Source organism: Photobacterium sp. TLY01, from assembly GCF_021432065.1.
GTDB lineage: Bacteria > Pseudomonadota > Gammaproteobacteria > Enterobacterales > Vibrionaceae > Photobacterium > Photobacterium halotolerans_A.
In genome coordinates, this window is record NZ_CP090364.1 from 744,038 (window position 1) to 801,708 (window position 57,671).

At 52.4% G+C, this 57,671-nt stretch carries 54 protein-coding genes and 2 tRNA genes (2 of these 56 running past the window's edge); 27 read left to right on the forward strand and 29 right to left on the reverse strand.

Annotation, left to right across the window (positions count from 1 at the left end; genetic code table 11):
• Positions 1-190 carry the end of a LysE family translocator gene (locus tag LN341_RS03735; RefSeq protein WP_046221528.1) on the forward strand. The gene continues 425 nt to the left of window position 1, outside the view, so only the last 190 of its 615 coding nucleotides appear in the window; its start codon lies beyond the left edge, outside the window; it ends in the stop codon at positions 188-190.
• A 24-nt stretch (positions 191-214) separates the two neighbouring features.
• Here LN341_RS03735 and smrA read toward each other — a convergent pair whose 3' ends face one another.
• Complete coding sequence (smrA, locus tag LN341_RS03740) at positions 215-796, reverse strand: DNA endonuclease SmrA (protein ID WP_234204057.1); 582 nt, start codon at positions 794-796, stop codon at positions 215-217.
• A gap of 118 nt (positions 797-914) precedes the next feature.
• Entirely contained in the window at positions 915-1,055 is a 141-nt protein-coding gene (locus LN341_RS03745; RefSeq protein WP_234204058.1) for a DUF3149 domain-containing protein, read from the reverse strand.
• A gap of 450 nt (positions 1,056-1,505) precedes the next feature.
• Here LN341_RS03745 and LN341_RS03750 point away from each other — a divergent pair.
• Both LN341_RS03750 and LN341_RS03755 read left to right on the forward strand, forming a co-directional pair.
• Positions 1,506-1,582 (forward strand) — tRNA-Pro (locus LN341_RS03750).
• 490 nt (positions 1,583-2,072) lie between these two features.
• Positions 2,073-2,149, forward strand: a tRNA-Pro gene (locus tag LN341_RS03755).
• A gap of 428 nt (positions 2,150-2,577) precedes the next feature.
• On the opposite strand, the gene LN341_RS03760 is transcribed toward LN341_RS03755, so the two are convergent.
• Complete coding sequence (locus LN341_RS03760; protein ID WP_234204059.1) at positions 2,578-3,477, reverse strand: TraB/GumN family protein; 900 nt, start codon at positions 3,475-3,477, stop codon at positions 2,578-2,580.
• 168 nt (positions 3,478-3,645) lie between these two features.
• Positions 3,646-6,363 carry a copper-translocating P-type ATPase gene (locus tag LN341_RS03765; protein WP_304622701.1) on the reverse strand — a complete coding sequence of 906 codons (2,718 nt, stop codon included), beginning with the start codon at positions 6,361-6,363 and terminating at the stop codon, positions 3,646-3,648.
• 177 nt (positions 6,364-6,540) lie between these two features.
• Between LN341_RS03765 and cueR the strand changes: the two genes are divergently transcribed.
• Positions 6,541-6,945, forward strand: a complete 405-nt coding sequence (cueR, locus tag LN341_RS03770) for a Cu(I)-responsive transcriptional regulator (RefSeq protein ID WP_234204060.1) — start codon at positions 6,541-6,543, stop codon at positions 6,943-6,945.
• Positions 6,946-6,983: 38 nt separating this feature from the next.
• On the opposite strand, the gene LN341_RS03775 is transcribed toward cueR, so the two are convergent.
• The 3 genes from LN341_RS03775 to tesA all read right to left on the reverse strand — a co-directional run bounded on the left by LN341_RS03775 (position 6,984) and on the right by tesA (position 9,714).
• Positions 6,984-7,838, reverse strand: a complete 855-nt coding sequence (locus tag LN341_RS03775; RefSeq protein WP_046221524.1) for a co-chaperone YbbN — start codon at positions 7,836-7,838, stop codon at positions 6,984-6,986.
• A 403-nt stretch (positions 7,839-8,241) separates the two neighbouring features.
• Entirely contained in the window at positions 8,242-9,069 is an 828-nt protein-coding gene (locus LN341_RS03780; RefSeq protein ID WP_234204061.1) for an SDR family oxidoreductase, read from the reverse strand.
• Positions 9,070-9,114: 45 nt separating this feature from the next.
• Positions 9,115-9,714 carry a multifunctional acyl-CoA thioesterase I/protease I/lysophospholipase L1 gene (tesA, locus tag LN341_RS03785; RefSeq protein ID WP_234204062.1) on the reverse strand — a complete coding sequence of 200 codons (600 nt, stop codon included), beginning with the start codon at positions 9,712-9,714 and terminating at the stop codon, positions 9,115-9,117.
• Between tesA and LN341_RS03790 the strand changes: the two genes are divergently transcribed.
• Both LN341_RS03790 and LN341_RS03795 read left to right on the forward strand, forming a co-directional pair.
• Positions 9,713-10,387 carry an ABC transporter ATP-binding protein gene (locus LN341_RS03790; protein ID WP_046221521.1) on the forward strand — a complete coding sequence of 225 codons (675 nt, stop codon included), beginning with the start codon at positions 9,713-9,715 and terminating at the stop codon, positions 10,385-10,387. The genes tesA and LN341_RS03790 overlap by 2 nt on opposite strands.
• Complete coding sequence (locus tag LN341_RS03795) at positions 10,384-12,861, forward strand: ABC transporter permease (protein ID WP_234204063.1); 2,478 nt, start codon at positions 10,384-10,386, stop codon at positions 12,859-12,861. Before LN341_RS03790 ends, LN341_RS03795 begins: the two co-directional genes overlap by 4 nt.
• Before the next feature lie 15 nt (positions 12,862-12,876).
• Here LN341_RS03795 and LN341_RS03800 read toward each other — a convergent pair whose 3' ends face one another.
• The 4 genes from LN341_RS03800 to LN341_RS03815 all read right to left on the reverse strand — a co-directional run bounded on the left by LN341_RS03800 (position 12,877) and on the right by LN341_RS03815 (position 15,993).
• On the reverse strand, positions 12,877-13,800 hold the full coding sequence (locus LN341_RS03800; protein ID WP_234204064.1) for a TIGR01777 family oxidoreductase: 924 nt from the start codon (positions 13,798-13,800) through the stop codon (positions 12,877-12,879).
• A 119-nt stretch (positions 13,801-13,919) separates the two neighbouring features.
• On the reverse strand, positions 13,920-14,219 hold the full coding sequence (locus LN341_RS03805; protein ID WP_234204065.1) for a SelT/SelW/SelH family protein: 300 nt from the start codon (positions 14,217-14,219) through the stop codon (positions 13,920-13,922).
• An 8-nt stretch (positions 14,220-14,227) separates the two neighbouring features.
• Positions 14,228-14,989, reverse strand: coding sequence for a sulfite exporter TauE/SafE family protein (locus LN341_RS03810; RefSeq protein WP_234204066.1), 762 nt, complete (start codon positions 14,987-14,989; stop codon positions 14,228-14,230).
• Between the two features lie 86 nt (positions 14,990-15,075).
• The gene (locus LN341_RS03815; protein WP_234204067.1) at positions 15,076-15,993 is read right to left on the reverse strand and encodes a LysR family transcriptional regulator; all 918 of its coding nucleotides are present in this window, start codon (positions 15,991-15,993) and stop codon (positions 15,076-15,078) included.
• A gap of 170 nt (positions 15,994-16,163) precedes the next feature.
• On the opposite strand from LN341_RS03815, the gene LN341_RS03820 reads away from it, so the two are divergent.
• Positions 16,164-17,090 carry a DMT family transporter gene (locus LN341_RS03820; RefSeq protein ID WP_234204068.1) on the forward strand — a complete coding sequence of 309 codons (927 nt, stop codon included), beginning with the start codon at positions 16,164-16,166 and terminating at the stop codon, positions 17,088-17,090.
• Between the two features lie 75 nt (positions 17,091-17,165).
• Here LN341_RS03820 and pta read toward each other — a convergent pair whose 3' ends face one another.
• Entirely contained in the window at positions 17,166-19,319 is a 2,154-nt protein-coding gene (pta, locus tag LN341_RS03825) for a phosphate acetyltransferase (protein WP_082095812.1), read from the reverse strand.
• 120 nt (positions 19,320-19,439) lie between these two features.
• Positions 19,440-20,639, reverse strand: a complete 1,200-nt coding sequence (locus LN341_RS03830) for an acetate kinase (RefSeq protein ID WP_234204069.1) — start codon at positions 20,637-20,639, stop codon at positions 19,440-19,442.
• 320 nt (positions 20,640-20,959) lie between these two features.
• Here LN341_RS03830 and yfbV point away from each other — a divergent pair, with 320 nt between their 5' ends.
• Positions 20,960-21,409 carry a terminus macrodomain insulation protein YfbV gene (gene yfbV, locus LN341_RS03835; protein ID WP_046221514.1) on the forward strand — a complete coding sequence of 150 codons (450 nt, stop codon included), beginning with the start codon at positions 20,960-20,962 and terminating at the stop codon, positions 21,407-21,409.
• Positions 21,410-21,550: 141 nt separating this feature from the next.
• Here yfbV and dxs read toward each other — a convergent pair whose 3' ends face one another.
• The 3 genes from dxs to xseB are packed head-to-tail and all read right to left on the reverse strand — an operon-like array spanning position 21,551 to position 24,571.
• Positions 21,551-23,416 carry a 1-deoxy-D-xylulose-5-phosphate synthase gene (gene dxs / locus LN341_RS03840; protein ID WP_234204070.1) on the reverse strand — a complete coding sequence of 622 codons (1,866 nt, stop codon included), beginning with the start codon at positions 23,414-23,416 and terminating at the stop codon, positions 21,551-21,553.
• A gap of 23 nt (positions 23,417-23,439) precedes the next feature.
• Positions 23,440-24,336, reverse strand: coding sequence for a (2E,6E)-farnesyl diphosphate synthase (gene ispA, locus LN341_RS03845; protein WP_234204071.1), 897 nt, complete (start codon positions 24,334-24,336; stop codon positions 23,440-23,442).
• Entirely contained in the window at positions 24,329-24,571 is a 243-nt protein-coding gene (gene xseB, locus LN341_RS03850) for an exodeoxyribonuclease VII small subunit (protein WP_027253848.1), read from the reverse strand. Before xseB ends, ispA begins: the two co-directional genes overlap by 8 nt.
• Before the next feature lie 373 nt (positions 24,572-24,944).
• Here xseB and pomA point away from each other — a divergent pair, with 373 nt between their 5' ends.
• From pomA to thiI, 3 genes are all read left to right on the forward strand, one after another.
• On the forward strand, positions 24,945-25,706 hold the full coding sequence (pomA, locus tag LN341_RS03855; protein WP_046221511.1) for a flagellar motor protein PomA: 762 nt from the start codon (positions 24,945-24,947) through the stop codon (positions 25,704-25,706).
• Between the two features lie 11 nt (positions 25,707-25,717).
• Entirely contained in the window at positions 25,718-26,659 is a 942-nt protein-coding gene (locus LN341_RS03860) for a flagellar motor protein MotB (RefSeq protein ID WP_234204072.1), read from the forward strand.
• Between the two features lie 204 nt (positions 26,660-26,863).
• Positions 26,864-28,312, forward strand: coding sequence for a tRNA uracil 4-sulfurtransferase ThiI (gene thiI, locus LN341_RS03865; protein WP_234204073.1), 1,449 nt, complete (start codon positions 26,864-26,866; stop codon positions 28,310-28,312).
• Positions 28,313-28,598: 286 nt separating this feature from the next.
• Here thiI and LN341_RS03870 read toward each other — a convergent pair whose 3' ends face one another.
• The 9 genes from LN341_RS03870 to LN341_RS03910 form a co-directional block, all read right to left on the reverse strand.
• On the reverse strand, positions 28,599-29,228 hold the full coding sequence (locus LN341_RS03870; RefSeq protein ID WP_234204074.1) for a DJ-1 family glyoxalase III: 630 nt from the start codon (positions 29,226-29,228) through the stop codon (positions 28,599-28,601).
• Positions 29,221-30,120, reverse strand: coding sequence for a 2-dehydropantoate 2-reductase (gene panE / locus LN341_RS03875; protein WP_234204075.1), 900 nt, complete (start codon positions 30,118-30,120; stop codon positions 29,221-29,223). Before panE ends, LN341_RS03870 begins: the two co-directional genes overlap by 8 nt.
• 105 nt (positions 30,121-30,225) lie before the next feature.
• Positions 30,226-31,038 (reverse strand): outer membrane protein OmpK, encoded by an 813-nt coding sequence (locus LN341_RS03880; protein ID WP_046221506.1) that lies wholly within the window; start codon positions 31,036-31,038, stop codon positions 30,226-30,228.
• Between the two features lie 310 nt (positions 31,039-31,348).
• The gene (locus LN341_RS03885) at positions 31,349-32,161 is read right to left on the reverse strand and encodes an outer membrane protein OmpK (RefSeq protein WP_046221505.1); all 813 of its coding nucleotides are present in this window, start codon (positions 32,159-32,161) and stop codon (positions 31,349-31,351) included.
• 396 nt (positions 32,162-32,557) lie between these two features.
• Positions 32,558-33,922, reverse strand: coding sequence for an MFS transporter (locus tag LN341_RS03890; protein ID WP_234204076.1), 1,365 nt, complete (start codon positions 33,920-33,922; stop codon positions 32,558-32,560).
• A gap of 126 nt (positions 33,923-34,048) precedes the next feature.
• Complete coding sequence (locus LN341_RS03895; protein WP_234204077.1) at positions 34,049-34,411, reverse strand: hypothetical protein; 363 nt, start codon at positions 34,409-34,411, stop codon at positions 34,049-34,051.
• A gap of 42 nt (positions 34,412-34,453) precedes the next feature.
• Positions 34,454-35,008 (reverse strand): peptidylprolyl isomerase, encoded by a 555-nt coding sequence (locus LN341_RS03900; protein ID WP_046221502.1) that lies wholly within the window; start codon positions 35,006-35,008, stop codon positions 34,454-34,456.
• Positions 35,008-35,577: a YajG family lipoprotein gene (locus tag LN341_RS03905; RefSeq protein WP_046221501.1), complete on the reverse strand. Its 570-nt coding sequence runs from the start codon at positions 35,575-35,577 to the stop codon at positions 35,008-35,010. Before LN341_RS03905 ends, LN341_RS03900 begins: the two co-directional genes overlap by 1 nt.
• 57 nt (positions 35,578-35,634) lie before the next feature.
• Positions 35,635-36,777 carry a methyltransferase gene (locus LN341_RS03910; RefSeq protein WP_234204078.1) on the reverse strand — a complete coding sequence of 381 codons (1,143 nt, stop codon included), beginning with the start codon at positions 36,775-36,777 and terminating at the stop codon, positions 35,635-35,637.
• A gap of 182 nt (positions 36,778-36,959) precedes the next feature.
• Here LN341_RS03910 and bolA point away from each other — a divergent pair, with 182 nt between their 5' ends.
• From bolA to dinB, 10 genes are all read left to right on the forward strand, one after another.
• Positions 36,960-37,271, forward strand: a complete 312-nt coding sequence (bolA, locus tag LN341_RS03915; RefSeq protein ID WP_046221499.1) for a transcriptional regulator BolA — start codon at positions 36,960-36,962, stop codon at positions 37,269-37,271.
• Between the two features lie 730 nt (positions 37,272-38,001).
• The gene (locus tag LN341_RS03920) at positions 38,002-39,342 is read left to right on the forward strand and encodes a Na(+)-translocating NADH-quinone reductase subunit A (protein ID WP_234204079.1); all 1,341 of its coding nucleotides are present in this window, start codon (positions 38,002-38,004) and stop codon (positions 39,340-39,342) included.
• 3 nt (positions 39,343-39,345) lie between these two features.
• A complete protein-coding gene (locus LN341_RS03925) occupies positions 39,346-40,590 on the forward strand; it encodes an NADH:ubiquinone reductase (Na(+)-transporting) subunit B (RefSeq protein ID WP_046221497.1) in 1,245 nt (414 codons plus the stop codon).
• Entirely contained in the window at positions 40,580-41,371 is a 792-nt protein-coding gene (locus LN341_RS03930; RefSeq protein WP_046221496.1) for a Na(+)-translocating NADH-quinone reductase subunit C, read from the forward strand. The genes LN341_RS03925 and LN341_RS03930 overlap by 11 nt, the downstream gene beginning before the upstream one ends.
• Positions 41,364-41,996, forward strand: coding sequence for an NADH:ubiquinone reductase (Na(+)-transporting) subunit D (locus LN341_RS03935; RefSeq protein ID WP_027253865.1), 633 nt, complete (start codon positions 41,364-41,366; stop codon positions 41,994-41,996). The genes LN341_RS03930 and LN341_RS03935 overlap by 8 nt, the downstream gene beginning before the upstream one ends.
• Before the next feature lie 7 nt (positions 41,997-42,003).
• On the forward strand, positions 42,004-42,600 hold the full coding sequence (gene nqrE / locus LN341_RS03940; protein ID WP_027253866.1) for an NADH:ubiquinone reductase (Na(+)-transporting) subunit E: 597 nt from the start codon (positions 42,004-42,006) through the stop codon (positions 42,598-42,600).
• A 22-nt stretch (positions 42,601-42,622) separates the two neighbouring features.
• Positions 42,623-43,846, forward strand: a complete 1,224-nt coding sequence (gene nqrF / locus LN341_RS03945) for an NADH:ubiquinone reductase (Na(+)-transporting) subunit F (RefSeq protein WP_027253867.1) — start codon at positions 42,623-42,625, stop codon at positions 43,844-43,846.
• Positions 43,847-44,019: 173 nt separating this feature from the next.
• Positions 44,020-45,015 (forward strand): FAD:protein FMN transferase, encoded by a 996-nt coding sequence (locus tag LN341_RS03950; protein WP_234204905.1) that lies wholly within the window; start codon positions 44,020-44,022, stop codon positions 45,013-45,015.
• Between the two features lie 14 nt (positions 45,016-45,029).
• Positions 45,030-45,251: a (Na+)-NQR maturation NqrM gene (gene nqrM, locus LN341_RS03955; RefSeq protein ID WP_027253869.1), complete on the forward strand. Its 222-nt coding sequence runs from the start codon at positions 45,030-45,032 to the stop codon at positions 45,249-45,251.
• A gap of 146 nt (positions 45,252-45,397) precedes the next feature.
• Entirely contained in the window at positions 45,398-46,480 is a 1,083-nt protein-coding gene (gene dinB / locus LN341_RS03960) for a DNA polymerase IV (protein WP_234204080.1), read from the forward strand.
• Between the two features lie 76 nt (positions 46,481-46,556).
• On the opposite strand, the gene LN341_RS03965 is transcribed toward dinB, so the two are convergent.
• Both LN341_RS03965 and LN341_RS03970 read right to left on the reverse strand, forming a co-directional pair.
• On the reverse strand, positions 46,557-48,017 hold the full coding sequence (locus LN341_RS03965) for an aminoacyl-histidine dipeptidase (RefSeq protein ID WP_234204081.1): 1,461 nt from the start codon (positions 48,015-48,017) through the stop codon (positions 46,557-46,559).
• 130 nt (positions 48,018-48,147) lie between these two features.
• Positions 48,148-49,791: a methyl-accepting chemotaxis protein gene (locus tag LN341_RS03970; protein WP_234204082.1), complete on the reverse strand. Its 1,644-nt coding sequence runs from the start codon at positions 49,789-49,791 to the stop codon at positions 48,148-48,150.
• A gap of 1,033 nt (positions 49,792-50,824) precedes the next feature.
• Between LN341_RS03970 and LN341_RS03975 the strand changes: the two genes are divergently transcribed.
• The 6 genes from LN341_RS03975 (at position 50,825) to LN341_RS04000 (ending at position 57,208) form a co-directional block, all read left to right on the forward strand.
• Positions 50,825-52,114 (forward strand): NCS2 family permease, encoded by a 1,290-nt coding sequence (locus LN341_RS03975; protein ID WP_234204083.1) that lies wholly within the window; start codon positions 50,825-50,827, stop codon positions 52,112-52,114.
• A 51-nt stretch (positions 52,115-52,165) separates the two neighbouring features.
• Positions 52,166-52,624, forward strand: a complete 459-nt coding sequence (gene gpt / locus LN341_RS03980) for a xanthine phosphoribosyltransferase (RefSeq protein ID WP_046221490.1) — start codon at positions 52,166-52,168, stop codon at positions 52,622-52,624.
• 165 nt (positions 52,625-52,789) lie between these two features.
• Positions 52,790-54,046, forward strand: a complete 1,257-nt coding sequence (gene frsA / locus LN341_RS03985; RefSeq protein ID WP_082095819.1) for an esterase FrsA — start codon at positions 52,790-52,792, stop codon at positions 54,044-54,046.
• 137 nt (positions 54,047-54,183) lie between these two features.
• Positions 54,184-54,588 carry a sigma factor-binding protein Crl gene (gene crl / locus LN341_RS03990; protein WP_046221488.1) on the forward strand — a complete coding sequence of 135 codons (405 nt, stop codon included), beginning with the start codon at positions 54,184-54,186 and terminating at the stop codon, positions 54,586-54,588.
• Between the two features lie 118 nt (positions 54,589-54,706).
• Positions 54,707-55,867 carry a glutamate 5-kinase gene (gene proB, locus LN341_RS03995; protein WP_082095811.1) on the forward strand — a complete coding sequence of 387 codons (1,161 nt, stop codon included), beginning with the start codon at positions 54,707-54,709 and terminating at the stop codon, positions 55,865-55,867.
• A gap of 84 nt (positions 55,868-55,951) precedes the next feature.
• Entirely contained in the window at positions 55,952-57,208 is a 1,257-nt protein-coding gene (locus LN341_RS04000; protein ID WP_234204084.1) for a glutamate-5-semialdehyde dehydrogenase, read from the forward strand.
• 54 nt (positions 57,209-57,262) lie between these two features.
• On the opposite strand, the gene LN341_RS04005 is transcribed toward LN341_RS04000, so the two are convergent.
• Both LN341_RS04005 and LN341_RS04010 read right to left on the reverse strand, forming a co-directional pair.
• Positions 57,263-57,478 (reverse strand): DUF2897 family protein, encoded by a 216-nt coding sequence (locus tag LN341_RS04005; RefSeq protein ID WP_234204085.1) that lies wholly within the window; start codon positions 57,476-57,478, stop codon positions 57,263-57,265.
• 1 nt (position 57,479) lies between these two features.
• A protein-coding gene (locus LN341_RS04010; protein WP_234204086.1) for a M15 family metallopeptidase crosses the window boundary here: on the reverse strand, positions 57,480-57,671 show its final stretch. The gene runs 498 nt beyond the window's last position; 192 of the gene's 690 nt are visible here — the last part of the coding sequence; its start codon lies beyond the right edge, outside the window; it ends in the stop codon at positions 57,480-57,482.

The following is a 57,671-nucleotide window of genomic DNA, read 5'->3' on the forward strand; positions in this document are numbered from 1 at the left end:
CGGTATCAGCGAGAGAGCGATTATTGTTGCCACCCCCTTATTGGTAGATGGCCTCTGGTACACGCTGATAGCGTTGGTTTTGTCCCGGCCAGCGGTGTTAGAAACACTGAAAACGCGCGCCCAGCTGATCGATCGTTTGTCCGGCGTGGTGCTGATTATGCTGGCACTCAGGGTGGTGTGGCAGGGATAAGTACACTCCCACCAGTTAATAGCTTCAGCTCTGACGTTTCTGATGTCGCTCTCGGTTTTCTAGCTTACGTTCAGGGCTTTTCTTCAGCAAGACGTAGAGGGCACCATTTCCGCCATGCTGTCGTAACGCAGAATGATAGCCCATCACATCACTGATTTGGGTCAGCCAGGTTGCGACATAGCTCTTCATCAATGCCGGAGGCGTTGAACGCTCCCCTTTACCGTGCACAATCAGCACGGTGCGTATGTCCATGCGCTGACACTGCTTAAGGAATCCGAGCACCTCGTCTCTGGCTTCTTTCAGTGTCTTGCGGTGCAAATCGAGCCTGGCCTGAATATCGTACTTGCCCAGTCTTAACTTGCGGATCACCCCGTCCTGAACCCCATCACGTTTGTAATCCAGCATGTCATCCGGTTTGACCATAGTGGCATAATCCAGCGATAAATATTCCGGATCGCTGCCAGCCAGGCTTTGCGCTGCGGCTTGCCGGGCGAGTTGAGCGTCAGTAATTTGATGTTTCTTTTCCGGGGTTACTTTATCCTGCTCCAGCGGGGCCACATCGGCCATCATTTCCCGGAACAGGTCCAGTTCATCTTTATCGGACATGGTGTGTTGTTCTACTGCGGACGGTAGGGAAGATTATACGTGGCTTGGCAAGAAAAAAAAGAATCCCGGGCCTGTCAGCGTCCTCAGGATTCAAAGAAGATTGGAGATAACGGAACGGTTAATCTTGTGGTTTTGCATTCATTGCTTTATAGACAAAATAACCACCATAGAAGAGCATGAGCCCCAATGCACCTAAAATCACTATCATTGATGATAGGCCAACCGGATTACCAAAGAGTAAATCTAGCCAAAATTCCATGTGATGCCCTCTGCCTGGGAAACTGAATTCAAGCTTAATGGACCTTGGTGAACGGGCTGATGATCTGGATCAATCCATCATCGAATCATCACTTTTGTGTATGTTTTTGTGGATTCTGGCAAATTTTTTGATGAACTGGTGCATTCCTAAGCAAGTAGCAGCGAGGAAAGGAAAATTTCTGCCCACCCCCTTGCGTTCAGTAAATTAGCCAGTATTATAGGCCACCTCGAATCGCTTCAGCGTTTCGTTTTTGTCGGTGAATAGCGCAGTTTGGTAGCGCATCTCCGGCTTTTGAGAATAGCGGACCAGAGGGACCCTCTGGCGCAAAACTCAAAGTAGCAACAAAACTTGTCGGTGAATAGCGCAGTTTGGTAGCGCATCTCCGGTTTTTGAGAATAGCGGACCAGAGGAACCCTCTGGAGCAAAACTCAAAGTAGCAACAAAACTTGTCGGTGAATAGCGCAGTTTGGTAGCGCATCTGGTTTGGGACCAGAGGGTCGGGGGTTCGAATCCCTCTTCACCGACCACTATTTCTAAAGTCTGATACGTCGGGCTTTGTAGCTGGTAAGATGGCGACACGGGTCGGGTGCGGAAGCCCGCCGCGTTGAATCCCTCTTCACCGACCACTATTTCTAAAGTCTGATACGTCGGGCTTTGTGGCTGGTAAGACGGCGACACGGGTCGGGTGCGGAAGCCCGCCGCGTTGAATCCCTCTTCACCGAGCACTATTTCAAAACGCGGTTTGAGTAACTCAGGTAACTAGAGTTATACTTTCAAAAGAATCAAATCTCGTTTTTAAGACTGTCCTCAGTCTGAAAAAATTTCGGTGAATAGCGCAGTTTGGTCGCGCATCTCCGGCTTTTGAGAATAGCGGACCAGAGGGACCCTCTGGCGCAAGCCTCAAAGCAAAAACAGAATTATCGGTGAATAGCGCAGTTTGGTAGCGCATCTCCGGCTTTGAGAACAGCGGACCAGAGGGCCCCTCTGGAGCAAGCCTCAAAGCAAAAACAGAATTATCGGTGAATAGCGCAGTTTGGTAGCGCATCTGGTTTGGGACCAGAGGGTCGGGGGTTCGAATCCCTCTTCACCGACCACATTACAGAAGCCCGCTCATCGAGCGGGTTTTTTTATGTCTATTAGCTTTTAATCGCTAGAGAGCGACAGTTTTGGTCCCGTCGGGTCGGGTGCGGAAGCCCGCCGCGTTGAATCCCTCTTCACCGACCACATTACAGAAGCCCGCTCATCGAGCGGGTTTTTTTATGTCTATTAGCTTTTAATCGCTAGAGAGCGACAGTTTTGGTCCCGTCGGGTCGGGTGCGGAAGCCCGCCGCGTTGAATCCCTCTTCACCGACCATATTATAGAAGCCCGCTCGATGAGCGGGCTTTTTTATGTGCAGAATTTGGCTTTTGTGCCCAGTAACCCCCACCTAGCCTCCCCCTTGAAAAGGGGGAGGGATCGTACAGTTCTTGCTGAAACCAAGAATATTCCCTTCCATTGGCAAGGGGAGTTAGACCAGGCGGTTCAGGGCAGGTTGTCAGAGGGGGTTTTGGCTATACCGGATTGGCAGGTAGCAGGTTGCGCGTTGTTGATTTGCTGAACGTTGAATCCGTGTTTGTGCAGCAATGCCGGTAGCCCTTCTTCGCCCATCATGTGGTAAGCGCCGACGACCACCAGGAAAGTCCCTTTCTGGTACTGAGGAGAGGTGGTGAGCTGTTTCGCCCAGTTGTAATTGCGCTGGATCAGCAAGTGCTGTTCGGTTTCATCTGACAAGGCGACTTGCTGGCTGAGTTCTGTCAGGACGGCGCTATTACCCTGTTGCCAGGCGCTGAGCAGGCAGGCCATTTCTTGTTCCAGCAGTGGCCATTCGTTGAGCGTGGTTTGCAGCAGGTTTAATCCGTGATCAGGCAGTGAAGACAGCAAACGAAACTGGGCTTCGATTCCCTCCAGTTCGAAAATGGGGACAGTTTCTTTTTGTGCCCGGTTAAACACCACCTGATCAATGCCTTTGTCCGGGGTGAGGCCAAACTTTAGCGATTGCGCCATTTGCAGATGCATGGCAGTGAGCCAGGGCGGGCTTTCGAGCAGGCTGAAAGCAGACAGTTTGAGTTGAGCGGCAAGATCTCTGAGGGTTCGGATATCGGAAGGCGGTAGCAGTTTACGGCTAACGTGCGCCTCGTCGATTGGTGGCATACTGAATTGCTTCTGGATATTGGCTTCTAAAATCAGGCCATTTGCTTGAGGCCAGTAACGGTTAAAGGCATCAGGCAGGGGGTAGAGTGCATCGCTGCCGACATGGATCGACCCCATCAGCACAAACTGCCGCTGGTTGTCTTTGGCCAGCCAGACCTGAGGTTCGGCAGAGGCACCTGAACTGAAGATTGTCAGCAGGATACCGGCTTTGGTGAGCAGAGATTTAAGCATGCTGTTTCCATTGGCGCTAGGATGCATACAGCCTATGGAATCTGGTGCGGACTGGCAAGAAAAAGCGGCTGACACAGGCAGCCGCTCAAACGTGATTATTTGTTGGGATGGAGCCAGAACCACCAGATAATAAAGCCAATGGCCAGCGCAGCAAGTAAAGCCATCATCTCAGGCCTCCTTTTTTAATGGTGTGTTGCCCTGACTGCCAGGGCGGAAAAGTCTCAGTCTGTTGGCATTACTGACCACAGTGATGGACGAGAGCGCCATTGCCGCTCCGGCAATTACAGGGCTGAGCAGACTGCCTGTGAAGGGGAACAGAATCCCGGCGGCCAGCGGAATCCCCAAGGTGTTATACACAAAGGCGCCAAACAGGTTTTGCTTCATGTTACGCAAGGTTGCTGATGAGAGCTCAAGTGCATCGGCGACGCCGTGCAGAGAGTGGCGCACCAGAGTGAGTTGCGCACTTTCAATGGCGACATCGCTGCCGCTGCCCATGGCAATACCAATTTCAGCTTTAGCCAGTGCAGGGGCATCATTAATGCCGTCCCCGACCATGGCCACATGTTTTCCGGATTGTTGCAGTTTTGCCACCTGTTCGGATTTTCCGTCGGGCAGTACACCGGCAATCACGCGGTCAATACCCGCCTGGCGGGCGATCGCTTTGGCTGTCCGTTCGGTGTCACCGGTCAGCATGATCACCTCGATCCCTTTCGCCTGAAGCCGCTCGACCGCCGCTTTAGAGTCTGATCGCAGCGGATCACTGATGCCCAGCAGTGCGGCCAGTTCGCCGTCTACGGCAATGAAAATAGCCGTTGCACCGGCATCGGCCAGCGAGTGGGCATCATCTTGATGGGCAGAAATGGCGATATTTTCTTTTTCCATCAGTGCACGGTTGCCCAGCAGCACCCGCTGCCCGTTCACCTCACCGCCGACGCCATAGCCGGCCTGAGCGTTAAAGTCTCGGGCAGATTGCAGCGTTAATCCTTTCTCTTCTGCTGCTGAAACGATCGCTTTTGCCAGCGGGTGCTCAGCACCCCGTTCGAGGCTTGCCGCCAGAGTCAGCACAGCCTGCTCAGTGTGATCCCCATAATAATGGCTGTGAGTGAGCACAGGTTTACCTTCGGTCAGCGTACCGGTTTTATCCAGCACCACTGTATCTATGTTGGCAGCCAGTTGCATGGCATCGGCATGACGGATCAGGATCCCGTATTCTGCAGCACGACCAAGACCGACGGTCACCGACATCGGGGTTGCCAGTCCTAAGGCGCAGGGACAGGCAATAATCAGCACAGTGGTCGCTGTGATCAGCATGTAAATCGAGACGGGATCCGGGCCAAAGTAATACCAGAGTGTGGCGGTCACAATGGCGATGATCATCACGGCCGGCACGAATATGGCTGAAATGGTATCGGCCATTTTCGCCAGCTCCGGCTTGCTGCTCTGTGCCTGACGAACCAGACCGATGATCCGGGCCAGCAGGGTTTGATTGCCTACCTGCTCAGCCTTAAAGAGCAGGCCGCCGCTTTGGTTGATGGTACCGGCATGGAGTTTGTCTCCCGGCTTCTTATGAGCCGGGACGGGTTCACCGGTCAGCATGGATTCGTCAAGATAGCTCTCGCCTTGCTCTATCAGTCCATCAACAGGCACTTTAGCGCCCGGACGTAAACGCAGCAGCATGCCCGGCTGAATCTCTGCCAGCGGGACTTCACGCTCGCCTTGCTTATCCACCAGAATGGCGGTCTGCGGCTGCAGGTCGATCAGTTTTTCCAGCGCCCGTGAAGTGCGTCCGCGTGCTTTGGCTTCCAGGGCATGACCCAGGGTGATCAGCCCCAGAATCATGGCTGATGCTTCAAAATAGACATGTCTGGCCTGGGCCGGGAACCAGTCGGGTTTGAGCACCACAAACATGGAGTAAAACCAGGCCGCCCCTGTCCCCAGCGCCACCAGGGTATCCATACTGGCTCTGTGATGAAGGAAAGCTTTCCAGGCATCGCGGAAAAAGTGGCCGCCACAGTAAATGAGCAGCGCCAGCGTCAGCACTCCGATAATGCCCCAGGCCCATTGGCTGGTGGCCGACTCGATCATCATGCTGCCACCGAAAACGCCCCAGGCCATGAGGGGCACACCCAGGGCTAATGCCAGCCCGGCATTGAGCAGATGCTGTTTGTAGGTTGCTGTGTTCTGGGCTTGCTGGCGTTCGCGTCTTGTCGCTTCGTCTTCACTGAGCTCAGCGCCGTAACCGGCATCAGACACAGCTTGGATCACCGACTCTGGATCGATATTGCCTTGAACCAGCGCGGTTCGCTCGGCCAGATTGACACTGACAGCCGTAACCGCATCCACACCCTGAATGGCTTTTTCAACCGAGGACACACAGCTTGCGCAGGTCATGCCGGAAAGCAAAAAGTAGTGGCTGTTATCGGAAGATGGCGCGGTTTCAGCAGCGGCTGATGGTGACGGCTCGGGTTGCTCCGTTTTCGCTTGTTCAGGTGCAGTTGCATCGTGCAAGACAGCTTTTGTCGCATTCGTTTCAACCGCACCAGCTTCAGCCGGTACCTGATAGCCTGCAGATTCAATCAGGGCTATCAGCGCGGATTCGGTCAGTGAGCCCTGCACCTTGGCCCGGGTTTTGCTGACTTCAAACTGAATGATTTCCGGCTCGTTTGCGAATGCGGCCTCCAGTTTGCTGACGCACTTGCCACATGACAGACCCGACAGAGGCAAATCATGCTGATAGCCAGCTTGGTAACCAAGGCTTTCGATGGTGGTGATCACCTCACTCAGATCGATGTGCCCTGTGATATGGGCTTGTTGTGTATCAATATCCAGCGATTCGATGCCATTGAGCTTGCTCAGCGCCTGTTTAATTTTTTCGACGCACTTCATGCAGCGAACCTTGCTGAGCGGCAGCGTCACATCCATGCTTGCCGCAGCATGGCTGTCTGGGGCTGGGGCGTGATTTGAATGATCCATGGGCTTCCTCTACACCACAGTTATGAGATATGCTCACTTTAAAGCTTCCAGTTAATGGAAGGTCAAGCGGTATTTTCAAGTGAGGCAGTGATGAATATCAGTGAAGTGGCAAAACAGACGGGACTGACCAACAAAACCATACGCTTTTATGAAAGTAAGGGCATGATCAGCGAGCCGCAACGGGGCGAGAATGGCTATCGCCGTTACAGCCAGAAACAAGTGAACGAGCTGTTGATGATTAAACGATCGCGTCTGGTCGGATTCAGCCTGGATGAAAGTCGGGAGTTGCTGGACTTGTCACGGGATCCGGACAGAAAAAGTGCTGACGTAAAAGAAAAAGCCGAGCAAAAACTGGCTGAGATTGACCATCAGATCGAGGAATTACTGGCAATGAAACAAAGCCTGCAGAGCCTGATCAGCCAGTGTCCGGGGAATAATCAGCCGGGTTGCCCGATTATTGATGCCCTGACGAAAGGGGAAACCGTGGAAACATAACCGCAGGCAAAGTGTGATTGCCTGCGGCGTTGTTGAGATCAGTACAGCAGAGAATAAAGCTGACGACGATACTGGCTGGCAAGGGCATTTCCCTGACCGAGCGAGGCCAGGATATCCATCATGGTTTTCTTGGCGTTACCGTCGGCAAAGTTGAGATCTTTACGCAGCAGATTCAGCAGGATATCCAGCGATTCCTGGTGACGATTGACCTGACTGTACTGCACCGCAAGATCGTAAGCGAGCTGTCCGTTGCCCGGATCGGCGGCCAGTTTTTCTTCTAACTGACGGATCTCCGGAGAATCGCTGGCCTGGCGGTGGAGCTCCAGCTTAGCAACCAGCCCCTTGTAATAACCGTCCTGATCCTGCATCGGAATTTGTCCCAGCAGCGTTTCCGCTTCGTCAAACTGTGCGGTTTCCAGCAGGCATTCGGCGGTGGCAAGTAACACCTGGCTGTTGCCCGGCAGGCTGGCTGCCAGTTCACGCAGAATGGGCAGTGCTTCGTTGAAGGCTTGCTGGCTGACTAACTGAATGGCCTGTTCCAGCTGCATTTCTTCCTGACTGGGTAAATGTTTACTCAGCATCTGACGCAGGCTGTCTTCGGTTTGCGGACCTGCCGCGCCATCCACCGGCTGACCATTGCTGAAAAGGGCAACGGTCGGCAGACTGCGCACACCAAACTGGGCCGCGACCATCTGTTGTGTTTCACAATTGAGTGTTGCCACCACAAACTGGCCGGCGTACTGGGCCGCCAGACGTTCAAGCAGGGTGTTAACTTCTGCTGTTTCTGGCATGGAAGGAGCCCAGAAGCTGATCACGACCAGCTGTTGCATTGACTGCTCTATCACCTGATGCAGATTGGTTTCATTCAGTTCAATTGCTAATTTGTCATTCATACCGGGCGTTTCCGTGATCGTTTAAGAGTGATGTTCAAGATGTTGGGCTGATTGGCTGGAAAATCAAGGGAAAAGACAGAAAAACGCGGCTGGTAACCGGTCTCAGAGAAAAAAACGGAGAGCAGGGCTCTCCGTTACAGATGGAAGGTCAGAAGCAGAGCAATCGCGACACAAAGACAGAGCGCGTTTATCTGGCGTAATGTCATGCCGAACTCTCCGAAAAATGTAGCACGTTTGTTTAGGGGGATCGCTGGTTTACCCTTTCAGCAGGTAAGGACCAACTTACCCTGAAGCCTAGAAGGTTCAGATGACACAATCATGACAGCTGGCTAAAAAAAACGCATTTTTTGCTCAGTTTCTGACGCTCGGATCAAGATCAAATTTTGCGCATTACGAGTGCGCATTAATCGCTTTTTGCCAGCAGATAATCGAGCCAGCGAACGGGCAGCACTCTGCGCAGGAAGCCAAAGATATAGGTCGGCTGGGTAACATAGTAGCGGGCGGATGGCCGATCACTTTTGATGATCTGTATCAGCGGCTTGAGAACGGCTTCCGGCGTCAGTGTGAATTGATTGGACGGGGAGGGCTTGCCCAGCCGGTCTAATGTTTTTTGATAACTGTCTTTGTGGCGTGATGCCGTCATCTCAATATGGGTTTCAAACTGACGCTTGGCATTGGCCCGGAACTGACTTTCAATTGGCCCAGGCTCGATCAGGCTGACGTGAATCGGGGTGTTCGCCAGTTCCAGTCTCAGGGTGTCGGTATAGCCTTCCAACGCAAATTTACTGGCGTTATAGGCGCCGCGGTACTTCATGGCCACCAGACCGAGCACAGAGCTGTTTTGTACGATTTTGCCGCTTCCCTGAGCCAGCATCACAGGTATCAGAGCTTTCGTGAGCGAGTGCCAGCCAAACAGGTTGGTTTCAAATTGTTCGCGAAGGGCATCGGTGGGGAGATCTTCAAGCGCGCCTGGCTGGCCGTAGGCACCGTTGTTAAACAGCACATCGAGCTTACCTTTAGTGATACGCAGCGCTTCTGCCAGCCCTTGTTCAATCGACTGGCTGTCGGCGAGATCGAGTTTCACACAGTGAAGTCCTTCGTCCCGCAGGCGCGTGACATCGTCATCGTGCCGGCAGCTGGCCACCACCAGATAGCCTGCCTGATGAAGGGATTTGGCGCAGTGGTAACCGATACCGCTGCTGCAGCCGGTAATCAGAATGGCTGTACTCATGAATCGTCCTTATATCCGGGCATCATCGCGCCCTGTAAAATCTGGTTACAAAAAAGGTGTGATGGTGTCCGCCATGAATTCAGCGATCCAGGGCTGGGCGTCGGCTTTGGGGTGCAGGCCATCCTCCATCATCCAGCCGTCACGCAAAATGACCTGCTCCAGAAAGAAGGGCAGCAGCGGTAAAGCGTAGTCTTTACTGAGTCTGGGGTAGATCGCTTCAAACTGACTGGTGTAGCGTTTGCCGTAGTTGGGCGGGATGCGGATTTGCATCAACATTGGCTCACCGCCGCTATCCTTAATAAGGTCAATGATGGCCTTGAGATTATTTTCTATAGTTGCCGGTGGAAAACCGCGCAGACCATCATTCGCACCCAGTTCAATTATGACGTAATCTGGAGCATGCTGTTTCAATAGCTTAGGCAAACGGGCAAGACCATTTCCTGTGGTGTCGCCAGAGATACTGGCATTAATGACGTCAATTTTCAGCCCGTTGCCGTTCAGCATGGGTTCCATCAGACGGGGCCAGCTTTGTTCGGCACGCATCTGATAACCTGCACTCAGGCTGTCGCCAAGCACCATCAGGGTGGCGGCGACACTGCTGAGTGGGGCCATAACAAGTAATAACAGTGCAAGGATCCGCATCATGTCTACATCCGTGATAAAAGCGCAATCAGTAACGAAACAGGTGACAACGGCCACCACGACGCTCACCATTCTGCAGGATGTTTCGCTCGAGGTCGAGCAGGGCGAAAGCATTGCTTTGGTTGGGGTTTCCGGAGCGGGTAAATCGACCTTGATGACCTTGCTGGCCGGACTGGACGTGCCCAGCAGCGGCGAAATCGAGTTGCTGGGGCAGGTCTTGTCGCACATGGACGATGAGTCCCGTGCCGCGCTGCGCAGCCAGGCCGTCGGATTCGTGTTCCAGAGTTTTTTGCTGATCCCGTCGCTGACGGCGCTGGAAAACGTAACATTGCCGGCCATTATCAAAGGGGAAACCGGCGATAGCGAACGGGCAGCAGAGTTGTTACGTCAGGTCGGACTGCAGGGGCGTGAAGCGCATCTTCCCTCCCAGCTATCGGGCGGTGAGCAGCAGCGTGTGGCACTGGCCAGGGCATTCATGACGGCCCCACAGGTTTTGTTTGCCGATGAGCCGACCGGTAATCTGGATCAGCAAACCGCCGCCACCATCATTGATTTACTGTTTGCGCTTAACCGGGATCACGGCACGACTCTGGTACTGGTCACGCACGATCCGCAACTGGCTGAACGTTGTGATCGGGTGGTGCGTATTCATGGCGGACGGGTGGAGGCGGCATGACAGAGATGAGTGAAAGCCAGAGTCCGGTCAGGCCCAAGCGCCAATCCCTGCTGCTGAAATGGAGTTGGCGTGAACTGTGGCAGGGGCAATTGTGGCCTGTTGCAGTGGCACTGACACTGATCATTGCTTGTGTGTTTGCGCTGGCCTCGCTGGTGGTGCGGGTTGAGAAGATCATGATCAACCAGGGGCGCAGTATGATAGCGGCTGATCTGGTATTGAGATCAGCCAATCCCGTGTCAGATAACCTTGTCCGGGAAGCGAAGCGTCTGGGGCTGACAGTCACAGCGCAAACACGATTCGGCACCATGGCGTTCAGTGATAATGCCATGCAGCTGGTCAGCGTGAAATCTGTCTCCAGCGATTTTCCGTTGCGGGGGGAGCTGGTACTGCAGGGCAGCAACCGGACCCAGCAGCAGGTTAATCCCGGGGAGCTTTGGCTGTCTGAGCGGTTATTCTCTTTGCTGAATGTGAAAAACGGCGATCAGGTGGCCATTGGTAACGCTGAGCTGACCGTCGCCGGCACCATAGTGCAGGAGCCGGAACTGTCGTTTAACCCTTTCAGTCAGATGCCGGCCGTGCTGATGCATGAAGCCGATCTGGCCGCCACCGAGGCCATTCAGCCCGGCAGCCGGGTGCGTTACCGGGCTTATTTTAATGGCACTGAGGCGCAGCTCAAGCAACTGCAGGAGAGCACGGTACTGGCACCGGACCAGCGCTGGATCAGTGAAACCACTCAGGGCCGGACCGGCGAGATGATCGAGCGGGTGCAGCAGTATCTGTCGCTGACCCTGATTCTGGTGATCATGATGGCCACAGCCACTCTGGTGCTGACCTGTATGCACTATACCGCCAGTCGGACGGAAACCGTCGCTATGATGAAAAGTCTCGGCGCCGGAAAAGCTTTCCTGTGGCGATGGCTGGCCAGACAATTGGGACTCTTGTTTGCCATTGCGGCTGCTGCAGGCCTGGTACTGGGGCTGTTTCTGGAGTGGCTACTGCGCCTGCCGCTCACAGATGTGCTGCCTCAGCCGCTGCCTGAGATGGGGGCCATGCCCTGGCTGGTCAGTCTGCTGGTGGCGATCCTAGTGTCGGTACCGGGCATCGGGATCGCACTGTGGCGTTTGCTGGATGCACCGGCTCTGGCGGTGATGCAGCGCCAGAGCGCGGACACCAGCGCTAAGCAACGCTACCTGTTGATTCTGCTGCCTGTGGTTGCCCTGTTGCTCTGGGTGGGTGATAACCCCATGATGTGGCTGACCCTGGCTGGTTTGTTTGTGCTGATGGTGCTGCTGGCAGGACTGGGTTTAATGCTGGTGGCCGGGCTGCGTCGTCGGCAGTGGGGACCGGCGATGACCCTGGCACTGAGCCGTATCGGCCGCAGTCCGCTGGCAAGCGGTGCCCAGTTGGCCGCCCTGACCAGCTCGCTGATGCTGCTGGCGGTGATCTGGCTGCTGCGGACCGATTTGCTGGCGGACTGGCAGCAGACATTGCCGCCGGATGCCCCCAATGTGTTTGCGCTTAACATCAGCCCGGATCAGCACCCGGCCTATCTCAATGTGCTGGATGAGAACGGTTTAATGCGTTCCGACAGTTATCCCATCGTGCGCGGCCGGCTGGTCACCATCAACGGGCAGGATCCGAGGGCAGAAGATGCTGAAAACGGCAGTGAGAATGATGACCGGCAGGAAGGGGATGAATCCCTGCGCCGTGAACTGAATTTTACCTGGCGAGATTCCATGCCAGTCCACAATACCTTAGTCGCTGGCGAATGGCGCAATGCCCCCGGCGGTGTATCTGTGGAAACCGGCGTAGCAGAAAGATTGGGGATCACACTGGGCGATACGCTGGGATTTAACGTGAACAGCCAGGTGTTCAGCGCAACAGTGACCAGCTTGCGAGAAGTGGAATGGCGCAATATGCGGCCCAATTTTTACTTCATCTTCACACCGGATGTCATGGCTGACTTGCCTGCCACCTGGCTGGTCAGTTTCAGGGTAGCCGCAGAGCAGAGTGAACTTGTGAACCAGCTCGGCAGAGAGTATCCGACTGTCACCTTGCTGGATCTGAGAACCATGGCCACCCGTATCCAGGCCATCTTACAGCAGGTGTCATTGTCATTGTCTGTGCTGGCTTTTCTGGGGGTGTGTAGTGGCTTGTTACTGGTGCTGACCTTGTTACGCCTGAGCCTGTCACAACGTCAGCAGGAAATTAAGCTCTACCGGACCTTAGGCGCCAGCCGAAGCCGGATCCGTGCCACCATCTGGAGTGAATATGGCCTGATGGCGGTACTGGCGGGTATCATCGCGGTACTGGGGGCTGAAGCACTGGTGGCTGCTTTGATCAAATGGGGCTTCGAGCTGCCGGTCAGCTGGCACCCCGGGCTGTGGTTGGTACTGCCGCTATTGTCGATAGTGCTGATCCTGCTGATCATCAGTACCATGATGAAACAGCTGCTGCGTCCTTTGGGCCGTTAGTGCTTTTGTACCGGGTTACTCTACACGGGTAACCCGGCTTTCCTGATCGCTCAGGGCACTTTTCAGCGCACCTTCCAGTTCCGGATAGCAGAAATGAAAACCATGGGCTTCCAACTTCGCTGGCAGGGCTCGCTGGCTGTCGAGCAGCATCTGAGCCGATTCCCCCATACCAAGGCGTAACAGCCACTCAGGTGTGCTCATCACATGCGGGCGATGCAGTACTCTGGCCAGTGTCTGGCTGAACTCTTTATTGGTCACGGGATTAGGTGCCGTAAGGTTATAGGGGCCTTGGGCATCCGTCTGTTTGATCAGGAAGAGGATGCCTTTCACCATATCCTGCAGATGAATCCACGGGAAATACTGCTGGCCATTACCAATCGGGCCACCCAGGCCCATTTTATACAGCGGGACCAGTTTGGCCAGCGCCCCGCCGCCTTTGCCCAGTACAATGCCGGTACGCAGCACACAGACGCGGGTTTTGTCTGACTGTGCCGCCAGTGCCCGCTCTTCCCAGGTACGGCACACTGTATGGGCGAAATCGTCGCGCTCAACGTCGAGTGACTCGTCAAAGCCGTCGTGCTGTTGATCGCCGTAGTAGCCCACCGCAGAGCCGCTGAGGAAGGTATGCGGCGGGTGATCACCTGCCTGTATTTTGACCACCAGATCCCGGGTCAGCTGCCAGCGACTGCGGCAGATCTCTTCTTTCTGTTTATCCGTCCAGCGCTTATCCGCAATCGGCTCACCGGCCAGATTGATCACCACATCAAACTCATCCAGATTATCCAGTGCATCCAGGCTGGTGATGACTTTAATATGATGGCCCAGGCGCTGATAAGCGCGGTTGGGGTTACGGCTGAGAACCGTCACCTGATCATGATTCAAATGAGGCAACAGTGCTTTGCCAATAAACCCGGTTCCGCCGGTGATCAGAATTTGCATCTTTCGTCCGCCTGTCTGACTGATAAGTTATCCTTGTTTTGTCTAAATTATAACCAACCGGTGAGCTGTTCACTGTTTTTCCAGTGCTTTCGGTTTTGACGTCAGTCAAAAAACGACGATCAGCGGTCCACATGTCCCAGATCGCGCGCGGGATCCAGAATATCCCTGACTCTTTGTTTCAGTTGTTTGGCATCAGGAAAACCGCCATCGGTTTTGCGTTCCCAGATGCGGACATTGTTGCAGAAGACTTCAAACCGGCCACCTGTGTCCGGATGCAGGCTGACGGCGTCCAGATCTTCGCTGAAGGTATGTAACAGCTCCTGGCACATCCAGCTGGCGCGGAGCATCCAGTTACACTGGCGGCAGTAGTAAATATCAATCACGGCTTTGCCGGCCGTTTGCGGTGCATTGTCAGACATAAGAATCCTCACATTCCGAATAACAGTTTGACCCCGATCAGAAACGTCAGGGCTTCGAAACAGCGTTTGATCAGCTTGTTGCTTTGCCTGATAGCCAGGTGTGCCCCGAGGTAGCCCCCCAGCAATGATCCGGCAATCAAAATCGGCAGCCAGGGCCAGAATATTTCTGCACCTGCCGCGTACATGGCGAGCGCACCTGTGCCGTTCCAGAACAGACCAACACTGATCATGGTTAATGCGACGGCCTGTTTATAGTCATAACCAAACCAGCGGATCAGAAATAAGGTCACAAACAGGCCGCTGCCTGCGGTCAGCGAACCATTAATCACTCCGATCCCGGCCAGGCCGAGACTACCGGCAATCAGTCCTTTAGTATCCCGTCGGCGGGCACTTTCATTCTGGCCCAGGCTGGGTTGATACAGGGAGTATACGCCAAGGCCGATAATGAGCAGGCCAAGGGCGGCCTCAGCCAGTCGGCCCGGGACAAACAAAATGGCATTGGCGCCCAGGATGACACCTAAGGTCCCGGATGCAATGACATAGCCCGTCATTGACCAGTTCAGCTTACCGGAACGGATATGTTTGACCGCCGCGCCCAGCCCGAGTGCGACGCTGGCGATTTTATGGGTAGCCAGCGCCACGGAAAAAGGCAGGCCCAGAAAAATCAGCAGGGGAAACTGGATAAGCCCGGCACCGCCGCCGGACAATGAGGCCAAAGTGTTGGCAAACAGGGAGCCAATGAAAAGTCCGAGAGAATTTAACCAATCCATGTATCTTGCTGCAATCCTTGATGATTCAGACTTCACAGCATACGGATTATGTATCGCAAGGCCAAACCCTATGTTGATTTCCTTGCTCAGGTCATTTGCGAAAATTTGTCTTGCAGGTGAGCAAGAAAGGCTCTGGTCTGATTGGGCAGGTATTTTGACTGCGGATACTGTGCAACGATTTGCCCCTGATAATTGCCGTTGATCTGCCAGTCGGGCAGGAGCTCACAGACTTGCCCAGATTCCAGGTACGTGGACATGGTAAACGCCGGAAACATAGAGATACCCATATGCCTTAACACTGCATCCCGGCGGATTTCACTGTGGTTGACGGTCAGGGTGCCCCGGACCTGAAATGACAGCGTTTGCTGATTCCTGGTAAAGCGCCAGGTTCTGTCAGTTGCGGTTTCTCCCAGGCAAATACAGTTGTGGCGGCTGATCGCTTCCGGATGAGCGGGAACACCGTGCTGTGCCAGGTACTCAGGGGTTGCGCAAAGCACCAGTCGGGTCTGGCCGAGAACTTTAGCGACCAGACCATCGACTGGCTTTTCTGAAATCCGGATGATCAGATCGACTTCATCGCCGACGGGATCAATCTCTTGATCGGTAACTTTCAATTGAAGCTGAACTTTAGGGTGATGTTCAATGAAGTCGAGAATCATAGGCGCCAGAACCTGGCGGGACAAGGCTTTCGGTGCTGCAACCCGCAGCAGCCCCGAAATTTCGCTTTCACTGGACTGAGCGGCTTTGACCGCCAGTCTGGCCGATTGGAGCATCTCGCAGCACAGGTGATATACATCTTTGCCGACCGGGGTTAATCGCATCTGGCGCGTTGTTCGCTCAATTAATTTTTCCTGTAACGCGTTTTCCAGCCGGGAAACAGAACGACTGACTGAAGAGGGGGCAACCCCTAAGCGTATTGCTGATTTAGAAAAACTGCCTTCATCGATCACAGTGACAAAGGTGGCCATTTCGGGCATCAGTACAATCAGTCTATTTGTATCCACTGCGCAATTATCCTTTGCGTTTGAGCCGTATTGTTTGTTCCACAGTACTCACGGATAGTATTCGGGTCAATTGATGGTTAGGTCGTGCAAAGGAATGAATATGAGAAAATTCAGAAGTATGGAAGATGAACTCAAGGTTGCAGTATACGTTCAACTGATGGCGGAACAGCATGACTGATACCACTCAAACCTTGAAACGGGGCGGTTTTGCCTTCCCGAAAACGGAATTCCTATTGCTGCTGGTGGCTGTATTTTGGGGAACAAGTTATGGCCTGACCAAGCAGGCACTCCTGTTGACCACGGCACTGACATTTATCGCGATTCGCTTTTCAATGACTTTTGTCGCCTTACTGCCGATCATGGTGATGGATTTCCGGAAAGGTCGGAATAAAGACTGGTTTGCTGCGATACCGACCGGAGGGATCCTGTCTGCTATTTTCTTCTGTGAGGTGTTTGGGGTCTCTCTGACGACGGCATCCAATGCCGCATTTTTGATCAGCCTGTCGGTGATTTTGACCTCCTTTGCTGAGTTCATAATCAATAAGAGGCGCGTCAGCCCTCGGATGTTTTTGCTTGTGCTGATCAGTGTTGCCGGGGTATTTCTGCTCACGCATCGCGAAGGAATGGTCTGGACGCTGAACACAGGGGATTACTTTATTCTGCTCGCGGCAGTGCTGCGGGCGATGATGGTCACTCTGACCAAAAAGTTCACCGACGGGCGGGAAATCACCACGGCGACCTTAACGGCGTTGCAGTCGCTGACGGTAGCCCTTGTGGCTGCGGTCGCCCTCAACGTTGCAATGCCGACAGCGGCTGTCAGCTTACCGGACTCAGTGACGTTCTGGAGCATTCTTGTCTATCTGGTTCTGTTTTGTACCCTGTTTGCCTTCTATGTGCAGAATCATGCAGTCAGGCAGATATCTCCGACCAGGGCTTCCTTATTGATGGGCAGTGAACCGCTGTTCGGAGCGCTGTTTGCTGTGGTTTGGTTGCAGGAAAGCCTGTCTGGAGTGCAGGTTCTGGGCGGGGGGATGATTTTGGTCAGTGTCTTGCTGGCCTCAATGAAAGAGTCACCCGACAGACTGAATGAACGGTGAAGTACGATGGCAAGTGCGACATAAAAAAGAGGAGGCCAAATGACCTCCTCTTACCATGTTAAATGGCACCCAGACTTAAGCGTTTTGCTCTTCCGCCTGTTTGGCCTGAATCGCAGTCAGTGCGATGGTGTAGACGATGTCGTCTACCAGCGCGCCACGAGACAGGTCGTTGACCGGCTTGCGCATGCCCTGAAGCATTGGACCGATAGACACCAGCTCGGCAGAACGCTGTACCGCTTTGTAGGTGGTGTTCCCTGTGTTCAGATCCGGGAACACGAACACGGTGGCTTTACCGGCGACCGGTGAATCCGGCGCTTTCGACTTCGCCACGTTTTCCATGATAGCGGCGTCATACTGCAGCGGACCGTCGATGATCAGATCAGGACGTTTTTCCTGCGCGATACGGGTCGCTTCACGGACTTTATCCACGTCGGCACCCTGACCGGAATTACCGGTAGAGTAAGAGATCATCGCCACGCGCGGTTCAATGCCGAAGGCTTTGGCAGAGTCCGCCGACTGAATGGCGATTTCAGCCAGTTGCTCAGCGTTCGGATCCGGGTTGATGGCACAGTCACCATATACCAGTACCTGATCAGGCAGCAGCATGAAGAAGACAGAAGATACCAGTGACGCACTTGGCGCGGTTTTGATCAGCTGCAGCGGCGGGCGAATGGTGTTGGCTGTGGTATGTACCGCACCCGAGACCAGACCGTCCACTTCGTCTTGTTCCAGCATCATGGTGCCCAGGACAACGGTATCTTCCAGTTGTTCACGGGCAACCACTTCGGTCATGCCTTTGTTCTTACGCAGCTCAACCAGACGGGCGACATACTGTTCGCGCACAGAGGCCGGATCAATAATGTCAACGCCAGCGCCCAGGACCACACCTTGCTGTTCGGCAACGCGTTTGATTTCCGCCGGGTTACCCAGCAGCACACATTCAGCAATACCGCGCTCGGCACAGATAGCAGCCGCTTTGACGGTCCGTGGCTCATCCCCTTCAGGCAGCACGATGCGCTTCGCTGCACGGCGGGCATATTCTGTCAGTTGGTAACGGAAAGCCGGCGGGCTCAGGCGGCGTTCACGGGCAGAACCTTCGCTCAGAGACTCAATCCACTGACCATCAATGTGACTGGCCATGTATTCGTTGACCATCTCGACCCGCTCTTTATCGTCAGCCGGCACTTCCAGGCTGAAGCTCTGCAGGTTCAGAGAGGTCTGCCAGGTGTTCCCTTTGGCAATCATGACAGGCAGGCCGGTTTCAAACGCGCGCTTACACAGTTTTTCAACTGTCGCAGGCAGTTCATAACCGCCGGTCAGCAGCAGCGCGCCAATTTCCACACCGTTCATCGCCGCCAGACAGGCTGCAACCACCACATCAGGACGGTCAGCAGAAGTCACCAGCAGTGAGCCCGGGCGGAAGTGCTCAACCATGTTCGGGATAGAGCGGGCACAGAAAGTGATGCTCTTGATGCGACGGCTGTCGATTTCACCCGGGTTGATAATGTCAGCATTGAGGTGCTTGGCAATATCCGTTGCACGGGTTGCAATCAGTTCAGCATTGAACGGCGCACAGCCCAGCACACGGATCGGGCTGGAGTTGAACACTTGCATCACTTCAACGTGAGTCGGCATGACAGAGTCAGAACCGTCGAAAATTTCAGACAGATCCGGACGGGTACGACCTTCGGCATCCACTGGGGCATTGAGCTTGTTCACAATCACACCTGCGATGTGTTTGTTCTTGATGCCGCCAAAGTTAGAACAGGCAATTTCAATGCGCTCTTTCAGCTGGGCCGGGTTGTCTGTGCCTGGTGCCACCACGAACACGATTTCCGCATCCAGTGTTTTGGCAATTTCGTAGTTGATCTGGTTCGCAAACGGGTGCTTGCGGGTCGGGACCAGACCTTCAATCAGGGCCACTTCAGCGCCTTCAGTGGCTTCTTTAAAGCGGGCCACGATATCTTCCAGCAGCACGTCGCTCTGGTCGCTGCGGATCAGCTCATCGGCTTCCGCCATGGACACCGGCTGAGCAATTTGCATGTCGCTGTTGGCACGGATAATCGACGTTGTCAGATCCGGCTGATCGCCGCCGTGACGAGGCTGGGCGATAGGTTTGAAAAAGGAAACACGGACGCCTTTGCGCTCCATAGCGCGAAGCACACCCAGGCTGACGCTGGTCAGGCCGACTCCGGCACCGACCGGAATGAGCATAATGGTACGTGACACAGTCAATTCCTCAAACTGTTAGCAAACGGTAGAAAGGGAGATCCGGCTGTCGGACAGCGACTCCCGATAATGATCATGCTTGATCGAAAAAGGCCGACGAGGTCGGCCAATTGGTGTTGCTTAGATGTTGGTCAAGCGTGCTGTATCTTCAGCAATCACCAGCTCTTCATTGGTCGAGATAACCATGGCCGGTACGCGGCTGTTGTCAGTGGTGATCACACCTTCGCCACCGAAACGGGCTTTCAGGTTCTTCTCATCGTCGACTTCGATACCGAAGAACTTCAGGCGGTTCAGCACCATTTCACGGATAGGGGCAGAGTTCTCGCCAATGCCGCCGGTGAAGGTGATCGCATCCAGCTGGCCGTCCAGCGTGGCTGTGTAGCTGGCCACGTACTTCGCCAGACGGTGGCAGAATACGTCCATGGCACGGGTTGCTTCTTCTTTCTGACCATAGTTGTCTTCAACGAAACGGCAGTCAGACGTGACTTCTGTCAGGCCGGCCAGACCGGATTCTTTGGTCAGCATGGCGTTGATTTCGTCAACAGAGTAGCCCAGAGAGTCGTGCAGGTGGAAGATGATCGCCGGATCCAGATCGCCGCTGCGGGTACCCATCACCAGACCTTCCAGTGGCGTCAGACCCATAGAGGTATCGACTGACTGACCGTTCTTGATCGCACAGACAGACGCACCGTTACCCAGGTGACAGTTGATGATGTTCAGTTCGCTTTCCGGTTTGCCCATGCGGTTTGCCGCTTCACGGGTAATGAACAGGTGCGAAGTACCGTGGAAACCGTAACGACGGATGCCGTGGTCTTTGTACAGCTTGTATGGCAGCGCGTACAGGTAAGCTTCTTCCGGCATGGTCTGATGGAAGGCTGTATCGAATACGGCCACATTTTGCAGCCCCGGGAAGGCTTTCTGCGCGGCTTTGATACCGATGATGTTCGCAGGGTTGTGCAGCGGTGCCATTGTGGCACACTCTTCGATGGCGTTGATAATGTCATCATTGATCAGCGCTGACTGCGTAAATTTCTCGCCGCCGTGAACCACACGGTGGCCGATCGCTTTCAGATTGTCAGCCAGTTCAGGTTTTGAGGCCAGGATAGTCTCGACCATGAAAGCCAGTGCTTCTTCGTGCGCAGCACCGTTACCCAGTTGTGCTTCATGTTTGGCACCATCAAGTTTCCACTTGATACGCGCTTCAGGAAGGTACAGGCATTCTGCTAAACCTGACAGGTGCTCATCACCTGAAACAGTGTCGATAATGGCAAACTTGAAGGAAGAACTGCCGCAGTTAAGTACTAGAACCAGCTTAGACATGTGAGTGACTACCTATATAATCTTGTCTGAAAGTTGATATTCAATTGAATAAGCGTTAACCATAGAATAGTCGACCCAGTGTATGGCGAGACTAAACCAGGTAATTTTGCTTCTGTCCGTAGAAGTGAAATGCAAACCTGAGGAGTTAACTTATCCTTAATTTATTGCGATAACAGGGTTATCGGCCAACAATTACCTAAGGCGTGCATAGGATAGCCCTTGTTGGTCGATATCACAAAAAAATTTTTAAAAATTAATTCACGGTAGATTGATTGTTGTTGTTTTTGAAGATTTATAATATTTGTTGAGGCTGGTGTGAGATGAATCAGACAAAAATCTGGAAGCAGGTCCAACACGGCCAGCACTACATGTCGGTATGGCCCATGCGCAAAGAGCTGGCGGTTTTGTTCCCGGAGCAGCGCTATATCAAAGCCACCCGGTTTGCGGTGCGGGTGATGCCGGCTGTGGCTGTGATGAGTGTGCTGAGTCAGATGGCATTTCATAATACCTCTGGTTTGCCACTGGCGATGGCCGTGGCCCTGTTTGCACTCAGTATGCCGCTGCAGGGCTTGTTATGGCTGGGTAAGCGCAGCAGAACAGTTCTGCCGCCTTCTCTGGCGAGCTGGTGCCGGGAAATACACGGCAAAATTCTAAGTGAAGGGTATAGCATGCAGCCGCTGAAAGATCGTCCACGTTATCTGGAGCTGGCACAGGTGCTGGACAGAGCCTTCAAGCAATTGGATAAGGCTTCGCTGGAACGCTGGTTCTGATTGCTGTCAATGCAGGTCAGTGGTCTGTGAAACATCTTCTGAACACTGGCGGGCAACAGCCGGTCGAGATCAAGCAACAAAAACAAAAAAACGGACAGGGAAATGACCTTGTCCGTTTTTTTATTTGCTTCAGCCTGTGATTCAGCTGGCCAGATAGCGGCGGATTTGTGCCTCTATGCCCGGGCCATCGATTTCCAGTTCAGCATGCAGTTCGGCCTGGGTGCCCTGATGGATGAATTTGTCCGGCAGACCGATTTGCAGCACCGGCTTGATGCGCTTGTCTTTCATCAAAAATTCGATCACACCGGAACCGGCACCGCCGGCGATGGCGTTCTCTTCCACCGTCACCAGCAGATAATGGCTGTCAGCCAGCTGGCGGATTAAGGCTTCATCCAGTGGCTTGACGAAGCGCATGTCAGCAACTGTGGCATTCATGGCTTCTGCGGCTTCCAGCGCATAGCTCAGCGTAGTGCCGAAGTTCAGAATGGCAATGCTTTCACCCTGGCGGCGGAGGATGCCTTTGCCCAGTTCCAGCGCTGTCATGGTGGTCTCTGGGGTCACGCCGGTGCCGCTGCCACGCGGGTAGCGTACCGCACTAGGCCCCTGATGCTGATGACCGGTATAGAGCATCTGACGGCACTCGTTTTCATCACTCGGGGTCATGATCACCATGTTAGGAATACAGCGCAGGAAGCTCAGATCGAACGCTCCCTGGTGGGTCTGGCCGTCAGCCCCGACCAGCCCGCCACGATCGATGGCGAACATCACCGGCAAATCCATAATGGCGACATCGTGGATCAGCTGATCATAGCCGCGCTGCAGGAAGGTCGAGTAAATCGCGACAACCGGATGATAACCGCCAATGGCCATGCCGGTTGCCAGGGTCACCGCATGCTGCTCAGCAATGGCGACATCAAAATACTGGTCCGGGTATTCTTTGGAGAAGCGGACCAGACCCGAGCCTTCGCGCATTGCCGGTGTGATGGCCATCAGTTTGCGGTCTTTTTCGGCCATATCACACAGCCAGTCGCCGAAAATTTTCGAGAAAGTCGGCTTGCTGTCTTTGGCTTTCGGCAGCGGGTTCTGGCTCAGATCAAATTTTGGGACGGCGTGATAATTGATCGGATCGGCTTCCGCCGGGGCATAGCCTTTGCCCTTTTTCGTCATGATATGAAGAAATTGCGGGCCTTTGAGGTTGCGCATATTTTTAATGGTGCGCACCAGCTCCTGCACATCATGGCCATCAATCGGGCCGATGTAATTGAAGCCCAGCTCCTCAAACATAGTGCCGGGCACGACCATACCTTTGAGATGCTCCTCAGCCCGGCGGACCAGCTCTTTAATCGGTGGCGCGCCGGAGAGCACCTTCTTACCGCCTTCGCGGATGCTGGCATAGAAATTACCGGACAGCAGGCGGGCCAGATGATTATTGAGCGCGCCCACGTTCTCGGAGATCGACATTTCATTGTCGTTGAGGATCACCAGCATGTCGCTGTGCACATCGCCGGCATGGTTCATGGCTTCGAAAGCCATGCCTGCCGTAATGGCGCCGTCACCGATCACGCTGACGACCTTGCGGCCCGCGCCTTCACGCTCGGCGGCAATCGCCATGCCCAGGCCGGCACTGATCGAGGTCGAGGAGTGGCCAACAGACAACACGTCGTATTCACTTTCTTCCCGCCAGGGAAAAGGATGCAAGCCGTCTTTCTGGCGAATGGTATTTAACCGGTCGCGACGTCCGGTCAGGATTTTATGCGGATAGGCCTGATGGCCGACATCCCAAATCAGATGATCAAACGGTGTGTTGTACACATAATGCAGGGCAACCGTCAGTTCTACGGCACCGAGGCCAGAGGCAAAATGCCCGCTGGACTGACTCACAGAGTTGAGCAGATACGTCCGCAGCTCATCGCAGAGCGCAGGTAAACTGTCCACCGGCAGTAAACGAAGTTCGTCCGGTGTATTGGCTAAGGCCAGATGTGGGTATTTAGAAATATCCAATGTCATAACAAGTCGGCGCTTATACTGTTTTAGTTGTTGCGCTCGATAACGTATCGGGCGAAAACTTCTAATGAATCTGTATTGTAGGGTATAGCTTCCAGGGCGTGTAGGGCTTCCTGGTATAGCTGGCGAGCTTTCTCCTGGGCGCCTGCTAATCCGAGCAGGGCCGGGTAGGTGCTTTTTTCCAGAGCGACATCCGAACCCTGGGGTTTGCCCAGTGTCTGAGTATCGCTGATCACATCCAGAATGTCGTCCTGAACCTGAAAGGCCAGGCCAATCGCTTCTGCGAACCTATCCAGCTGGGGCAGGATGGCGACGCCTTTTTCACCGGCCGCCAGCGCGCCAAGACGCACCGCACAACGGATCAGTGCCCCGGTTTTGTGTCTGTGGATGGTTTCCAGCTGCGCCAGACCGACACGTTTGTGCTCTGCGGCTAAATCCAGCGCCTGTCCGGCACACATACCGGCCGCACCGGCCGCCTGTGCCAATTCGCGCACCATGGCGATGCGCTGGCTGTTGCCCTCGGCACTCAGCCGGCCAGCAGCCAGTATTTCGAAAGCGAGTGTCTGCAGAGCATCACCGGCCAGAATGGCGGTGGCTTCATCAAAGGCAATGTGACAGGTCGGTTTACCGCGCCGCAGTTCGTCGTCGTCCATGGCAGGCAGATCATCATGGATCAGCGAATAGGCGTGAATACATTCAACGGCCGCCGCCGGGGCATCCAGATCATCCATCTCCGCGCCCAGCATGCTTCCTGTGACATACGTCAGGAAAGGCCGGGCACGCTTTCCGCCCAGCAGGGTGCCGTGTCTCATCGCCTGAACCAGCGGCTGATCGGAAAAGGGTAACTGAGTCAGCCAGTGTTCCAGCTGATCGTTATTACGGGCCGCGTACTCGGCCAGTTGTTGAGAAAGGCTGTTAGTCATCGCTCGGTTCAAAGTCCGTCAGTGGCGCATTGTCGTCAGCTTGCAGCAGAATCTCAACCCGTTGCTCGGCCTGAGTCAGTTTTTGCTGGCTGTTGCGGGCCAGGGCAATGCCACGCTCAAATTTTTTCAGCGCGTCTTCTAAAGGGATATCACCGGATTCCAGCTCGTTGACTATCACATCGAGTTCATTCATGGCTTCTTCGAAGGCCATCTTTTCTGGTTTTTTGGTCGCCATATCCGGTCCATTGATGGGTTGTGAGCGCGTTTGGAGGTGCGCCCGAAAATGAGGGGAAAATAGCGCACAGGCTATGCCGGGTCAAATTATGGCACAGGGAAGTGTGCGCATTACAGTGTTATTTTTACGGTTTTTATCCCCTGCGCTGCTTTGCATCGCCCATTGCAAGCGGAATGCAATCACAGAGAACAGGCGGAAGTTCGGTTTTTCCCAGCAGAGCACAAAACCGAGGGTTAATCCGTGCTAAACCAAAATCCAAAGGTGCCGATACAGGGTGAGTAAGTTAGAATAGCGCCAGTTTGAGCTGGCCAGAGTAACCCGGGCATTCTGATGTCATTTGGGTTGATAAGAAAAAATTACAGAGGAGTGATCCGTGGATTTGGCAACCCTCATAGGCTTAGTTGGTGCCTTTGCTTTTGTCATTATGGCGATGCTGCTGGGTGGCAGCCTTGATATCTTTTTCAATGTGCCCTCGATTTTGATTGTATTGGGCGGGACCTTATTTGTTGTCTTAATGAAGTTCAGCCTGTCGCAGTTTTTTGGCGCCGCCAAAATTGCGGCCAAAGCCTTTATGTTTAAAACAGATGATCCGGAAGATTTGATTGCCAAGATTGTCGAAATGGCGGATGCGGCACGTAAAGGCGGTTTTCTGGCGCTGGAAGAAATGGAAGTCAATAACAGCTTCCTGCGCAAAGGGATTGATTTACTTGTCGATGGCCATGACGCCGATGTTGTACGTTCGACACTGCAAAAAGATATCGGGCTGACCAACGAGCGCCATGAACGGGGGATCAGTATATTCAGCTCCTTGGGTGAAGTGTCACCGGCGATGGGGATGATCGGTACCCTGGTCGGTCTGGTTGCTATGCTGACTAATATGGACGATCCCAAATCAATCGGCCCGGCCATGGCTGTGGCGTTGTTAACCACTTTGTATGGTTCGATCCTGGCCAACATGGTGGCGATTCCGATTGCCGATAAACTGTCCTTGCGTAAAAACGAAGAACGCCTGAACCGCCGCCTGATCCTTGATGGGGTGCTGGCGATTCAGGATGGCCAGAATCCGCGTGTGATTGATGGTTTTCTGAAAAATTACCTCCATGAAAAACAACGCCGTACCGACGTTGATGAATAAGGAGGCAGGTGATGGACGAGACCGAATGCAACTGTAAGAAAGGCGCACCGGCCTGGATGGCAACGTTCGCCGATCTGGCGACTCTGCTGATGTGTTTTTTCGTGCTGCTGCTGTCGTTTTCTGAGATGGACGTGTTGAAGTTCAAGCAAATTGCAGGCTCGCTGAAATTTGCCTTTGGTGTACAGAACATGGTGGAAGTGAAAGATATTCCGAAAGGCACCAGCGTGATTGCACAGGAATTTCGTCCGGGACGGCCTGAGCCCACCCCAATTGAAGTCATCATGCAGCAAACTATCGACATGACGCAGCGGACGCTGGACTTCCATGAAGGTGAATCAGAAAAAGCCGGCGGCACCAAGCGCGAAGCCGGTAAACTGACTGGCGGGCGCTCCGAGCACACCGCCACTCAGATGAACCAGAATACGCAGTCGGAGATGACGCAAGCCCAGCAGCAATTGGCCGATGTTTTGCAAACGGCCCTTGAGCGTGAAATCCAGGAGAAATTGATTGAGGTTGAAAACCTGGGTCAGCAGGTGGTGATCCGTATTCGTGAAAAAGGAGCGTTTCCGGAAGGGTCGGCGTTTTTGCAGCCTAAGTTTCGCCCACTGGTACGCCAGGTGGCCGAGCTGGTCAAAGACGTCCCCGGCGTGATTACCGTGTCTGGTCATACGGATAATCAGCGGCTGGACTCTGAGCTATACCGTTCCAACTGGGACTTGTCGGCGCAGCGTGCTGTGTCCGTCGCTCAGGAAATGGAAAAAGTGCAGGGCTTTGATCATCAACGGATGCGCGTGCTTGGGCTGGCGGATACTTCGCCGCTGGACAGCAATGACACCCTGGACGGACGGAAGCGTAACCGGCGGGTAGAAATTGCCATCATGCAGGGGAAACCGCATTTTACCAATGAACTGACCAGTGACCCGGCAGGGGAATCTGCCGTCCCGTCAAATTAAGCCTACAATCTGAGTAAGGACATGATGCGTGTTCGCCTGACAGGGCGAGTACGCATCAGGCAGCGAGAGAAGGAGCCAGGATGGACCACGTGTCTGTGAAACTCTTCGCTCGCTGTTTTTTCTGATAATCCTTTGTATTTCAGCGACCGCTTGCTTGCTGTATAATCCGCGCCTTTAGTTAGGCCCTGTGAAGCGAAGCATGTTATGAAATTTATTGTAAAGCCCCATCCAGAGATTTTTGTAAAGAGTGAATCAGTGCGGAAGCGCTTTACCAAAATCCTGGAGTGCAATATCCGCATTATCCTTCAGCGCCTGTCTGATCAAGTGGCTGTGTACAACCGACGCAGCTACATTGATGTCACAGTGAAGGACGACAGCCTCCGTGATCAGGTTCTGACCGTACTGACCCAGACGCCTGGGATTCACCATGTGCTGGAAGTGAAACAAACCGATTTCACCGACATGCACGATATCTTCGAGCAGACTCTGGCCCATGTCGGCAGCGAACTTGACGGCAAAACCTTTTGTGTACGCGCCAAGCGGGTGGGTAAACACGACTTTACCTCCATCGAGCTGGAACGTTACGTGGGCGGCGGTCTGAATCAGGCCGTTGAAAGTGCCAAAGTGCAACTGAAAAATCCGCAGGTGACGGTCAAGATTGAAGTGGACGGCGAGAAACTCAATCAGGTGCTTGCCCGCCATAAGGGGCTGGGTGGCTTCCCGCTGGGGACACAGGAAGATGTACTGAGCCTGATCTCAGGTGGTTTCGATTCCGGAGTGTCCAGCTATCTGCACATCAAGCGCGGCAGTAAAGTGCATTACTGTTTCTTCAACCTGGGCGGTCCGGCGCACGAAATTGGTGTGAAGCAGGTTTCTCACTACCTGTGGAAGAAATTCGGCTCTTCGGCCAAAGTGAAGTTCATTGCCATTGATTTCGAACCTGTTGTGGCAGAAATCCTGGAGAATGTTGATGACGGCCAGATGGGCGTGGTGCTCAAGCGTATGTTTATGCGTGCGGCAGGTCAGGTTGCTGAGCGATTTGGGATTCAGGCGCTGGTGACCGGCGAAGCGCTGGGCCAGGTATCCAGCCAGACGCTGACCAATCTGCGTCATATCGACAATGTGACCGATACATTGATTCTTCGTCCGCTGATCAACTGGGACAAAGAAGATATTATCAATGTTGCTCGTGATATCGGCACCGAAGACTTTGCCAAGACTATGCCTGAGTTCTGCGGTGTGATCTCGAAAAGCCCGACCGTGAAGGCGGTGAAAGAAAAACTGGAAGCTGAAGAAGCCAAGTTTGATTTTGCGGTGCTGGATCGTGTGGTGAGTGAAGCGCGTATCCTCGATATCCGCGACATCGAAAAAGAAAGCCAGGAGCAGGCACCAGAGATTGAGCTGGTGGATCAGATTGACGGCAACAGTACTGTACTGGATATCCGTAGTCCGGACGAGGAAGATGAAAGCCCGCTGCACATCGAAGGGGTGGAAATCAAGCATCTGCCGTTCTACAAACTGGCAACTCAGTTTGGCGATTTACCTCAGGATAAAACCTATCTGCTGTATTGTGCTCGCGGTGTGATGAGTCGCTTACAGGCGCTGTACCTGAAAGAAAATGGTTTCGATAATGTGAAGGTTTATCGTCCATAATCCTCAATTGCTTTGCTTTGCTTTGCTTTGCTTTGCTTTGCTTTGCTTTGCTTTGCTTTGCTTTGCTTTGCTTTGCTTTGCTTTGCTTTGCTTTGCTTTGCTTTGCTTTGCTTTTCGTTCCCTCCCCTTGGCAAGGGGAGGGTTAGGGTGGGGTTCGTGAGGCGAGCGCGTTTTTTGCGCCAGTGCCAGATAACCCCCTCCTGACCTCCCCCTTGAAAAGGGGGAGGGATCGTACAACGATGACTGAAACCGCGAAGATTCCCCCCCTTAGCAAGGGGATAAATGATCAGCCTTTCCCCACCACGTCGAAACACATGCTCGGCCACATCACCATAGGTTCTGCCACTTTGGCGGTTGTGGCTTTCCCCAGCAGCAGGGTGATGATTTCCAGTGCAAACTCTTGCGATGTACCCGGTGCCTGACTGGTCAGCAGATTGTTATTCACATCAAACATCACGCGGCGACCTTCACGGCGGCGGTGCTCAGGAATCCGGTCAACAAAGGCCGGGTGAGCCGTCATCAGTGCGTCCGGATACAGCTGGTGGTGTTCGAGCACCACAGCCGGTGCGGCACAGATCGCCGCCACAAGTTTACCGTCATATTTGTGCTGCTTGACGAACTCTACCGTCAGCGTGCTGTCTCTGAGGTATTCTGCACCAGACAGGCCGCCGGGCAGGACCACACAGTCGAATGGTTCATCGGCAATTTCAACCAGCGGGCAGTCTGCGGTGAGTGTGATCCCCCGCGAGCCTTTCACCGCCAGTGCCCCGTCCTCTGCCACACTGGCGATAGTGACTTGCATACCGGCCCTGATCAGAATATCAACCGTATTGATGACCTCCATTTCTTCGCTACCGGGGGCAATACAGACCGCCACTTTAGGTGACCGGACGGAGGAGGGTTGTGGGTTAGCCATAATTTTGCTCCAAATGTTTGATCTGTTGCCACAGGACGAAGTTCGCTGGTGTGGCAAGCTGAAAATGGTGTGCCTGTTCAATCAGAAAGCCGGTAATGGCGTCGATTTCCGTTGGCCGCTGGTTGGCAACATCCTGCTGCATGGATGAATAATTGGCCGCCGTGGCTTGGATGACGGTCAGCGTGCGTTGCAATAGCGATTCGGTGCTGGTGGTGTGGCCGGCGGCTGTCATGACAGCTGCCACTTCGCGACAGATGTCTGTCAGTTCGGCTGTAAAATCCGGCGCTGCCAGATCGCCATTGCGGCATTGGTGGATGGCCGTCAGCGGATTGATGGCGCAATTGATGGCCAGTTTCTGCCATTGCGGAGCGTGAATATCTTCATGCCACTGGCAGGGAGCCAGCGCCGTATTCAGCACCCCGGCCAGGGATTGCCATTGTTTACCGGCCCTATTGACTGCGCCCAGCCAGGTTGGGCCGACACCTGTATGGCGAACACTCTGGTGGTCGACACGTAAAGCCGCCTGAGAGGTGGTTGCATAGAGTACCGGATTATCCGGCAGCAGTTGCAGCACCTCGTTTTCTGTTCCCATGCCGTTGTGCATCACAATCACAGGTGTTGCGGTGCGCAGCCAGGGGGCGATGCTCTGGATTGACTCCAAGACTTGAAAGGCTTTTACCGTGATCAGAATGACATCGCTCGAGGTCAGCCGTTCGGGCTGATTGCAGCAAAAGGTGAAAGTATCTGTGTCCGGCGCATCCAGGCCTTGCCATTGCAGTGTAAAGGCTGTGTCAGTCTGGCGGCGCCAGAGGTGGATGGCGTGGCCTTGTCTGGCCAGAGCGCCGGCCCAGAGGCTGCCTATGGCACCAGCGCCAACTAAGGTAATCTTCACGGTATTGCCTGTTGGGAAAGGAATCACTGAAGCCTATTGTAGCGGCTGGGAAATCAAGGGGTAAAGTAAAAGTCCGGATACCTGAGTACCCGGACCGGACGGTTGTCAGAACTTATAGGTGACAGAGAAATAATGGGAGGGGCCAGTGGACTCAAAGCTATCTGAATCTTCAATCAGGTAGACATCATAGAAGAGTTTCAGACCGTAGCCGACCGAGAAGCGGTCGGAGTGCCAGTACAGCCCGTTAAACCAGTTCCCGCCATGGGTGGCCTGGGAATTGCCGTTAAACTCATCATCCGCGCCAAACTGGTAATCAATATAGCCCTGGTAAGAAATGAATGTGCCATTATCAAAGGTATAGAAGGGTTTAAACCAGTTGGTGGATATCTGGTAGCCGTTCCAGTCTTTGGCGTTCACATCGTACAAACCATACAGATTCAGGCCGACTTTCCCAAACCAGGGCACCATGATATCGGAGCCGATCCCCCAGAAGGAGTTATTGACGTCCTGCGCACCGCCTCCCCAGTTGAACAGGGTGGCAAAATAAAGCTCCTGCACCGGGCCGAATGAGAGATCGGTTTTGGTGAGCGCATCAAGCGAAACCCGCGGCGCAAATTTCATGAACATTTTAGGTCTGTCTTTCTTGTCACTGGCATCGCTTTCGGTCAGATCGAAGAAATCCACATAGCCGTACAGATCAAAAATACCGGATCGGCCACCAAATTCCATTTCCAGATAGTCATGACCGGATGGATCGCTGGGTGCACGGGGATATTCTTCCAGTGCGTACATCAGGTTGAATTGAAACCATTTATAGTCATTTTTATGGATATCGCCGTCAGTATAGTCTGCGGCAAAAGCGGTTCCGGGTACAACCAGTACTGCTCCAAGAGCCAAAGCTAAACGAGTCTGTTTCATGTTGGCGTTCTCACTTATCGTTTATCGTTGCCATTGCTTAGGGAACACGTCTGCCAAGAGGCTTGTTTCTTAACAGAAAGACAGTGTCTAACTTAAAAGATTAGTGGATTGCGGATGGGATGCCTGAGAAGTAAGAAAATAATCCGTGCTCTGGGGAGTGATACAGATCGTAACTTTAGAAATCAGTCAGCAAATCAGGCAGATGAAAGGGGTTAGCAGGAGGAATAAAATTGTCTCAGGAGTTAGAACAAAAAACAAAGGCGCCGGGAAGGCGCCTTTGCAGAGTTCAGCGTATTGTTCAGGGCAAGACTCAGAACTTGTAAGTCAGGCTGACATAGTGGCTGATACCGGTCGATTTGAAGGCATCAGAGTCTTTAATACCGTAAATGTCTTTGTAGGCTTTCAGGCCGTAACCCACCGCATAGCGCTCAGAGTGCCAGTAGATACCGTTGAACATGGCGCCGCCGTTGCTGGCAGAAGCGTACTCTTCTTTCATGCCAAACTGGTAATCGATGTAACCCTGGTAAGACACGAAGCTGCCGTTGTCCAGCGTGTAGAAAGGTTTGAACCAGTTGGTCGAAATCTGGTAACCGTTCCAGTCTTTTTGGTTCATGTCATAGGTGCCGTACAGGTTCAGGCCGATTTTGCCCAGCCAAGGTACGTTCACATCAGAACCCAGACCTACTTTGTAGTTGTTTACACCAAAAGTGCCTTTAGTACTGTTGGTAGTGCTGCCGTCCCAAGTCAGTTCAGAAGCAATGTACAGTTCTTGCACCGGACCAAAAGACAGATCAGAGTGAGTCAGGGCATCCAGAGAAACCCGTGGTGCAAACTTCATGAACATTTTTGAGTCAGCGTTTGCTTTGTCGCTGTCTGGGCTACCAGTCAGGTTGAAGATATCGACATAACCGTACAGGTCAAAGATACCGGAACGACCGCCGAATTCCATTTCCAGGTAGTCGTGGCTTGATTCGCCTGGCAGCTCGTCAAATGCGTACATCAGGTTGAACTGAGACCATTTGTAGTCGTTCTTGTGGATATTACCGTCGGTGTAATCAGCAGCATTCGTAGCAGCAGACAGGGAAGCTGCCAGTACACTCAGTGCAACAAGGGATTTACGCATCGTCAACTCTCGCTAATTGAATTAAAACACCGGACTTTTTTGACCAGTCCGTATCAATGGCGGGAAGTGTATTGTTTGATGTCACTAATGTGAATGTAACAAACTGGCAGTTGTTTTTTGATTGTGAGTTTGATCTTGTGTAATGGATTTCAAAAAAAATCAAAAGTGATTTTGATCTCTTTTTGTCTGCTATTTGATGTAATTTTTCTGATCTAAGTGAGTAATAGGTCAGTTATTGTTCATGTCTGGTCTAGGGGAAAGTTAACTGAGATCAAATAAAGTCAACTTGAGAGTCAAAATTATCAACAGATATAGAAACAGAGGCGTGCAGGGCGATGTATCTGACCTGGCTTTTTGGAACGCACAGGTCAGATAAAGTTCCCGGATTGGGGAATTTTAATTTTGATGCGGGGCGTATGTCGCCACTGCTTTGATGAGGAGCAGCACAGGTAAGCCGATCAAGGCGGTACTCAGAAAGAAAATGTTATACCCCCAATGATCAACAAACAGGCCAGAAAAACCGGCGAGAAATTTCGGGAACAGCAACATGATGGAGCTGAATAGGGCATATTGGGTGGCAGAAAACGCCACGTTGGTCAGGCTGGACATGAAGGCGATAAAGGCGGCTGTGGCAATTCCCGCGCTCAGGTTATCAATTGAAATCACCAGCGTCAGCATCGGCAGGCTGTTGCCAATATAGGTAAAGGCCATGAACAGCAGGTTGGTGAAAGCGGCCAGTACAGCGCCCAATGCCAGAATTTTCAGGGTGTTATAGCGATAAATCAGGATACCGCCCAGGCCGGCACCTGCCAGCGTCATGATCACGCCGTAGATTTTGGAGACTGTGGCGACTTCACTTTTGCTGAACCCCATATCGACGTAGAAAGCATTGGCCATGATGCCCATGACGATGTCTGATATCCGGTAACAGCTGATCAGTGCCAGTAACAGCAAACCGGCTTTACCGTAGCGGGAGAAGAAATCAATAAAAGGCATGACGGCAGCGGTGTAAAACCAGGCCGCGATGCGTGCCATTCTGTGTGATACCCCTTTGGCTTCCAGTTTATGGCGGATATCTGCTTCCAGATCATCCATCGCTTTGCCATTGACCTTGGGTTCGTGAATGCACAAAGCTGTGATCAGGCCAACGGACATCAGGCCCGCCATGATGAAATAAGCCGTTTTCCAGCCGATGGGGTCATAGCCGGTGTCTGAACCAAATAGAGCAGCAAAAGCCAGAGCCCCGGCCCCGGCCATGATCATGGCCAGCCGGTAGCCTGTCATATAAGCGGCAGCCAGCGCGGCTTGCAGGCGTTCCGTTGCCAGTTCAATCCGGTAGGCGTCAATGACGATGTCTTGCGAAGCAGAAGCAATGGCAACAATGACCGCGAAAATAGCCAATTGAGACAGTTCGGCCTGAGGATTACTGATCGCCATGCCGCACAGTGAAGCGATGATCAGTAATTGAGAGAAAACCATCCAGCCCCGCCGGCGTCCGAGCAGTTTTGAAAACACTGGGACGGGAAAACGGTCAATCAGAGGTGACCAAATCCATTTAAAGCCGTACGCGAGCGCCACCCAGCTGAAATAGCCAATGTCAGTGCGGCTGACTTCGGCTTCACGCAACCAGAAGGACAGGGTGCCAAAGACCAGCAAAATGGGCAGACCGGATGAAAATCCGAGTGCCAGCATGATCAAAACTTTTTTTTCGAGATAAACACGCCACCCTGTGTTCGGGTGCTCGTCGACGGTGTGCTCCATATGGAGTGGCCTCTGTTACTGATGACTATCTGGTTGCAGATTTATCGCTATAAGGTAACAGCAAGCGCGGGTGAGAAAAACCATCGGAAAGTCAAAGTGTGGTGAGTTTGGGAGCAAATTTCGGCTTTAGGGACGAATCCCCTGCATTTTCTCTGGCGCTTCGCCCATCCCCAGCAGGAATTTTGCACCGGCTGTGACACGAAACTGGATAAAGCAGTTCCCCAGCAACTGGTGTTCTTCCAGAGATTCCATCAAATGCAGCAGATACCAGTACACCGACTCATAGGTATTGTCGGGTGTCCCGCTGGGGATCGACAGCATCCACCAGTCATGCAGATGTTCAGTACAGGTTTTTTTGAGGGAGTCGTAGCTGGTATCACCATTGATGGTGCCCAGCATAGAGATCGCCAGAGCCGGTGCGTAATCAGCAATGTGATTGGCAATTTGCTCTGTCGGCACATCCGGTGTCGAGGAAACAAGTTTGAGCATAGGCACCACCCTGGCCGAAGATTAACGGCCAGGGGCGTCAATCTACTTGTTGATTCGGTTCATCGATTTAATAACTATAGGCTGCTGAGGCACATCTTTCATACCTATTGAGCGGACGGTTGTGGTAGGAATCGCGGCCATTTTTTCAATAACTGAGAACCCTTTCACAACTTTTCCGAACACCGCGTAACCCGGCTTACCTGACCGGCCGTCAAGAAAGGTATTGTTCTGGTAATTGATGTAGAACTGGCGCGTGGCTGAATCGGCCACTTGCGTCCGCGCCATGGCGATGGTGGCTCTTTGGTTGCTCAGGCCGTTATCGGATTCATTTTTGATAGGCTCGTAACTCGGACGTTGCTGTAAATCGGCATCAAATCCACCGCCTTGCGCCATGAATCCCGGAATCACCCGGTGGAAAATGGTGCCGACATAGCTGCCGTCTTCGACATAGCGCAGGAAGTTCTTGGTGGTCACTGGGGCTTGCGCTTCGTTCAGCTCAACCACAAATTCGCCCAGACTGGTTTCAATGGCAACCTGAGTAGCGGCCGAGGCTGAAAACGAAAGTGCCAGCAGCGTGGCGGTAATCAAGTGTCGCATTACAGGTTTTCCTCCATGTAGCTGTTCAGTTCCGCATCAGACTGGATGTCACGCAGTACGGCATCCATCAGACCCGTCATTGCCACTTCCATGGATTCTGTTGAGGCTGTCATTGCACCTTCCCGGGAAGATTTGCCCGCATAGCGTTTGATGAACTTTCCGTTGGGGGTTGTCAGAACCAGTTGCAGTTGCAATTTGCTGTTCAGGGTGTGACTGAAAGCACTTTGTTTGACATTCACGATGGCTTCCAGAATATCCAATCGCATTGTGCTTTGGCTCTCGTGACCAATCTGAACGCCCTGGGATGTTAACTGACGGGAGAGTGCGTCTTGTAATGTCAGGCGCAGGTTTTCTTTTGCGTGCAAGGGGTGAACGTTTTGATCCCCGTTATCAATTACAGCAACGAACTGGGCGGTGCGCAGATCGCGGCTTTCAAGAGTCAGATTCTGCCCTTTCAGGTTTGGCTCTCCGGCCAGAGAAGGGGAGGGCTGAATAGAAAGCTGAGAGTCAGTCGGTGCCGTGCAGGCGGTCAGTGCCAGCAGTGATACGGCAAAAATGAAGGGTTTCATCCGGTGTGTTCCTTATTCAACAGGCTGTCGTCAGCCGCAATGAGCAAAATTATGGGCTTATTTTTCAGCTTGATAAACCACAAATTTAGGGTTCTGAGCAATTTTCTGTACTTTAGCAAACAGTCGCTTAAGCTTTCCATCATAGCCAAGATGACGGTTACCGATCACGATCAAACGTCCGTGCTGCTTTAGGCTTTGCTTTGCATCACAGAACATTTGCCAGGCAATATGATCGGTAATGGTATTTTGCTGGTGGAAAGGCGGGTTGCACAATACCAGGTCTGCGTCGCTATTTGCCATACTTTCCAGACAGTTATCAACTTTAGCCTCAAGTTGAGCCGGATTCGTCAGATTCAGGTCAGCATTTTCCCGGCAAGACGCCACGGCCATGTAACTTTCATCGACACAGGTCACTTTCGCCTGTGGGTTGAGTCTGGCTGCCTGCAAGCCAATGACCCCGTTTCCGCACCCTAAGTCAATAATGTGCTTCAGTGCCGGATCCTGAGGAATGTGCTCCAGCAATAACCTGGCCCCGATGTCGAGACTTTCACCGGAAAACACATTGGCATGGTTGGTTAAGGTGAGCTTGTACTCGGGCACCGCCCAGCGCTGGGCTTCCGGCAGCGCCGCCGCCAGATGTTTATCCGGCTGACAGAAAATCAGGCGTGCTTTTTTCACCGCCAGTGACGTACGGGTCTGGCCCAGATGTTTCTCGAACAGTTTGAGTGTGGAGGAATGTATATCTCTGGCTTTCGCGGAAGCAATTACCACACAGTCTTCAGGTAAAGCGGCACAAAGCTGGGTGAGCTGCCACACCAGCAGCCGGTTATTTTTAGGCAGCTTCAGCAGCACCAGCTGGGTTTGGGGAGGAACCGGGGCCAGACAGTCTGCAAATGCGATGTCCGGCAGCGCATTTGCGGCCAGATTGTGCTGGCTGGCCGTTCTTGAAATGTACGAGTCACCTACAGATACCGTCTGTCCCTGACGGGCGAACCAGCATGCTAACGCACCAAAGCTGTCATTCATGATCAGCACAGGGCGCTCTGGATCCAGAGTGAGTGTTTGCTGCTGTTTCATGTCTTCCACCTGATTGATCAGGTATTCGTCCGCCGCATCCCAGGCTTGCAAGGTTTCGTGTTGACGAATCGGATATCGGTTCAGTTGCAGGGTCTGGCCGTGCAGGGTGAGCTCAGGTTTCATTCAGGCTATCTTTAGGGTATGTTGTCGGGTTGAATATTTTCGCAGATGCTGACGTAGCTGCAAAGACTAACAGTGAGAAGTGTGTTGTTATGCTGAGCATAACACAGCGGTTTTCAGAATATCGCCGCATTTTCATTCGTTTTCTTACTCAGACACTGAGCATGCCGGCGTCAGGAGGCCTTATGATCCAGGAACGTATTGAACAGAAACTGCAAGCCGCATTGTCACCGACTTATCTGGAAGTGCGCAATGAAAGCTACATGCACAATGTGCCAGAAGGCGCAGAAAGTCATTTTAAAGTCATTGTTGTCAGTCATGAATTTGAAGGTCAGCGGCTGATTGGTCGCCATAGAGCCATTAACACGGTCCTGGCAGATGAGCTCGCTAATCACATTCATGCGCTGGCGATGCACACATACACGCCAGAGGAATGGCAGACCCAACAGTCTGCGCCGGCTTCCCCTGCTTGTTTGGGTGGCAGTAAGTTTGACTGAGTTATGATCAACGCATCAGGCAACTGAGCCCGGGTGAATCATACCTGAATGAAAAACCGCATCTTGTTGCGGTTTTTTACAGTCCGAAGTTTGAAGTTGATAGTCATCAATCACTGAGTCATGGCGTAGTATACGCACCAATCAATCACAGAGAGCTCTGTGATCACTCAGATGCCGGCCTGACGCAGGCCCAGGATGACGGAGTTCGGCCGTATGTGACCATTTTCTGCGACTATAATGAGTCCCGGATGTGGTGAAATGTTCGGTGTGGCCTGAGCCACCGGATGAAAACATATGTTGCAAATTCGATGCGGTTTTGCATCGGATTTTACTGTTTTATGACCATTGAATGCGTTAGTTTTACCGACTGTCCTTTGGTGTTGATGTTTTGATACCAATTTGTAAATAGCAGAAAAATACAGTTTTCGAGGCTGGCTGCAGAAGATTCAGCGCAAGTGTGCGTTGGGTCAAATTTATCTGTTCTCGTGATTATTAGCACATCAGCTATCGCTGAATTTCAGTTCGATTAGCGAGGTTTGCCATAGTAAAAACCTGTTGATTAATGCTAAAATCCGGCCCTCGAAAAAACTCGTCATCTTAAATGTGTGATGAAAGAGTTAATAGGATGTTGCGGTGCTGGTTGCTGAAAAGCCGGCCTCGGACCAAGGAAAGTCGTGTCTAAGTTGCGCAATAACAAGTTCTTTTTCCCGTTAATGTAGTGCAAGTGCGTATGATTACAATAAAGAAGGGGCTGGATATCCCAATTTCAGGGACTCCTACCCAGGCGATAAATGATGGTAAATCCATCTCTCGAGTCGCCTTGCTTGGCGAAGAATACGTGGGTATGCGTCCAACCATGCATGTCCGCGTTGGGGATGTAGTAAAAAAAGGTCAGGTGCTCTTCGAAGATAAGAAGAACCCAGGCGTGAAATTTACTGCTCCGGCCAGCGGCAAGGTTTTGGAAGTCAACCGTGGAGCGAAGCGTGTGCTTCAGTCTGTTGTCATTGATGTTGAGGGCGATGAGCAAATCACCTTTAACCGCTATGACAAAGCTGAGCTGGCTCAACTGGATCGTGCTGTGATTGTTGAGCAGCTGGTTGAGTCCGGTATGTGGACAGCGTTACGTACCCGTCCATTCAGCAAGGTCCCTGCGATCGATGCTGAAACACAGGCGATTTTTGTCACTGCAATGGACACCAATCCATTGGCAGCGAACCCAGAAGTGATCATCAACGAGCAAGGCGAAGCCTTCGTTGCGGGTCTGTCACTTCTGTCTCGTCTGACCGGTGGCAAGGTGTATGTGTGTAAGTCAGGTGCAAGCCTGCCGCGCAGCAGCGAAACCAATGTGGAAGAGCACGTATTTAACGGACCGCACCCTGCCGGTCTGGTAGGTACGCACATCCATACTTTGTTCGGTGCTGACGCACATAACGTTGCATGGCACCTGAACTATCAGGATGTGATTGCTTTCGGTCAGTTATTCCTGACGGGTGAGCTGTACACGCAGCGTGTTGTTTCTCTGGCAGGCCCTGCCGTGAACAATCCTCGTCTGGTTCGTACTGTGATCGGTGCGTCTGTCGAGCAGTTGACTGAGTCTGAGCTGTTAACCGGTGAACTGCGTGTGCTGTCAGGTTCTGTCCTGAATGGCATTCCGGCAACTGGCCCGCATGCTTATCTCGGCCGTTATCACCTGCAGATCTCTGCGCTGCGTGAAGGTCGTGAGAAAGAATTCATGGGCTGGATCGTTCCTGGAAAGAATAAATTCTCTGTCACACGTGCTTTCTTTAGCCAATTTTTCCCAGGCCAGCTGTATAACATGACAACCACGACCAATGGTAGTGAGCGTTCTATGGTGCCAATCGGTAACTATGAGCGTGTCATGCCGCTGGACATCGAACCGACACTGCTATTGCGTGATCTGTGCGCCGGCGATACTGACAGTGCCCAGCAGTTGGGTGCCTTGGAGCTGGATGAAGAAGATCTGGCGCTGTGTACCTTCGTGTGCCCAGGTAAGTATGAGTACGGTCCAATGCTGCGTGCATGCCTGGACAAGATTGAGAAGGAAGGATAATTCATGAGCCTCAAGAATTACCTCGAGCAGATCGAACACCACTTTGAGCCAGGTGGTAAGCATGAGAAGTGGTTTGCACTGTATGAAGCAGTTGCAACCGTGCTTTACACCCCGGGTATGGTGACCCGTACCGGTTCTCACGTGCGTGACAGTATCGATCTGAAACGCATCATGATCATGGTTTGGCTGGCTGTATTCCCTGCCATGTTCTGGGGGATGTACAACGTCGGCCATCAGGCTGTTGTTGCCCTGAACCACATGTATGCGGGTGATCAACTGGCTGCCATTATCGGTGGCGACTGGCATTACTGGCTGACCGAGTCTCTGGGCGGTACCTTAGGTGCTGACGCAGGCTGGGGCAGTAAAATGCTGCTGGGTGCGACTTACTTCCTGCCTATCTATGCCACGGTATTTATCGTGGGTGGTTTCTGGGAAGTGCTGTTCTGTATGGTCCGTAAACACGAAGTGAATGAAGGTTTCTTCGTCACCTCAATTCTGTTTGCCCTGATCGTTCCGCCAACACTGCCTCTGTGGCAGGCTGCACTGGGGATTACCTTTGGTGTTGTTGTGGCGAAAGAGATCTTTGGCGGTACGGGTCGTAATTTCCTGAACCCAGCTCTGGCTGGTCGTGCTTTCCTGTTCTTCGCTTACCCGGCGCAGATCTCAGGTGACCTGGTATGGACTGCCGCGGATGGTTTCTCAGGTGCGACCGCACTGAGCCAGTGGGCAGCCGGTGGTCAGGCAGCAGTCGTCAACACTGTGACTGGCGAAGCGGTAACCTGGATGGATGCTTTCATTGGTCGTATCCCTGGATCTATCGGTGAAGTTTCGACGCTGTTCATTCTGATCGGCGGTGCCTTTATCGTGTATCTGGGCATTGCGTCCTGGCGCATTATTGCCGGTACCCTGATCGGTATGGTTGCGGCTGCAACCCTGTTCAACATTATTGGTTCTGATACCAACGCAATGTTCGCGATGCCATGGCACTGGCACCTGGTTCTGGGTGGTTTTGCTTTCGGTATGATGTTCATGGCAACCGACCCGGTTTCCGCTGCTTTCACCAATAAAGGTAAGTGGTGGTACGGTGCACTGATTGGCGTGATGGCCGTTCTGGTACGTGTGGTTAACCCTGCGTTCCCTGAAGGCATGATGCTGGCGATTCTGTTCGCCAACCTGTTTGCACCGCTGTTTGACCATGCAGTAATTCAAGGCAACATCAAACGGAGACTGGCTCGTCATGTCAAATAAGAATGATAGCATCAAGAAAACGCTGATTGTTGTTGTTGTCCTGAGCCTGGTGTGCTCGATCGTGGTATCAACAGCAGCAGTGATGCTGCGTCCAATGCAGCAAGCGAACGCTAAGCTGGATGTACAGCGTAATATCCTGTCTGTAGCAGGCCTGCTGCAGGACGGTGTCAAGGTGACTGAAACGTACAATCAGTTTATTGAACCTAAATTGGTTGATCTGGCGACCGGTAACTTTGTTGACTCTGTTGATGGTATGTCACCTGCTGAGTATGACCAGCGTGATGCAGCGAAAAATCCAGATCTTTCTGTGAAGCTGGATCCGGCAACCGATCCGGCGAAGCTGATTCGTCGTGCGGACGTTGCCAAAGTGTATCTGGTTAAAGATGCCAGCAATCAGGTACAGAAGCTGATTCTGCCTGTGAACGGTAAGGGCCTGTGGTCCATGATGTACGCTTTCGTTGCAGTTGAAACAGACGGCAACACAGTATCCGGCATCACTTACTATGAGCAGGGTGAAACCCCTGGACTGGGTGGCGAAGTCGAGAACCCGAAATGGCGTGCACAGTGGGAAGGCAAAAAACTGTTTGACGATAGTTTCGCCCCTGCTATCCGTGTCGTGAAAGGTGGCGCGCCGGAAGGTGATGTTCACGGTATCGACGGTCTGTCTGGTGCAACGCTGACAAGTGACGGCGTTCAGAACACCTTCCAGTTCTGGTTAGGTGATAACGGCTACGGTCCGTTCCTGACTAAAGTGCGTAACGGAGGCCTGAACAATGGCTGATACGAAAGAAATGAAAAAAGTCCTGCTGGGGCCGATCGTTAGCAATAACCCGATCGCTCTGCAGGTACTGGGTGTGTGTTCAGCGCTGGCTGTAACCACAAAGCTGGAAACCGCGTTCGTTATGGCGCTGGCGGTAACTTTCGTGACTGCGTTTTCCAACTTCTTTGTTTCTCTGGTGCGTAACCAAATCCCGAACAGCGTACGGATTATCGCTCAGATGGCGATCATTGCCTCGCTGGTTATCGTGGTTGACCAGGTGCTGAAAGCGTTCGTTTACGACATCTCTAAGCAGCTGTCTGTATTCGTTGGTCTGATCATCACCAACTGTATCGTCATGGGTCGTGCAGAAGCTTATGCAATGAAATCTGCGCCACTGCCATCTTTATTAGATGGTATTGGTAACGGTCTGGGTTACGGTTTCGTATTGCTGACCGTCGGTTTCTTCCGTGAGCTGCTGGGTTCAGGCAAACTGTTTGGTATGCAAGTGCTGCCGCTGGTCTCTGAAGGTGGCTGGTATCAGCCAAACGGTATCATGTTGTTGGCACCGTCTGCCTTCTTCCTGATTGGCTTCATGATTTGGACCATTCGTACTTTACGTCCAGATCAAGTAGAAGCGAAGGAGTAAGGGAAACATGGAACATTATATTAGCTTACTGGTTCGTTCGATTTTCATCGAGAACATGGCACTGTCTTTCTTCCTGGGGATGTGTACATTCCTGGCGGTATCAAAGAAAGTCAAAACCTCTTTCGGTCTGGGTGTCGCAGTGACTGTGGTACTGACGATCTCAGTACCGGTAAACAACCTGGTTTATAACCTGCTGCTGAAAGACGGCGCCATTGTTGAAGGCGTTGATCTGACGTTTCTGAACTTTATCACTTTTATCGGTGTTATCGCGGCACTGGTACAGATTCTGGAAATGATTCTGGACCGTTTCTTCCCGCCGCTGTACAACGCGCTGGGTATTTTCCTGCCGTTGATCACTGTGAACTGTGCAATCTTCGGTGGCGTATCTTTCATGGTACAGCGTGACTACAACTTCGCGGAGTCTGTGGTATACGGCTTTGGCTCAGGTGTGGGCTGGATGCTGGCTATCGTTGCCCTGGCGGGTATTCGCGAGAAGATGAAGTATTCTGACGTGCCTGCAGGTCTGCGTGGCCTGGGTATTACTTTCATCTCTGTTGGTCTCATGGCGTTGGGCTTCATGTCCTTCTCCGGTGTACAGCTGTAATCAGGATAATAAGGAATAATTCATGGATATTATTCTTGGCGTAGTTATGTTCACCTTGATTATCCTGGCTCTGGTTTTAGTGATTCTGTTCGCTAAATCCAAGCTGGTACCATCAGGTGACATTACTATCTCAATCAATAACGACCCGGAAAAAGCAATCACGACCCCTGCGGGTGGTAAACTTCTGGGCGCACTGGCAGGCAGCGGCATCTTTGTCTCTTCTGCTTGTGGTGGTGGTGGTTCATGTGGCCAGTGCCGCGTGAAAATCAAATCTGGTGGCGGTGATATCCTGCCAACCGAGCTTGATCACATTACGAAAGGTGAAGCACGTGAAGGTGAGCGTCTGTCTTGCCAGGTGAACGTGAAAGCCGACATGGACATCGAGCTGCCAGAAGAAATCTTTGGTGTGAAGAAGTGGGAATGTTCTGTTATTTCTAACGATAACAAAGCAACCTTCATCAAAGAGCTGAAACTGGGCATTCCGGACGGCGAATCAGTCCCATTCCGTGCTGGTGGTTATATTCAGATTGAAGCGCCACCACACCATGTGAAGTATGCCGATTACGACGTACCTGAGAAATTCCGTGAAGACTGGGACAAGTTCAACCTGTTCCGTTACGAGTCAAAGGTTAACGAAGAAACAATTCGTGCTTACTCAATGGCGAACTACCCGGAAGAGGAAGGCATTATCATGCTGAACGTGCGTATCGCTACGCCGCCACCTCGTAATCCGGATGTGCCACCAGGTATCATGTCTTCGTATATCTGGTCGCTGAAACCGGGTGATAAGGTGACTATTTCTGGTCCATTTGGTGAGTTCTTCGCCAAAGATACTGATGCAGAAATGGTGTTTATCGGCGGTGGTGCAGGTATGGCACCTATGCGTTCACACATCTTCGACCAGCTGAAGCGTTTGCAGTCTAAGCGTAAGATGACCTTCTGGTACGGTGCGCGTTCTAAGCGTGAAATGTTCTATGTAGAAGATTTCGATATGCTGCAGAACGAGAATGATAACTTTAAGTGGTACTGCGCCCTGTCGGATCCTCTGCCAGAGGACAACTGGGACGGTTACACCGGCTTCATCCACAATGTGCTTTATGAAAACTACCTGAAAGATCATGAAGCGCCGGAAGACTGCGAATACTACATGTGCGGTCCACCGATGATGAACGCAGCTGTTATCAGCATGCTGAAAGATCTGGGTGTTGAAGATGAAAACATCCTGCTGGATGACTTTGGTGGCTAATCCCACCTGAGATCTTCCTCCTAAATGGCTGATCCCCTGGGATCAGCCATTTTTCGTCAAGCCCCGTATTAATTTTCTTTAGAGCGTATCAATGCCGTGTGAACGGCAGCTGAGCAGACATTTTCAGTCTTTGGGAGATCCCTTACATGATGAAATTTTTCACCCGGGCAACCATGCTGCTGGTGATGGCGCTGGTTGTCAGTGGTTGTAGCGAGCAACGTCAGTTAATTCACCTGACCGGCTCAACCATGGGCACCTATTATTCGATCAAGTTGATTGAGCAGGAAGGCTTACCGAGCGAGGTGGCGCTTCAGAAAGAAATTGATCGCCGTCTGGAATTGGTGAATGATCAGATGTCGACCTACCGGGAGGACTCCGAGCTCAGCCAATTTAATCAGCATCAAAGCCGCGAACCGTTTGCCGTCTCAGCAGATACAGCAACCGTGGTGCGGGAAGCGATTCGTTTGTCTCAACTGACGGATGGCGCACTGGATGTGACGGTTGGCCCCTTGGTCAACTTATGGAGTTTCGGTCCGGAAGCTCGTCCGGATGTGGTACCGACGGATGAAGAGCTGAATGCTCGTCGTCAGGAAGTCGGTATAGAGCATCTGAAGGTTGAAGGTAACGCTTTGATTAAAGATTTGCCCGGCCTGTATGTTGATCTGTCATCCATTGCGAAAGGTTATGGTGTTGACGTGGTTGCTGACTATATTGCCTCTTTGGGTGTGAATAACTATCTGGTTGAAATCGGTGGTGAAATTCGTCTGAAAGGCAACAATCTGGAAGGCGTGCCATGGCGGATAGCGATTGAAAAGCCAACTGAAGACGGCAGTCGCTCCATTCAGGAAGTGGTTGAGCCGGGTGAAATGGCTGTGGCTACATCGGGTGATTATCGTAACTATTTTGAAGAAAATGGTGTACGCTATTCACATCTGATTAATCCCATCACAGGTAAGCCGATTACCAACCGTGTGGTTTCAGTCACTGTGATGCATCCGAAATGCATGACAGCAGATGCGCTGGCAACGGCATTTTCTGTGATGGGTGAAGAGAAAGCGATGGCACTGGCTAACCAAGAGAAATTGCCAGTTCTGTTGATTGTAAGTACAGATGAAGGCTTTAAGGAATACGCCTCTGATGCCTTCGTAACTTACATGCAAAAGAAATAAGTTGAGAGCATCGTATGTTGGTATATGTAACAACCTTTGGCGTTTTTCTGTTAGTCATCGTGGCTATGGCCGTTGGCTATATTTTCCAGCGCAAGACGGTAGCCGGTAGCTGCGGTGGCCTGGGTGCGGTTGGCATTGAAAAAGAATGTGACTGCCCTGAACCTTGTGATAAGCGTCTGAAGCGTGAAGCGCGCGCTGCCAAGCAGGAAGAGTGGAAGAAAAACCAGATCATCTGATGGATGACAGACATTCTCGCTGAGTAAAAGCCCGTGGATAATCCCGCGGGCTTTTTTGTTGCTCGCTATCTGCTGGGTGTGCACTTATAATGCTGTATATAAACACAGTTACTTTTCATTCAATCACACGCTGAAAACCCGATGTTATGCCAGAGCAAACCTTGACCGACAGCCAGCAACGGAAAATTATCCATGTGGACATGGACTGCTTTTTTGCAGCGGTTGAAATGCGTGATAACCCTGAGCTGCAACATGTCCCGATTGCGATTGGCGGGCGCTCAGAACAGCGGGGCGTGCTCAGTACCTGTAATTATCTGGCCCGGCAATTTGGTGTGCGCTCTGCGATGCCGACGGCCCAGGCGATGAAGCTGTGTCCTGACCTGGTCCTGGTGCCCGGCAGGATGGCTGTGTATAAAGAGGTCTCCCATCAGATCAGGGCGATTTTCCAACGCTATACCTCGCTGATTGAACCCCTTTCACTTGATGAAGCTTATCTGGATGTCACAGCGTGCAGCCTGCATCGTGGCTCTGCGACTTTGATTGCTCAGGATATCCGCCAGGCTATCCGTGAAGAGCTGCATCTCACGGCTTCTGCAGGTGTGGCACCGGTAAAATTCATTGCCAAAATTGCTTCAGACATGAATAAGCCGGATGGTCAGTATGTGGTGACGCCAGCCGAGGTTCCTGATTTTGTGGCTGACCTGCCACTGGAGAAAATACCGGGAGTGGGCAAAGTCACCATCCAAAAGCTGCACGATATTGGCCTGTATCTCGGCAAAGATGTGCAAGCGTATGACAGGCGGGAGCTATTAAAACAGTTTGGCAAGTTTGGTCAGTCACTGTGGTCGCGGGTACACGGTATTGATGAGCGTGAAGTCGTGGTCTCGCGGGAGAGAAAATCGGTCGGTGTCGAGCGGACCTTTGCCCGCAATATCGGAGACTATGCACAATGCTGGCAGGTTATAGAGCAGTTGTATCCTGAATTAGAAACACGACTTCGTAAAGTACGTCCGGATCTGCGCATTGCCCGTCAGGGCGTGAAAATAAAATTTGCGGACTTTCAGCAAACCACGGTTGAGCATATTCAGCCATTGCTTCACAAACAACAGTTTGCCGCTTTGCTGGCTGAAGCGCTGACCAGACAAAAAGGACGGGAAATTCGCTTAGTCGGTATCAGTGTCGGGCTGGAGTCGGGTGTCAAAGCCCAGCAATTGTCGTTTGACTGGTAGTCAGGGACTCAGCTTCGCAGGAAAAGACAATGGGGGAGCGGATGTGCTCCCCCCTGGTGCAGATCAAGTGTCTGGATCAGGCTTTCACCGGGATCTGTTTCAGGATGGCAACCATTTGTTCCCAGAACAGGCCAACGGTTTGAATGTTGACTTTCTCGTCGGGTGAATGCGGGAATTTAATGGTTGGGCCGAAAGAAATCATATCCATGTTCGGGTAGGGCTCTTTAAACAAGCCACATTCCAGACCGGCATGGATCACCATGATATCCGGGATCATTCCGTAAATATCCTGGTAGGTTTCTCGGAACAGATGCATCACTTCCGAATCCGGATCAGGTTTCCAGCCCGGATAGGCACCGGAGAACTCACACTGGGCACCCGCCAGCTGGGCCAGGGCGCTCAGCGCGTGCTCAACACTGCTTCGGCCGGAGTCAATCAGTGAGCGGATCAGGCACAGCAGGGTCACGCGGTCAGACTCTGTGGTGATCACGCCCAGATTCAGTGAGGTTTCAACGACTCCCGGAATGTCATCGCTCATGCGTACCACACCGTTCGGACAGGCATTGATCAGCGCCAGCAGTCGCTGCTGGCTGCCATCAGATAAGATATCAGCAGGTAATTCGCTGTTTTCAACCGACAGCTTGATACCGGTTTCTGTCTTGCACAGCTCGGCATTCAGTATGCTTTGGAACTGGCCAAAAAGCGATTGCAGCGTATCAGCTTTGTTGGCGGGCAGCGTGACGATGGCAAAGGCTTCACGGGGAATCGCATTGCGCAGTGTGCCGCCTTTGAGGCTGTTGACACGAAGCCCCAGCTCAGCGGCATGGGCAAACAGGAAACGTCCCAGCAGTTTATTGGCATTGGCACGACCGGTGTGAATATCGCAGCCTGAGTGTCCGCCTTTCAGACCTTTGATCATCAGTTTGACCGCCGTGTGATCGGCCGGGACGGGTTCACGCCCAATCGCCAGAGATAGCTCGGCATCCACACCACCGGCGCAACCCATGTAGACTTCGCCTTCCTGCTCTGAATCAGTATTGAGCAGAATATCGCCTTCCAGCCAGCCTGCCTGCAGACCAAATGCACCTGTCATCCCGGCTTCTTCATCTACGGTCAGCAGCACTTCCAGAGGGCCGTGCTCAATGTCTTTCGAGGCCAGCACAGCCAGACAGGTTGCCATCCCAATACCGTTATCAGCACCTAACGTTGTGCCTCGGGCGGTGACCCACTCACCATCGATATAAGGCTGAATGGGGTCAACGGCAAAGTCGTGGTCTGTGTCTTCATTCTTTTGCGGAACCATATCAATGTGGGCCTGAAGCACTACACCTTTGCGGTTTTCCATGCCCGCCGTAGCAGGTTTTTTAATCAAGACGTTGCCAGTGGCATCGCGGCGCACAGCCAGGCCTTCGCTTTCAGCAAAACGAATGATGTGCTGAGCCAGGGCCTCTTCATGTTTGGACGGGTGGGGGATGGCGCAAATTTGATCAAAGAATTGCCACACGATTTGTGGCGAAAGATGGCTGATTTCAGACACAGAACTCTCCCTAATAAACTGTCATTCATGCCGCCTTAACCGAATTATCATAGGGTGATTTTTCGGTTAAGGCAGATGAATATCTTACCTCAACCACAGATCGCTTGCGAATAGTCCCATTGGCTTTTGATTAAATCTTAAATTGAGAGAACTGCAGATTCAGATCACGGCCGCTGGTAAGCAGTTGCTCACTGGCTGCGGCAATCTGCTGGCCTTGCGCAACATGGCTGTGACTATGCTCGCTTAGCTGTGACAGACTGATATTAATGGCCTCTGTTGCATCGGACTGTTGCTGACTGGCATCGGCAATATGCTGATTCAGCTCACGTATCGTATGAATTTGCTGGCTGATCGCTTCCAGTGCACTGGCAACATCCTGCGCATGTTTCACCGTACTGGCGGACTGCTCACTGGTTTGGAGCAGGGCGTGACTGACATTGGTGGAGCGGCTTTGCAGCCGGGTAATAATGGTTTCTATCTCATTGGTGCTGGACTGAGTGCGGGTCGCCAGAGTGCGGACTTCATCGGCGACGACGGCAAAACCCCGCCCCTGCTCGCCGGCGCGGGCTGCTTCAATGGCGGCATTCAGCGCCAGCAGGTTAGTCTGCTCGGCAATGTTGCGGATCACGTCCAGTACTGCGCCTATGGTCTCTGAGTCTTCGGCCAATGCCTGCGCACTTTGATTGGTTTCATCCAGCAAGGCGAGCAGGGCACGCATTTCCTCTCCTGAGCGAGACACGACACTCAGCCCCTGTTCACTGTGAGATTGTGCCGTGATTGCGGCATCAGCAGCAGTTGCGGCGGAACGTGCGACTTCCTGATTACTGGAATGCAGCTCTGTCATGGCTGAGGCGACGGAATCAATGCCCTGATGGGCCTGACTGGCACTCTCGGCTGTGGTTGTGGCGACGGCATTGAGCTGGCTGGCGGCTGAGCTGATATGCTCACTGACAGGTTCAACAGCACGCAGCATGTCACTGATCCGATCAGCGAACTGATTATAGGCTTCTGCAATCCGGCTCAATTCGTCATTGCCCTGAACTGGCAGGCGCCGGGTTAAATCGCCTTCGCCACGGGAAATGTCCTGCATGGCCAGCAAAGTGGACTCACACGGAGCGGTAATGCTGCGGCCAATCACTTTGGCCAGCACCAGCATCAGGATCAGTGAAGCGGCCAGAATAAGCCCAAGGCGTTGTAATTCTGCGTAAAAGAGTGCTTTGACATCATCGACATAAATGCCTGACCCCAAAATCCATCCCCAGGGTGCAAAACCTTTGACGTAGGAAATTTTATCAACGGGTTCTGAGTGACCTGGTTTTTCCCACTGATAATCGACAAAGCCCTGACTTTGTTGCCTGACAATATTGGCCATGCTGACAAACAGTGTATGGCCGAGGGGATCTTTGAATTGGGAGAGATCTTTTCCGTCCAGCTCGGGTTTGAAGGGATGCATCACCATCTTGGGATGGCTATCGTTAATCCAGAAATAATCGTTATTTTCGTAGCGCAGGCTGGCGATGGCTTGTTTCGCCTGCATCTGTGCTTCACTGCGTGTCAGCTGGCCCTGAGTTTCCTGCTGATAGTAGTAAGTCAGCAAACTGTGCGCACTCTCGACCAGATTTCTGGTTTTATCTCGTTTTTGGTCCAGAAGACTTTCCTGATAGCCGGATATGAAGGTTATCAGAGGGAGCAGGGTCAGAATGGTAATGATCAAGCCCAGCAGATACAGACGGCTGCTGATCGATAATGAACGTAAGTGAGGGAGTTTTGTCATAGCGCTTTCTTCCTTGCTTGCACTCAGGCAAATGACCTTCACTGATGTTGTCTGCTTATTCGGGAATTAGGTATGCCACTTTAGTCTCATTTTGGTGGATTTACGGGCGGCTTAACATTAACTGTGACGTAATAAACCATCACGGAAAGGTGTTTTTGAGATTTTAATTCACAAAAATGTGATCTGGTTAAAATTAAAGTTGTAATTAAATTACCTAATGGTTATTATCATCCCAAGTTGAAAGACGATCGTTAGCACAGGGAAAGTCAGTGCGTTCACTCCATGGAACCGAGATTGGTGGCCAGGTTGCTTTCAGGCAGCCTGCAGGCAATAGAAAGAATTAAGGAAGTCGTTGTCATGAATGTATATGAATCCACAGCAAAATTTTGGAACAATCAAGGCGTTTTCAGTGGTGCGTTTAGCTACCCAAGATCTTTTGGTTACTGATAGTTGAATTGCTCACGGCACACATCCCCCTGATGTGCCTGCAGCCTTAGCGTTGCAAACAGATGTTCACCCCCTAACTTTCAAGACTAATCAGATGGTTGCTCTGCTGCAGTGATTGCTGTTAACAGAGACCCGAAAACTTAGTTTTGCCGCCACCCGGGAATGGGTGGCGTTTTTTTTATCTTCCGCTTTACGTATTTTGTTTCATCCGGCATTCATTACGAAAATGTCGTGAAAAAGAATGTATTCGATTACACCCAGTCAAACAGAGTAAAGATTTCACTCTTTATATTGGATTAAGCGTTTGCTTTTGCTGTGAAAAATATAAATGCTTAAAAAACCAGCCATAAAAGGATTTGTTTAAGTTGTTGATTTTTAACTTGTTCTATCGCAATTTGGAAATGGATTGGGCTGAAATCAGCCAGATATCTGACCCTGGCGGATATTTCTGACCAGTCTGGTAATTTACTACTGATAAGCCTATAATCTGCCCCCAAAATTACTGTGACGCAATCGTTTACTATTTTCGGTAATACTTTTTGCGTTTCAGAGGTAGCAAACACTTTTCTCCAAGGACCAGAGAGCAATGCTTGAGAAACTGTTTAAGTTGAGTGAAAACGGTACGAATGTCCGTACTGAAGTGCTGGCGGGTGCAACGACCTTCCTGACGATGGCATACATCATTTTTGTTAACCCCTCTATGTTGTCGGCGACAGGCATGGATAAAGGTGCCGTCTTTGTGGCGACCTGTCTGGCAGCCATGATCGGTTGCTTTGTGATGGGACTGGTGGCCAATTACCCGGTTGCTCAGGCGCCTGGGATGGGCTTGAATGCTTTCTTTACTTATTCCGTTGTACTGGGCATGGGGCACACCTGGCAGGTTGCGCTGGCGGCGGTTTTCTTCTCTGGCCTGTGTTTTATCGCTCTGAGTCTGCTCAAAGTAAGGGAATGGTTGATCAATGCCATCCCTATGTCTCTCCGGATTGGTATCACGGCGGGAATCGGATTATTCCTGGCTTTTATCGCGTTGCAAAGTGCCGGGATCGTCGTCGATAATCCAGCCACTCTGGTACATGTCGGCGATCTGACCAGCTTTCCTGCCGTGATGGCATCACTTGGCTTCGTGCTGACCATTGCCATGGTGCACCGAGGCTTGAAAGCCGCGGTACTGCTGGCGATTTTGATCGTCACAGGCTTGGGCATCCTGTTTGGTGACATCCAATACAACGGGATAGTGTCAGCGCCGCCAAGCATAGCACCGACTTTCATGCAACTGGACTTTAGTGGTGCTCTGGATGTGGGTCTGGTCTCGATTGTTTTTGCCTTCCTGTTTGTGGACTTGTTTGATACGGCCGGTACCCTGGTTGGCGTGGCAACCAAAGCTGATATGGTGGATAAAGACGGTAAGTTGCCGCGACTGAGTCGTGCGCTGCTGGCAGACAGTACTGCGACTTCTGTGGGTGCCGTACTGGGGACATCCAATACCACGTCTTACGTTGAAAGTGTCGCGGGTGTTGCTGCGGGTGGCCGGACCGGCCTGACTGCCGTCACTGTTGGTGTGCTCTTCCTGCTGGCGCTGTTTTTCTCGCCTCTGGCTGGCATGGTGCCAGCGTATGCAACGGCTGGTGCGCTGTTTTATGTGGCCATTCTGATGATGTCAGGCCTGGTGGGAATTGACTGGCGTGACTTAACAGAAGCGGCACCTGTCGTTGTGGTTTGCCTGCTCATGCCGTTAACATATTCTATCGCTGAAGGTATCGCGCTGGGCTTTATCACCTATGCTGCAGTGAAATTGCTCAGTGGGAAAGGCCGCGAGGTGAACATCAGCGTTTGGGTTATTGCCGCACTGTTTGCTGCTAAAATCATCTTTTTATAATTTATTTATCGACCAGCGGTTTTTATTCGCTGATTTAGAGGTTCATCGGATATGAGTAATAAGTTCGTCATCACCTGGGACAACATGCAGAGTTACACACGTCAGCTGGCTGAGAAGCTGCTGCCGGCTGAACAGTGGAAAGGCATTATTGCTGTCAGCCGTGGCGGTCTGGTTCCGGCTGCCATTCTTGCGCGTGAACTGGGTATTCGCCATGTAGATACAGTCTGTATTTCAAGCTATGACCACGATCATCAGCGTGATATGAAAGTACTGAAAAAAGCAGAAGGCGATGGTGACGGCTTTATTGTTGTCGACGATCTGGTTGATACCGGCGGTACGGCGGAAATGATCCGTACTATGTACCCGAAAGCGAAATTCGTCACGGTCTGCGCCAAACCGGCCGGTAAACACCTGGTCGATGACTATGTGGTCGATATTGCTCAGGATACCTGGATTGAGCAACCTTGGGATATGGCCGTGACCTTTGTGGATCCGATTGCCAAGCGCTAAATAAAACAGCGATCCTGTATTTTTCCAAAAAGGAGCGAATGAGCTCCTTTTTTGTGTCTGTCGCTTGGGGTAATGGCTGAGAAAACATATACAATATAGCCAGATTCAATGTTATCGCTGGGGTGGCGGTAGCAGGTTCTGAACCGACAAATGCAGGAGTCCATTGTGTCTGAGCCTTCTAAGGTAAACTTGTCTGAAAAATTGTTTGCCCCTCGTCAAACGACCAAAGAAACCTCGAGTCTGGTGAAACTGGCCCATACTTCATCCCAAGAAGTTCATAATGCGCTCGACGGTGATAGTGTCAGCGGCTGGTACCGGGTTTTGCGACGTCCGCAATGGATCTGGCAGGGGGTAGACCCGATTGAAATGGAAAGTGTTTTCGCCAAAATTGCCAGCGCCAAAGCACAGCGTACTCAGGATGATCTGCTGGATACAGTGATTGGCTACAAGCCGGGGAACTGGGTATATGAATGGTCTCAGCTGGGCAGTAAATACCAGCGTTTAAGCCGTGAGTGCCTGGAGAAAGGCGACAAGGAGCAGGCCGCCAAGTTGTTGCTGAAAGCCAGCACCCATTACGGGATAGCCGCTTATCCTCATCTCAAGGGGGATGATCTGGCCGCGCAGGCGGAGCTTCAGGCAAACTTGACCTACAAAGAGGCCACGGACCTGATGCCGCATCAGGTCAAAACCATCGATGTCTCCTATCAGGGGAAAACGTTTCAGGCTTTTATTCATTTACCTTGTACCGACAAGCTGTTGCCGACCGTGATTGTCAGTGGTGGACTGGATACTTTACAGACTGAGCTGTGGCCCTTGTATCAGGATTATCTTGGCCCTGCCGGTTTTGCGATGATCACTCTGGATATGCCATCGGTCGGCCACAGTGCGGCCTGGCCATTAACCGAAGATACCAGCCGGCTTCATCAGGCATTGCTACAACAGGTGCGTGATGTGCCCTGGGTGGATCATCACAGGGTTGCGATGCTGGGGATACGTTTTGGTGGTAATGCTGCTATCCGGCTTGGCTTTCTGGAGCCGACACGGCTGAAAACCAGTATCAGTATTGGTGGGATGATTCATGGCTTCCTGAGCCAGCCTAAGCTGCTGAGCAGTATGCCCAGAATGTATCTGGATATGTTTGCTTCCCGGATGGGGAAAAACTGGGTCTCTAAAGCCAGCCTGGTGTCGCATATGAGTGCCTGGTCGCTCAAGCAGCAAGGATTGCTCGCCCGTCGTAAAGTCGATATCCCTATGCTAGGGGTCAGTTTAAAAGATGATCCTGTTTGTCCTGAGTCGGATAATCAACTGATCGCCATATCAAGCCGCGGCGGGAAAGCAGTCAGTGTGCCCGCAACGCCTTTGCATGATGGTTACCACAGGGTGATGAGCACAGTCGTCGACTGGCTGAAGGAAACGCTGTAAAGGTCGCTTTCTCTGGTCCGAGGATGTAAATAATATGTTGCCATTTCATATGCATTGTGTGTTAAATGGTCATTCCAACAAGGGATATTTTCAGAACGTTGCGCTTTTTTTGATCTCCGACTAAGGATGGACATGCTATGCCAACACAAGTCATTTTTCCTCCTCATGGCCGCCTGATGACCAAGCTGACTGCGCTTGGCCCGTATCTTCGCCAGCAGCACTCATCCGAAGGGCATTTTTTCTTCGATTGTCTGGCAAGTTGTATTAATGCCAAAAAAGCACCGGAAGAACGTGAGTTCTGGGGCTGGTGGCTGGAAATGGTTGAAACTGAGGCCGGCTATCAGTACCGCTATTTTTTCGGGCGTTATGACATCAATGGTGACTGGCTGGAAGAGAAGGTGCCGGCGAAGCACCTTGAGCCGGTCCAGCAGACGCTGGATGACTTTTACCAGAAGCTGATTACCCTGCTTGAGCAGGAATACTCGCTCACCCTGAGCCCGGCATCGGATCTGTCAGCGCCGACTTTATCCGTTTCGGCCTGATTTCAGGATTAAACCCTGAAAAAACAGAAAATGCGCCGTCACTGGCGCATTTTTCTTGTGCTTTACGGTCGGGGTTGATAAAACAAATGCCATTCATCCGCATCCTTTTTGAATCTTCATGGCAGACAATCACGAAAAACATCTCGGTGAGCAACAGACTCACCATACAGAGCAAGCTGCAATACAGACCATAGTCGTGAAACTGGGAACCAGTGTGCTGACTGGCGGCACTCTCAAACTGGACCGTGCCCATATGGTTGAACTGGTTCGTCAATGTGCGCATCTGCGTCAGCAGGGCCACCAGGTGATTATTGTGACTTCCGGCGCGATTGCCGCAGGTCGCGAGCATCTGGGTTACCCGGAACTGCCCAAAACCATGGCCAGCAAGCAACTGCTGGCGGCCGTGGGCCAGAGCCGTTTGATTCAGGAATGGGAACAGCTGTTCAGCATCTATGGTTTGCATGTCGGGCAGATGCTGCTGACCCGTGCTGATCTGAATGACCGTGAACGTTATCTGAACGCCCGGGATATGCTGCTGGCGTTGCTGGAGCATGGCATTATTCCTGTGGTGAATGAAAATGATGCCGTGGCAACCACTGAAATTAAAGTCGGCGATAACGACAACCTCTCTGCGCTGGTCGGTATTCTGGCCGGCGCCGACAAGCTGTTGCTGCTGACCGATCAGCCCGGCCTGTTTACGGCCGATCCGCGCAGTAACCCGGATGCAGAATTGATCCGGGAAGTGCATACCATCGATGAAACCCTGCGCAAGCTGGCTGGCGGTAGTGTCGGCGGTTTAGGCACAGGCGGTATGGCCACAAAACTGCAGGCAGCTGATGTGGCTCGCCGCGCAGGGATTGAAGTGATTATTGCCGCAGGCAGCAGACCGGAAGTGATTGCCGGTATCGTGCAGGGCGAGCAATTGGGCACTCATTTCCTGCCGCTGGAATCGCCACTGGAAAGCCGGAAGCGCTGGATTCTGGCCGGTCCTCCGCCTGCCGGGGATATTATTGTCGACGCCGGGGCGGCCATGGCCGTGACACAGCGCGGCAGCAGCTTGCTGGCGAAAGGTATTACTGCGGTGAAAGGTGAGTTTGAGCGGGGTGAAGTGGCCCGTATTTACAGCGCCGATGGCATTTTGCTGGCCCGAGGGATCAGCCGCTATTCCAGCCTGGATATTGCGAAAATCGCTGGTAAACACAGCCAGGATATTCACAAGGTACTGGGTTATGAATACGGGCCGGTTGCCGTGCACAGGGATGATCTGGTACTGATATAACCAGATACAGAATTAGACCCAAGCCTTTTCAACTCGCTTGGGTTGAATTGACTTGGCAGAGACAGACCGATAAAGGGGAACAGGGTGGAATTGCAATCAATGGGACAGGCAGCCAGGCAGGCTGCTTTTACACTGGCAACGTCAGCGACAGCGCAGAAAAATCAGGCACTGGCGTTTATCGCCGATGAACTGGAAGCCCGTCAGGCTGAGATTCTGACCGCCAATGAAAAAGATCTGGCGGCAGCGCGTGAAAGCGGTATGTCTGAGGCATTGCTGGATCGACTGATGCTCAATCCATCGCGTCTCGCGGCGATTGCCGGTGATGTGCGTAATGTGATTGGTTTGCCGGATCCCGTGGGTGCCGAGCTGGATTCGCGCGTGCTGGAGAATGGGATGCGCCTGAGCCGTCGTCGAGTGCCGTTAGGTGTAGTGGGCGTGATTTATGAAGCTCGCCCGAATGTGACCATTGATATCGCCGCTTTGTGTCTGAAAACCGGTAATGCCAGTATTCTGCGCGGCGGACGGGAAACCTTCCACTCCAATATGGCCCTGGTCAGTGTCATTCAGCAGGCCTTGGAAAAAGCCGGCTTGCCTGGTGCATCAGTGCAGTATATTGCCAAACCGGACAGAGAGCTGGTCTCTGAGCTGCTGACCATGGATCAGTATGTCGATATGATCATTCCCCGTGGTGGTGCCGGCCTGCACAAAATGTGTAAAGAAAAAAGCACGATTCCTGTGATTATCGGCGGCTTTGGCATCAGCCATGCCTTTGTCGATCAGTCGGCTGATTTGGTGCGTGCGCTGGATGTCGTGGAAAACGCGAAAGTGCAGCGTCCGTCTGCCTGTAATGCGCTGGATACATTGCTGGTCCATGAGGCGGTGGCGGCCGATTTTCTGCCTGCACTGGCAGAGCGCATGAATCAGAACAAAGTGCTGCTGGTTGCTGAGGGGCAGGCGCTGGAGATATTGCAAGGTCAAGCCAATCAGCTGCGCGAGGCGCAAGCGGGGGACTTTGACACTGAGTGGCTGAGTTATACCCTGGGGGTGAAACTGGTCTCTGATGTCGAAGCGGCTATCCGTCATATGCAGGACCACAATGCCAGCCATTCCGATGCGATTCTGACCAATGATCTGATGTCGGCTGAGCGTTTCATCAATGCCGCAGGCTCTGCCGCTGTGTATGTCAACGCTTCAACCCGGTTTACCGATGGTGCACAGTTCGGACTGGGCGCAGAAGTCGCGGTGTCTACCCAGAAACTGCATGCCCGCGGCCCGATGGGGCTGGAAGAACTGACCAGCTATAAGTGGGTCGGACAAGCGGACTACCTGTGCCGCAGCTGATGCGATGTAAAGTACAGCGCTGAATGCATAAAATAACCGGTTCTGAGTAACCGGTTATTTTTTATCTGTCGTATCTGTCGTATCTGTCGCATCATCCTGAGGCTGTTGATGCTTCAGCTTCTCGACTTCCTGCTGTTTTCGCAATAGTTCCTGGGTTTTGTCGTGGCGGCCAAATTTCATATTGGCTGTGTATTTAATGGCAGCAATGTTGCTGACCACCACACTCACAATAATGATAGAGATAACCCAGGGGTTGAGCAGCCATTCCATCTCAGACCTCACAGATGTTGTTGATGTACTTACTATAAAGCGTATCAAGGTTTGCCAGAATATGCGATTTTCCTGCAACAGGTTGATTGCTGATCACAGTGGCAAGCTGGCTTGGCGTGAGCAGTTCCCGAAGCGACTGACTGACTGGAAAATAGCTGATATGCCAGGGTTCGACAGCGACCCCACCTAAATC

Excerpts from the sequence above, each read along its gene's own strand:
- yfbV (WP_046221514.1), top strand. The coding sequence starts at position 20,960 with ATGAATCAGACAAAAATCTGGAAGCAGGTCCAACACGGCCAGCACTAC.
- LN341_RS03925 (WP_046221497.1), top strand. The coding sequence starts at position 39,346 with ATGAGCCTCAAGAATTACCTCGAGCAGATCGAACACCACTTTGAGCCA.
- dxs (WP_234204070.1), bottom strand. The coding sequence starts at position 23,416 with ATGACATTGGATATTTCTAAATACCCACATCTGGCCTTAGCCAATACA.
- LN341_RS03810 (WP_234204066.1), bottom strand. The coding sequence starts at position 14,989 with ATGGATTGGTTAAATTCTCTCGGACTTTTCATTGGCTCCCTGTTTGCC.
- LN341_RS03830 (WP_234204069.1), bottom strand. The coding sequence starts at position 20,639 with ATGTCTAAGCTGGTTCTAGTACTTAACTGCGGCAGTTCTTCCTTCAAG.
- ispA (WP_234204071.1), bottom strand. The coding sequence starts at position 24,336 with ATGACTAACAGCCTTTCTCAACAACTGGCCGAGTACGCGGCCCGTAAT.
- LN341_RS03780 (WP_234204061.1), bottom strand. The coding sequence starts at position 9,069 with ATGAGTACAGCCATTCTGATTACCGGCTGCAGCAGCGGTATCGGTTAC.
- LN341_RS03790 (WP_046221521.1), top strand. The coding sequence starts at position 9,713 with ATGTCTACATCCGTGATAAAAGCGCAATCAGTAACGAAACAGGTGACA.
- LN341_RS03975 (WP_234204083.1), top strand. The coding sequence starts at position 50,825 with ATGCTTGAGAAACTGTTTAAGTTGAGTGAAAACGGTACGAATGTCCGT.
- LN341_RS03895 (WP_234204077.1), bottom strand. The coding sequence starts at position 34,411 with ATGCTCAAACTTGTTTCCTCGACACCGGATGTGCCGACAGAGCAAATT.
- LN341_RS03910 (WP_234204078.1), bottom strand. The coding sequence starts at position 36,777 with ATGAAACCTGAGCTCACCCTGCACGGCCAGACCCTGCAACTGAACCGA.
- proB (WP_082095811.1), top strand. The coding sequence starts at position 54,707 with ATGGCAGACAATCACGAAAAACATCTCGGTGAGCAACAGACTCACCAT.
- LN341_RS03900 (WP_046221502.1), bottom strand. The coding sequence starts at position 35,008 with ATGCGACACTTGATTACCGCCACGCTGCTGGCACTTTCGTTTTCAGCC.
- LN341_RS03935 (WP_027253865.1), top strand. The coding sequence starts at position 41,364 with ATGGCTGATACGAAAGAAATGAAAAAAGTCCTGCTGGGGCCGATCGTT.
- LN341_RS03820 (WP_234204068.1), top strand. The coding sequence starts at position 16,164 with ATGACTGATACCACTCAAACCTTGAAACGGGGCGGTTTTGCCTTCCCG.
- LN341_RS03870 (WP_234204074.1), bottom strand. The coding sequence starts at position 29,228 with ATGGCTAACCCACAACCCTCCTCCGTCCGGTCACCTAAAGTGGCGGTC.
- LN341_RS03970 (WP_234204082.1), bottom strand. The coding sequence starts at position 49,791 with ATGACAAAACTCCCTCACTTACGTTCATTATCGATCAGCAGCCGTCTG.
- nqrF (WP_027253867.1), top strand. The coding sequence starts at position 42,623 with ATGGATATTATTCTTGGCGTAGTTATGTTCACCTTGATTATCCTGGCT.
- LN341_RS03860 (WP_234204072.1), top strand. The coding sequence starts at position 25,718 with ATGGACGAGACCGAATGCAACTGTAAGAAAGGCGCACCGGCCTGGATG.
- LN341_RS03765 (WP_304622701.1), bottom strand. The coding sequence starts at position 6,363 with ATGAAGTGCGTCGAAAAAATTAAACAGGCGCTGAGCAAGCTCAATGGC.
- LN341_RS03795 (WP_234204063.1), top strand. The coding sequence starts at position 10,384 with ATGACAGAGATGAGTGAAAGCCAGAGTCCGGTCAGGCCCAAGCGCCAA.
- dinB (WP_234204080.1), top strand. The coding sequence starts at position 45,398 with ATGCCAGAGCAAACCTTGACCGACAGCCAGCAACGGAAAATTATCCAT.
- nqrM (WP_027253869.1), top strand. The coding sequence starts at position 45,030 with ATGTTGGTATATGTAACAACCTTTGGCGTTTTTCTGTTAGTCATCGTG.
- LN341_RS03775 (WP_046221524.1), bottom strand. The coding sequence starts at position 7,838 with ATGAATGACAAATTAGCAATTGAACTGAATGAAACCAATCTGCATCAG.
- LN341_RS03745 (WP_234204058.1), bottom strand. The coding sequence starts at position 1,055 with ATGGAATTTTGGCTAGATTTACTCTTTGGTAATCCGGTTGGCCTATCA.
- smrA (WP_234204057.1), bottom strand. The coding sequence starts at position 796 with ATGTCCGATAAAGATGAACTGGACCTGTTCCGGGAAATGATGGCCGAT.
- nqrE (WP_027253866.1), top strand. The coding sequence starts at position 42,004 with ATGGAACATTATATTAGCTTACTGGTTCGTTCGATTTTCATCGAGAAC.
- LN341_RS03920 (WP_234204079.1), top strand. The coding sequence starts at position 38,002 with ATGATTACAATAAAGAAGGGGCTGGATATCCCAATTTCAGGGACTCCT.
- LN341_RS03885 (WP_046221505.1), bottom strand. The coding sequence starts at position 32,161 with ATGCGTAAATCCCTTGTTGCACTGAGTGTACTGGCAGCTTCCCTGTCT.
- xseB (WP_027253848.1), bottom strand. The coding sequence starts at position 24,571 with ATGGCGACCAAAAAACCAGAAAAGATGGCCTTCGAAGAAGCCATGAAT.
- gpt (WP_046221490.1), top strand. The coding sequence starts at position 52,166 with ATGAGTAATAAGTTCGTCATCACCTGGGACAACATGCAGAGTTACACA.
- LN341_RS03905 (WP_046221501.1), bottom strand. The coding sequence starts at position 35,577 with ATGAAACCCTTCATTTTTGCCGTATCACTGCTGGCACTGACCGCCTGC.
- LN341_RS03760 (WP_234204059.1), bottom strand. The coding sequence starts at position 3,477 with ATGCTTAAATCTCTGCTCACCAAAGCCGGTATCCTGCTGACAATCTTC.
- LN341_RS03890 (WP_234204076.1), bottom strand. The coding sequence starts at position 33,922 with ATGGAGCACACCGTCGACGAGCACCCGAACACAGGGTGGCGTGTTTAT.
- LN341_RS03805 (WP_234204065.1), bottom strand. The coding sequence starts at position 14,219 with ATGTCTGACAATGCACCGCAAACGGCCGGCAAAGCCGTGATTGATATT.
- thiI (WP_234204073.1), top strand. The coding sequence starts at position 26,864 with ATGAAATTTATTGTAAAGCCCCATCCAGAGATTTTTGTAAAGAGTGAA.
- bolA (WP_046221499.1), top strand. The coding sequence starts at position 36,960 with ATGATCCAGGAACGTATTGAACAGAAACTGCAAGCCGCATTGTCACCG.
- cueR (WP_234204060.1), top strand. The coding sequence starts at position 6,541 with ATGAATATCAGTGAAGTGGCAAAACAGACGGGACTGACCAACAAAACC.
- LN341_RS04005 (WP_234204085.1), bottom strand. The coding sequence starts at position 57,478 with ATGGAATGGCTGCTCAACCCCTGGGTTATCTCTATCATTATTGTGAGT.
- tesA (WP_234204062.1), bottom strand. The coding sequence starts at position 9,714 with ATGATGCGGATCCTTGCACTGTTATTACTTGTTATGGCCCCACTCAGC.
- LN341_RS03880 (WP_046221506.1), bottom strand. The coding sequence starts at position 31,038 with ATGAAACAGACTCGTTTAGCTTTGGCTCTTGGAGCAGTACTGGTTGTA.
- LN341_RS03950 (WP_234204905.1), top strand. The coding sequence starts at position 44,020 with ATGCTGCTGGTGATGGCGCTGGTTGTCAGTGGTTGTAGCGAGCAACGT.
- LN341_RS03930 (WP_046221496.1), top strand. The coding sequence starts at position 40,580 with ATGTCAAATAAGAATGATAGCATCAAGAAAACGCTGATTGTTGTTGTT.
- crl (WP_046221488.1), top strand. The coding sequence starts at position 54,184 with ATGCCAACACAAGTCATTTTTCCTCCTCATGGCCGCCTGATGACCAAG.
- LN341_RS03800 (WP_234204064.1), bottom strand. The coding sequence starts at position 13,800 with ATGCAAATTCTGATCACCGGCGGAACCGGGTTTATTGGCAAAGCACTG.